The organism is Fuchsiella alkaliacetigena, assembly GCF_023227765.1.
Classification (GTDB): domain Bacteria; phylum Bacillota; class Halanaerobiia; order Halobacteroidales; family Acetohalobiaceae; genus Fuchsiella; species Fuchsiella alkaliacetigena.
In genome coordinates this window covers 1-57,671 of sequence record NZ_JALKBZ010000005.1, presented here as the reverse complement: position 1 = coordinate 57,671, position 57,671 = coordinate 1, and the positions used below count along the sequence as shown (strand labels likewise).

Here is a 57,671-nt window from a genome sequence, read left to right as displayed (position 1 = left end):
AGCTGGAATTGAGTTTCATACCCAGATAGTACTTTGTCCGGGAATTAATGATGGCGCTGAACTAGAAAGAAGTATTACTGACTTACTGGAGTTGGAATCGTCTCTAAGGAGTTTAGCTATAGTACCTGTAGGTTTGACTAAGTTTAGGGATAATTTATTTCAACTGCGCTCTGTTACTGCTTTAGAAGCTGCAGAAGTAATCGATAGCGTAAGTTGTTGGCAAGAAAGATTGAAGCAGAGATTAGGGCGGAATTTCATTTATTTAGCTGATGAGTTCTATTTGTTGGCTGACTATCCTTTACCGACTGTTGAAGAGTATAATGGTTTTCCGCAGCTGGAAAATGGCGTGGGACTAATTAGGTTTTTTTGGCATGAATTTTCAGAACTGGAAGCAGAGTTACCTGCTGCTTTAACCGATAATAAAAGCTTTAGCATAGTAACCAGCTCTTTGGGAGCTCAGGCTTTGGAGCCGGTGGTAAGTAGATTAAATGAAACAAAGGGCTTAGATATTAAGTTATTGGTAGTTGAAAATCGATTTTTTGGGAAGGAAGTAACGGTGACTGGTTTGTTGACGGCCCAAGATATTATTGCTGCTTTAAAAGAAGGAAGTCCAGAGAAGAAGGTAGTTTTATCGACAGTAATGCTAAATCAAGAGGGACTTTTTATAGATGATTATTCGCTAGCAGATTTAAAGGCTGAATTTCCTGAATTGGATTTTATAGTAGTGGAGAATAAAGCAGCGACTTTGATAAATAGATTGCTTAATCAATATGGAGGTGTTGTTAATGAACAAGCCAGTAGTAGCGATTGTGGGTAGACCTAATGTAGGTAAATCGACTTTATTTAATCGGATTATTGGAGCTAGAATTTCTATTGTTGAAGATGAACCTAATGTTACTAGAGATAGAATTTATGGAGAGAGCGAGTGGTTGGGTAATCCTTTTTTAGTGGTTGATACCGGAGGGATTGATTTAGCTGCGGAAAGTGAGCTGAAAAAGAAGGTTAAAGGTCAGGTTGAATTAGCTATCGAAGAGGCTGATGTGATCTTATTTGTAGTTGATGGGCGAAGTGGAGTTAAGTCTATGGATAAGGAGATAGCTAATATTTTGAGAAGGAGTAATAAGCCGGTAGTTTTAGCTGTTAATAAACTGGATAATAGGGAGTTGGCTCAAGAGGTTAAGTATAACTTTTATGAACTAGGCTTTGGAGAGCCTTATCCTGTTTCAGCGGAACACGGGATGAGAATCGGCGATTTATTGGATCAGGTTATTGATTATTTTGAAAGAATAGATGATGTTACTTATGATGAAGATGTAATCAGTATTTCTGTTATCGGTAGACCTAATGTAGGTAAGTCTTCTTTAGTAAATAAGATTATTGGTGAGGATAGAGTTATAGTAGGGGAGACGCCAGGAACTACTAGAGATGCTGTAGATACTTATTTTGAAGTTGACGGTAATAAGTTTGTACTTATTGATACTGCTGGAATGAGACGTAAGGCTAAAGTTGAAGCAGGTGTGGAGAGATATAGTGTGATTCGTTCTTTGCGGGCTGTAGATCGTTCTGAAGTAGTATTAATGGTTTTAGATGCTACTGAAGGCATAACTGCGCAGGATAAAAAGATTGCTGGTTATGCCCACGAAGAAGGAAAGGCTATGGTGCTGGTGGTAAATAAATGGGACTTGGTTGAAAAGCGGAATAATATTGACCAGGATTATGCCGATGAGATTCGTTATGAAGCTTCTTTTTTAAATTATGCTCCGATTACTTTTGTGTCTGCTCTAACTGGACAGCGAGTAATGGAAATTTTAGAAATAATTGAGTATGTAGCTGAGCAGTATAATCGACGAGTGGAGACTAGTACTTTAAATAAGGTAGTTAAAGATGCTACAGCCTTAGTTGAGCCACCTAGCAATAAACAGGGAAAGAGATTGAGGGTTTATTATGTTACTCAACCTAGAGTAAAGCCGCCTTTATTTATTTTCTTTGTTAATGATCCAGAGTTAATGCATTTTTCTTATAAGCGTTATTTAGAGAATAAAATTAGGGAGGCTTTTGGTTTTGAAGGAACACCTATTAAAATTTTAGCTAGAGAAAGAAGTTAGAGAGGGGGAGAGTGATGATTAAGTATTTATTGGTGATCTTGATTAGTTATTTATTAGGTTCTATTCCTTTTGGTTTGTTAGTTAGTAAGACGGTTAAAGGAGTAGATATTAGAGATTATGGTAGTGGTAATATTGGAGCGACTAATGCTTATCGAATAATGGGTTTTGGTTTGGGAGTTTTAGTAGCTTTATTGGATATTGGTAAAGGGTATGTGAGTGTATTATTGGCTAGGCAGTTATTTGGGCCCGAAGTCTATTCAGTGTTGATTTTAGCAGGTATTTTGGCTATTGCGGGACATAATTGGCCGATTTTTTTGAAGTTTAAAGGGGGAAGAGGAGTAGCAACTTCGGTAGGAGTTTTAATTAACTTGATGCCGAAAACCGTATTAATTGTCTTTTTTATCTGGCTACTGATAGTAGTTATTAGCAGATATGTTTCTTTAGGTTCTATTGTGGGAGCTGCTTTGATTCCTATTTTGGCTGTTTTCTTTCAAAAACCTGATATATATATACTTTTGGGTTTATTAATAGCTGTTTTTGTGATTTATCGTCATCGTCCAAATATAGAGAGGTTATTAGCAGGAGAAGAGAATAAAATAGGCTGGAATATGAGCAGTGATGAAGAAGAAGGTTAAAAACTAATTAAAATTTAAAAGCAGAAGCAGATCTTTTAAAGGAGGCAAAAAATGGAGGATCAGATAGCTGTAATTGGTGGAGGAAGTTGGGGTAGTGCTTTAGCTATTTTATTAGCTGAAAATGGTTATCAGGTTACTTTACGAGATATATCGTCTGAGCAGGTTAAAGAAATAAACGAAAAAGGAAGTAACTCTAATTACTTACCGGGAGTGAAATTTCCAGATGGAATTGAAGCGACTACTGATTTAGAAGCTGCAGTGCAAGATGTTAAGGCAGTAGTGGTAGTGGTTCCTTCTTCGGTAATGAGAAGTGTAGCTAAAGAGTTAAAGGGTTTAATAGCTGAAGAAACTATTATTGTTAGTGCTACTAAAGGAATTGAAAAGGATAGCTTTTTGAGGATGTCTGAGGTTTTAAAGGATGAATTACGAGCGGAATTACATAAAAATATAGCCGTTATCTCCGGGCCCAGCCATGCTGAGGAGGTCAGCAGAGGGATTCCTACTACTGTAGTGGCAGCTAGTAAGTCTAAAGAGTTAGCTGAGGAAGTTCAGGATATCTTTATGGCTGATACTTTTAGAGTTTATACTAATCCAGATGTAGTGGGAGTGGAACTAGGTGGTTCTTTAAAAAATATCATTGCAATTGCGGCTGGAATTGCCGATGGCTTAGACTATGGCGATAATACTAAGGCTGCTTTAATTACTCGTGGCTTAGCTGAGATTAAGCGTTTAGGAGTGGCTTTAGGAGCGGAAGCTATGACCTTTGCTGGTCTGTCTGGAATTGGTGATTTGGTGGTTACCTGTGCTAGTCAGCATAGTAGAAATAGACGTTTAGGAACTAAGATTGGACAGGGTAAAAGCTTAGAAGAAGCCTTAGATGAGATGAAGATGGTAGCTGAAGGAGTAGAGGCAACTAAGGCTGCTTATTCATTAGCTAAAGCTGAAGGAGTAGAAGTGCCGATTATAAATCAGGCTTATCAGGTGCTTTTTGCTGATAAAAATCCTCGCGAGGCGGTTAATGAGCTGATGGTGCGTAGTAAAAAGCACGAGATAGAAGAAGTGGTGCAAAATAAAGAGAACTGGTAGCTTAAAAGAGGGGGGATTCCCCTCTTTTTTAATTTTATAATAAGAAAGGCTACGATACAATAATATCGGCAGTTAAAGAATATTCTAAAATTCTGCTCATATATATATAATGATTGGATAAAGCGGAAATAAAGATATAAATTCTTTGTTAAAGGAAAGTTTGAAATAGAGCTTATCTCTGTGTGTTATCAATATTTTAAGGAGGGGAAGTTGATGGAGGAGTACGATATTTACCAAGACATTGCTGAACGAACTGGTGGAGATATCTATATTGGAGTGGTGGGCCCAGTCAGAAGTGGAAAATCTACTTTTATTAAAAAGTTTATGGATTTATTAGTGCTGCCTAATATTACCAATGAATACGATCGGGAAAGGACTTTAGATGAATTGCCGCAAAGTGGTGGCGGGAGAACTATAATGACTACTGAGCCTAAGTTTGTACCTAATGAGGGAACTGAAGTTGAATTAAATGATAAATTAAACTTCAGAGTTAGATTAGTGGACTGTGTGGGTTATAAGGTTGATGGTGCTTTAGGCTATCAGGAGGAAGATGGCCCGCGGATGGTAGTAACTCCTTGGTTTCAAGAGGCCATTCCTTTTGATGAAGCAGCGGAAATAGGGACTAGAAAAGTAGTAGAGGATCACTCTACAATTGGTTTAGTAATAACTACTGATGGTTCTATTACTGAATTGCCTAGAGAGAGTTATATTGATGCTGAAGAAAAGGTTATTAGAGAGTTAGATAAGTTGGGTAAGCCTTATTTAATAGCTTTAAATACTACTCAACCTTATAGTGAAGAAACCCAAAATTTAAAAGAAAAATTAGAAGAAAAGTATGATAGGCCTGTAGTACCTGTAGATTGCGAAGAGCTTAATGAAGATGATATAAACTATTTATTGCAGGAAGTACTTTATGAGTTTCCATTGCGGGAGATCAATATTGATTTACCACTTTGGATAGATGAGTTGGAAAACGAACATTGGTTAAGTGAAGAGCTTAGAGAGAGCATTGATACATCGTTAGATGGTGTTTTTAGACTGCGTGATATAGAAGAAGGCTTAAATAATTTAGCTGAATATGAGCATGCTAAAGAGGTTGTTTTGGAAGATATGAACTTGGGCACTGGAAGTACAGAGATAGCTATTGCAATGAAAGAAGAACTTTTTTATGATATTTTGGAAGAGGTAACAGGGCTGGAGTTAGCAGGAGAACATGAGCTGTTTAATACAATTAAAGAACTAAGTAAAGTTAAAGCTAGCCATGAAAAGGTGGCTCAAGCCTTAGAGCAGGTAGAGAAAAATGGTTATGGTATTGTAAAGCCAGAACTGGAAGATTTAATTTTTGATGAGCCTGAGCTAATAGAACAAGGCGGTGGTTTTGGAGTTAAGTTAAGAGCTACTGCGCCTTCAATTCATATGTTGAGAGCTGATATTAATACTGAAGTTTCTCCAGTAGTGGGGACTGAAAAACAGTGCGAGGAGTTAATTGAATTTTTAGAAGAAGAGTTTGAAAAGAATCCTAGTGCTGTTTGGGATACTGATTTCCTAGGTCGTTCTTTGCACGATTTAGTTAGAGATGGTATTCAAAGTAAGCTGTATAGAATGCCGGAAAATGCCCAAAGCAAGCTACAGAATACTTTAGAAAAGATTGTTAATGAAGGTAGTGGTGGATTGATCTGTATTATTTTATAACTAGATACAAATTACAACCGGCTTATAGAGTCGGTTTTTTATTTGGATACTTAATAAAAAAAGGAAAAAACTATGAGAATTATAGCTGGGATTAATGATATAATAAATAATAAAGTGTTATACTATTAAGGGAGGTGATGACTTGACAAAAACTGAATTAGTTGATAAAATTTCAGCAAGAACAGGGTTAACTAAAAAAGATACCAAAGAAGTTTTGGATGGGTTTACCGAAGTTATTACCGATACCCTTAAATCGGAAGCTGCTAAGCAGGCAGAAGAGCGGGATAAAGTACAGTTAATTGGATTTGGTAGTTTTGAAGTTCGTGATCGTAGTGCTCGTAAAGGACGTAATCCGCAGACTGGAGAAGAGATTGAAATTCCTGCTCGGCAGGTGCCAGTATTTAAAGCTGGTAAAGGTTTAAAGGATGCTGTAAATCAAGAATAAATTGATTTTAAACTATATTCTAGATTTGCTTAAAGAATATTTTGAGTAGAAAGAGCAGGGTCTGCTCTTTCTACTTTATTTATCTAAATAGTGTAAGTAATAAGTGGTAGAGTAGAAAGGAGAACTGGTGATGGAGCAAAAAGTATATTTGAATGGGGAGTTTGTGGACAAGCAGGAAGCTAAAGTTTCAGTTTGGGATCATGGTTATTTATACGGTGATGGTATTTTTGAAGGGATTAGGGCCTATAATGGTCGTATTTTTAAGTTTGCTGAACATATGCAGCGGCTTTATGAATCGGCTAAAGCTATCAGCTTAAATATTCCCTTATCTAGGGCGGAAATGGAAGCAGCAGTATTAGAGACTTTACGAGTTAATCAGTTAGAGGATGGCTATATTAGATTAATAGTCTCTAGGGGAATAGGAGATTTGGGTTTAGATCCAACTAAGTGCGAGAAACCTACAATAGTAATTATTGCTAGTGAAGTCGCTCTTTATCCAGCAGAGTACTATGAGCAGGGCTTGGAAGTGGTAACTGTAGCTACTAGAAGAAATATTCCGGAAGCTATAAATCCTCGGATTAAGTCTTTGAACTATTTGAATAATATTTTAGCTAAGATAGAGGCTAATCGGGCTGGAGTTTTGGAAGCTATTATGTTAAATCAGGAAGGTTACGTGGCTGAGTGTACTGGAGATAATATATTTTATATTAAGGATGATAAATTAGTTACTCCTCCTACTTATATTGGTGCTTTGAGTGGGATTAAAAGAGGAGTAGTAATGGAGATAGCTCCAGAATTGGGATTAGAGGTTAAGGAGCAGGTATTTACTAGGCATGATCTGTACATAGCTGATGAATGTTTCCTAACTGGTACGGCAGCAGAGGTAATCCCAGTAGTTGAAATAGATGATCGACCCATCGGCCAGGGAACTCCTGGAGACTATACTTGGGATTTGATTGATAAGTTTAGGGAAAAAGCTAATAGTGAAGGACGAGCTATTTACGATAATTAATTGGATAAGGATTAAAAATAAAGAAAGAGATAAAAGTATAGCTATCGTTAGTGGTAGCTATGCTTTTTTATTTTTAAATACCCTTGATTTATACTAAAGGTCGTGTTATAATGTGTGTTGTTATTAGACAGATATCCACTGTCAAGAGACAGGAGGGGTGATTGATGGCAGAGCATGAATATTATGTGGTACATAAGGATATTCTTCCTACTGCTATTTGTAAGACCATCGAAGCTAAAAGACTTTTGCGTTCGGGAGAGTTAGATACTGTAAACGAGGCAGTAGAAAGAGTAGCTTTGAGTAGAAGTGCTTATTATAAGTATAAACAGCACGTTTTTCCTTTTTTGAAGGATCAACAGGAAAAAATAATTACTCTTTCTTTACTTTTAAAGCATGAATCAGGAGTTCTAGCTAAGGTGATTAATGAAATAGCGCAGGTAAAGGGGAATATTTTAACTATTAATCAAGATATTCCTATTCAAAAGGTAGCTAATGCTCGAATTACTCTGGAGGCTAATGAGTTGGCAGTAGATATGGATATTTTGCTGGCCCAAATGGAAAAATTAGCAGGAATTCAGAAAGTAGAAGTTATTGCTCGTAACTTTAAATACTGATAAGGAGGAGTTGCAGATGAAAAATTCAAAAATAAAAGTTGGAGTTTTAGGTTTGGGAACTGTAGGTAGTGGAGTAGTGAAAATTTTAAGCGAAAATAAAGATGGAGTAGAGGAGAAATTAGAACAGCCGATTGAGTTGGCTAAGGTACTGGTTAAAAATTTGGATAAGCAAAGAGAGGTGGAACTGCCAGCAGGGGTTTTAACTGCTGATCCAACTGAGCTTTTGGAAAATCCAGAAATAGATATCATTGTAGAAGTTATTGGTGGTTTAGAGCCTACTAAGGATTTTGTTGTGCGGGCCCTAAAGGCCGACAAACATGTAGTTACTGCTAATAAGGAGTTAATGGCTAAGCATGGAGCGGAATTGCTGGATTTAGCTACTGATAGAGGAGTTGATCTTTATTTTGAGGCTAGTGTAGCCGGCGGTATTCCTATTATCAGGTCCTTAAAGGAGTCTTTGACGGCTAATAGAATTGAAAAAATAATGGGGATTGTTAATGGAACTACTAATTATATTTTAACTAAGATGACTCAAGAAGGAGCAGATTTTGATGAGGTTTTAGCTGAAGCCCAAGCTAGTGGTTATGCTGAAGCTGACCCGACGGCGGATATTGATGGTTATGATGCTGCCTATAAGTTGGCTATTTTAGCTGCTATTGCTTTTAGTTCGCGAATCGATATAAATGAGATTTATTTAGAAGGAATTTCACAGGTACCTCCAGAAGATATTAGTTATGCTCAAGAATTAGGTTATGTAATTAAGCTGTTAGCAATAGCTAAAGAGGTTAATGGTGAGATAGAGGCAAGAGTTCACCCGACGATGATTCCTAAGGAACATCCTTTAGCTGCGGTAAGTGATGTTTTCAATGCTGTTTTTGTGGAAGGACATGCCGTAGGAGAGCTAATGTATTACGGACGAGGAGCCGGTTCTATGCCTACTGCTAGTGCGGTAGTGGCTGATATAATCGATGTGGCTCGAAATATCATTTACGATGCTAATACTCGGATTCACTGTGGTTGTCAGGAGGCGAAAGCTTTAATGCCGATGGCTGAAGTTGAATCTAAGTATTATTTACGTTTGAAAGTGATAGATAAGCCGGGGGTTTTATCTGCTGTAGCTAAAATTTTAGCTGAGAATGAAGTCAGTATTGCTTCGGTAATTCAGCAAGGTGAGGATGGAGATGCTGTCCCGTTGGTATTAATTACTCATCAGGTGACTGAAGGTGATATTCAGGCTGCTTTAAAGGAAATTGATAATTTAGCAGAGGTAAAGGAGATTAGTAGCTTAATTAGAGTAGAGGATCAAGTTGAATAAGCTGTAATTTATTTAATAAGCTGAATGGAGGGCAGAACATAATGGGGTTGACTATTCAAAAGTATGGAGGTACTTCTGTTGCTAATACAGAAAGAATTAATGAGGTAGCTAAGAGAATTGTAGAGCGCAAAAGAGCTGGAGAACAGGTAGTAGCTGTTGTTTCAGCGATGGGAGATACTACTGATAAGTTAATAGGATTATCTAAAGAGATTACTGAATCCCCTCCAGAGCGAGAGTATGATATGTTGATTTCTACTGGGGAACAGATTTCAGTTGCTTTATTGGCGATGGCTATTAATGAGTTGGGGGAGGATGTGGTTTCTTTAACTGGTTCTCAAGTGGGGATCATTACCGATGATTTACATACAAAAGCTAAAATTTTAGAGATAGATGCTAGTCGTTTAGAAAAGGAGTTAGCTGCTGATAAGATTGTGGTGGTAGCTGGCTTCCAGGGGGTAACTATTAATAATGATATCACCACTTTAGGTCGCGGTGGCTCTGATACTACAGCGGTAGCTTTAGCTGCTAAATTAGAGGCGGATTTATGTGAGATCTATACTGATGTAAATGGAATTTATACTGCTGATCCGCGGGTGGTGGAAAATCCTACTAAATTAAGTGAGATTTCCTATGATGAAATGCTAGAGATGGCTAGTTTAGGAGCTCAGGTGTTACAGCCTAGATCGGTGGAGTTTGCTAAACAGTATGGAATTAAGCTAGCAGTTAGATCTAGCTTTAATCGTAAATCAGGAACTTATGTTAAGGAGGTGGAGAAGTTGGAAGAAGAGATGGTGGTTAGCGGTGTGGCTTGCTCTGATGAGGAGGTTAAGATTTCTTTAATTGGAGTACCGGATCGGCCGGGAATTGCTTATCATATCTTTAATGCTTTAGCTGAGTCGTGCATTAATGTGGATATGATTATTCAGAATGTACATCGCGGTGAGATTAATGATATTACCTTTACTATTGATAAAGAGGACTTGAGCCAAGCTAAGGTTATTTTAGCTAAGGTGCGAGAAGAGTTATCTATAGAAGATATAGTCTACGATCAGGAAGTAGCTAAGGTGTCTATTGTCGGAGCCGGGATGGTTACTAATCCAGGAGTAGCGGCGGATATGTTTGCTGCTTTGGCTGAAGCTGATATAAATATTCAAATGATCAGTACTTCTGAAATTAAGGTTTCTTGTTTAATAGATAAGCAGGAGGCTGAAAAGGCGGTTAGAGCTATTCATAGTCAGTTTAATTTAGGTAGTGAAGCTAGAAAAAGTGATGCTAATGTATAGGGCCCAGATTCCGGCTACTACTGCTAACTTAGGGCCCGGTTTTGATGTATTGGGAATGGCTTTAGACTTTCATAATCTGATTGAGGTGGAGCAGATAGAATCAGGTCTGGAGATAGAGGTTGAAGGTTTAGGTGAAGGGGAATTACCTGTTGATGAGGATAACTTGGCTTATCAAGCTATGGATTTTCTCTTTACTCGGGCTGACTATACTCCACCTGGCTTGCGAATTAAGTTAATTAATAGAGTCCCTTTAGCTAGAGGCTTAGGCAGTAGTGCTACAGTAATCGTAGGAGGCTTAGCTATTGCTAACCATTTAGCTGGACAGCCTTATTCTAAAGCTGAACTTTTGAATTTTGCTACTGAATTGGAGGGTCATCCTGATAATGTAGCTCCGGCTTTATTGGGAGGAGTGGTTATTTCGGTACTGCCTGAAGAAGGAGGAGTAGTTTATAAAGAGTTAGGAAGCCCTCAATTAAGTACTGTAGTAGGAATTCCTGATTTTATGCTTTCTACTACCGAAGCTCGGGAGGTGCTGCCGGCCCAAGTGGCTTTTAGTGATGCTATCTTTAATTCTAGTCGGATAGCCTTATTGGTAGCAGCGTTGATGACCGAAGATTATCAACTGCTGTCGCTCTGTTTTGAAGATCGTCTCCATCAGTCCTATCGGCAGGACTTAGTGCCGGGTTTAGAGGAAGTAATTAAAGAAACTAAGGAGGCTGGAGCTTTGGCGGTGGCTTTGAGTGGAGCCGGGCCTTCTATAGTAGCTTTGACTTTGGAGAAAGAGGAGCTGGTAGGCCAACGGATGGTGCAGACCTTTGCTAAGCACGGGATAGCTGCTGATTATAAGATTACTCAGCCAGCGGTGGAAGGGGTTTTGGTGGAGGAAATTGAATAAAACAGTACTGTTTTATTCAAATGATAGAGGACAGAGGATAGAGGATAGATAAAGTTCAAGACATTAAAACCTTTTTGACACAGACTAAAATCTGACTAAGTTCTGACTAAACATTAAGAGATAAGTTTAGAACTAAAAATTAAGCTTAGATTAAAGTTTAAGAAAATAAATTGGCTTAGACTTGCCAGATATAATATAAATAAAGTTCAAATTAAGTTTTTAAAGGTTTTAATGTTTTTATGTTCTTGTCAGATTTTTGTCGGAACTTAGTCTGCGTCTAATTGTTTTTAAACTTTATCTTTTGATCTTAATTTATCCTCTCAATTGTTGAAACTTGAACTTAATTATAAACTATTAACTGTAAAAAAGGAAATTGTCTATTCTATGTAGAAATAGTCATATATACAAGCCTGGAAGTTAATAAAAATTAGGAGGGGTAAGAATGAGTTCAAAAATAAAGGTAATAGTCTTAGTGACTTTGTTGGTGGTCTGTTTAGCAAGTTCTTCTGCCTTTGCTACTGCTAGGTACGGAACAAGAGCCTACAGTATGGGAGGAGCCTTTACAGCTGTGGCTGATGATGCTAGTGCGATCTATTGGAATCCGGCTGGTTTAGCTGAAAGCGGTTTAATTGGAGCAGAGGTTTCAATGGGAATGGAATTAGGAGAAAGAGACTTCTTTAGCGATGCTAGGGATATATTTGATGGATCAGAGGAAGAACAAATTAATGCTTTAAAAGACTTGGATGAAGCTGAAATAAGGTTAGATGGAATGGGAGTGGCTAGTTTTAAAAACTTTGGAATAGGTATCTTAGGTAATAATCATTTTGAAGGTAAGAATGGAAATGATTACAATTTAAGTAATACTCTAAATGTAGAAGGGGTAGCTTCTTGGGGAACTACCTTCATGCAGCCACCGTTGAATTTAGGTTCTATGGCTTTTGGAGTTAACCTGAAAGGACTAAGAGGTAGATATGATAGAATTGAATTAGATGAAAGTGATGCAGAGGAATCAATTAAGGAATACGATGCTACAGCTAAGGGTTACGGATTAGATGTAGGAGCTTTGTTTGAAGTAACCGGTATGTTCAATGCAGGTTTAAGTATTAAAAATGCTACTTCCAACTTAAGTTGGGATTGGGAGAATCAACCAGCTAATAGCGGTGATCTTGTGGAGGATAGTTTAGAGCGGACAGTGACTGTCGGTGGAGCTGCTGACCTACCTTTCCCTGTAGGAGCCATTGTAGCAGCAGATATAGAGTTTGATGAAGATGGCAACCGTACTTATCGTTATGGAGCTGAGAAAAGTTTATTTTTTGGCTTGGTAGATCTGAGAGCAGGAATGTATGACCCTGATGATGAGGATAGAGTTTATACTGGTGGCTTAGGTGTAAATGTGCCTTTTGTTAATGTTAACTTTGCTATGGACAGCGAAAGCTACTATACTTTATCAGCACGAGGTAGCTTCTAATAGCTTACTTAATTTACAAGGCCTCTTCTTTATCAAGGAGGGGTCTTCTATTATTTAAAATTACTTTTAAGTAGAGGAGTGGGAGAATGGATCAAGATATCTTAGAACTGTTGGCGGAAAAAGTACTACTTTTTGATGGAGCTATGGGAACTAGGTTGCAGGAGGTAGGGTTGACTGAGCAGATTGCCCCGGAGGAGTGGAATTTAAAAAATCCGGAAGCGATTAAAGGAATTCATCGAAGCTATGTTGAAGCAGGTAGTGATATTATTGAAACTAATACCTTTGGTGCTAATCGGGTGAAGTTGAAAGGACATGGTTTGGCTGATCAAGTGGAGGAGATTAATAGAGCGGCGGTGCAGTTGGCTTTAGAAGTTAGCGAAGATAACTATGTGGCTGCTTCGGTAGGCCCTCTAGGTGAGTTCTTGGCTCCGGTAGGCAGGATTAGCTTTAGAGAAGCGGTGGAGATCTTTCAAGAGCAGATAGGAGCTCAGCTAGAGGCGGGAGCAGATCTATTAGTGATAGAGACGATGAGTGATCCGCAGGAGTTGAAGGCGGCAGTAGTTGCAGCTAGAGAGATTGACGAGCAGGTTCCTATTATTGCTTTAATGACCTTTGATGAAAACTTGCGTACCTTAATGGGTACTACTCCAGAGGTAGCAGCAGTGATCTTATCGGCGCTGGAGGTGGATGTGATTGGGGCTAACTGTAGTCTGGGCCCGGCTGGACTGTTAGAAGTGGGGCAAAAGCTCCAACAGTATACTAATAAACCTTTGATGCTCCAACCTAATGCTGGACTACCGGAGTTAGTAGCTGGAGAAACCGTTTATAAGGAAACACCTCAGGAAATGGCTATGTATTTAGAAGACTTTGTAGCGACTGGAGTTAGAATTATTGGTGGCTGTTGTGGTACTAACCCGGAGCACATTAAGGTTTTTGCTGAGGAGTTGGAGAGTTTAGTTCCTGTTGATAGTAGTACGGAGTTGAACTTTAACTTAGCTAGTCGGGCTGCAATAGTTGAGTTGAAGGCTGAAGAAGAGACTCCTTTATTGATTGGCGATAAAATTAATACTATTCAAAATAAGGAGTTAAAAGAGGAGTTAGAGCAGGGGAGCTTAGATATATTGAAGTCTATCGCTCAGGCTCAACAGGAAGCCGGAGCTGAGATAATTAATATTAACTTAAGTAACTTAGCTAATGAAGTAGAACTGCTACCTCAAGCTGTAGAGAAGTTACAGCGTAATCCCCGTTTAGCTTTAGCTATAGAAAGTAGTAATCTAAGAGCTTTAGAAGCAGCTTTGACAGCGGCTAATGCTAAGCTACTTGTAAGTAGTCAGGTAAGTGAAGAAAAATTAGCCAAGCTTTTAGCATTAGTTAAAAGACATGGAGCGGCTGTGAATATCTTTATTGATACTGAAGAAGACTCTTTAGGACTTCAGCAAAAAATGAAGCTAGCTAGACAGATCAAAGCTGAGGCTGCAAAACATAACTTAGCTACTCAAGATCTATTAATTAATCCTTTATCGGCCACTGAGGAGCTGGATGAAAGTACTTTAAAGGTGATTACTTCGATTAAAAGTAGTTTAGGCTTAGCTTCAGCCTTAAGAGCTGATCTCAATGATTTTGTTAAAACAGAGCTTTGGGAGATTGGTTTAAAGCTGTACTTTGGTGAGCCTAGTTAAACTTTTGCTGAGTAAGTTGAATTTAAAAAGATAGCCGGGTTATTAAAAAGTTTTTATTGTTTTTTATTGTCGATTATCTAACAGTTTTACCAATATTGAATATAATATTTAAAGTAAAGCTAGGGGATTTTAATTAAAAAGTAAGCTTAATTTAAAAGTTAGAGAGGTGTGAGCAAAGTGAAAATCGGCAATCAAGATATTTTAGGGATTACTTGTGATTCTAGAGAGGTCAAACCCGGCTATGCCTTTGTAGCTATCAAGGGATTTGAAGACGATGGAAATAAATATATAAATGAGGCTATTGAAAGTGGAGCAAAAGTTATTTATACTGAAGAAGATATAAATGGACTTGATAGTTTAAAAGTACCGATAATTAAAGTAAATAATGCTCGCCAAAGATTAGCTCAGTTAGCTAATCAGTTATATAATCAACCTTCAAAAAAGTTAACTCTAATAGGGGTAACAGGGACTAATGGTAAGACTACAACTACTCATTTAATTGAACATTTATTTGCTAAGAATAACTTTAAAACTGGTTTAATAGGTACGGTTAAAACTAAAATAGATAATAAAGTAAAAGAGGCTCAATTAACTACTCCAGGAGCGGTTGAGATTTCCAATTGTTTAAATGAAATGGTGCAAAGAGGAGTTAATGTGGCCACAATGGAGGTTTCCTCACACGGTATAAAGCTAGATCGCACTGCTGGTTTAGACTTTGATTTAATAATTTATACTAACTTAGGTAGAGATCATTTTGACTTACACGAAAACTTTGCCGACTATTTAAATACTAAAAAGAAGTTATTTCAAGAGGCTGCTCAAGATAAAATTGCCTTGATAAATATAGATGATGCTCATGCCGAAGAAATCAGCTCTGCTTTAGAGTGTAGAGTTATTAACTATGGCTTTAGTGAAAGAGCCGATATTCAAGCTGAGCTTATTGCTTATGGAACTGAAGGTAGTAGATTTAGAGTTAGTGTTGAAGATGGTTTAAGCAATTATTATGGTAGTGAAATTGTTCTGGAAGAGTTTGAATTGGAGCTCCAATTATTAGGCAAACATAATATTTATAATGCCTTAGCTGCGATAGCTGCTGCTTTGTTGCTTGGTTTAAGTGTTAATGAGATTAAAACTGCTTTGAAGAGTTTTCAGCCTTTTTATAGACGCTTAAATGTTATCTATGACTATGAGTTTACTATTATCGATGATTGTGCTCATAATTATGCTAGTTATAAAGCAGTTTTTGAAACCATCAAAGATTTAGAATATAATGATCTCTATATTATTAATGCTATTCGTGGTAACAGGGGTGTGCAGGTAAATAAAGAAATTGCAGAAGCAATAGCTGAATTTACACCTCTATTAGGAGTAACAGAACTTTATATTAGCAACTGTGAGAGATTAGCTGGATCGCGTGATCAAGTTACAGCTGCTGAAAAAAGAACTGTTATTCAAACTTTAAATGAGCAGAGAGTTGATTTTGAGTTTTGGAGAGAGTTTAAGCCTGCCTTATTAGCAGCATTAGCAAAGGTTGATAATGGAGATTTAGTGCTTTTATTGGGAGCTCACGCTATGGATCAAGCGGCTGATATTTCTTTAAATATACTTCAAAAATCTAAAGAAGTAAGTTTAGGTTAAAATTAAATCCAATTTCAGGAATAAATCTTTTGATTAAGCAGGAGATTTATTCCTTTTTATTTAACTTATATAGTAACTTATAATAAAGTCACTTATGACTAATAATATTTAAAAGGGGAGATCAAAAATGAGTAACTACAAAGGAAAATTGAATCGTCAGTTTCCAGCTAAGATTAGCACTACTGCTTTTACCTCTATTTATATCCTGCACTTACTTAAAAATAATAAAAAGATGTATGGTCAGAGAATACTGGATACCATTAATGAACAGATGGATGCTCGTTGGCAGCCTTCTAGAGGTATGGTTTATCCTTTGTTGCGAGAGATGGAAGAGGAAGGCTATGTAGAGAGCTGGTGGTCTGAACCTGATAAAAGATCGATTAGATATTATCGTTTAACTGAAAAAGGAAGTGAGCATTTAGAAAAGATGAAGATTAAGTATAAAAGCTCCTTTAGAGAAGCTAGACAGATTATTAATACCGCTATTGAAGAGATATACCAAAATAATATTTAAGGAATAGGATGCTAACAGTTAGAAGCTCCATAAATGAAAGATCTTACTTGAGTTAAGCCAATTAGCTTTGGATATATTAAAAGTAAGCTGATTGGAAGGAGGTTGACTGCTGGTGTCCGAGAAGGATTTACCACCGCTTGATGAAATCAACAAAAAAACTTTTGAGTTCTTGGCTGAATATAATCCAGATGATTTTGAATTGGGAGAAGATATTACTCCGGAAGCTTTTGAAGCAGCTGAAGATATCAATCCCGACGATTTTGATATTGAAGCTATTACTGAAGCTAACTTAGCTGAACAACGAAGATTAGATAATATTACCAGAAAACAAAGGGATTAATTAATGGGAGAGCATTGAGCTCTCCTGTTAATTTGTTATTTTCAGATAAATATTTCTTAAAAAAGCAGGATTATAAAAATAGATATGGTATTAATTATATTAAGCTAGTTATTAAGTGCTGTTACTGTAGAAAGGAGTAATTGAAATTAATAATGGAAATTACCTTCATGGGGACAGGGACTTCACAGGGAGTACCAGTAGTAGGTTGTAAATGTCAAGTTTGTAAATCAAAGTTAAGTAAAAATAAACGTACTCGTTCTTCATTATGGATTAGGCATAATTCACAAAATATTTTAATTGATACTGCTACTGAACTAAGACTTCAGTCTTTAAGAGAGGACTTAAATTCGTTAGCCGCTATTCTATTTACTCATTTTCACGCTGATCATGTAGGTGGATTAGATGATATTAGGATCTTTAATCAGCGTCAAAAAGAGGCTATTCCTTGTTATGCAAACTCTATAACGATGAAAGAGTTAAAGGTAATGTATAGTTATATATTTGAAAAGACTAATATGGGTGATGGTAAACCTAGATTAATTGCTAATACTGTTGAGGAGCAATCTTTTAATTTATTTGGTTTGTTAATAGAACCAATTCCTGTTTATCATGGTAAGCTACCAATATTAGGTTATAAGTTCAATAACATAGCTTATATTACTGACTGTAGTTTAATTACTAATGACTCTTTGCAGAAACTTTATAATTTAGATTTATTAATCTTGGGAGTTTTGCGCTATCGAGTCCATCCTACTCACTTCAATGTTAATGAAGCCTTAGATTTAATTAAAGAACTTAAGCCTGAAAGAACTTTGTTTACACATATTAGTCATGAATTAGATCATAATTTACTTAATCGCGAACTACCTCCAAGGGTAGCTTTAGCTTATGATGGCTTAAGTATTTCATTTTAATTTATAATCTGCTTGCCAAAGGTATTCTTCTCTTTATAAATTTCTTCTTTTAAACTAAATATACAGCTAATAATTAAGGCGTGTTTATTATTTTAAATTTAGCTGTATTACCATTTCATTTTATTAAGATAAGCTGTTGGAAATTCCAATATTAATTTAAAATGAAAAATGAAAGGAGGGTTAATAATGTCTGAAAAGAAAGGATCACCGGCTTTTATGGAGATTACCCGAGAGAAAGATGAAGAGCTGGGAGGGTTGATGGACCAACTGTTGGAATTGATCAATAAACCAGGAGCCTTAGATGCTAAAACTAAGACTTTGATTATTTTAGCTTTAGATGCTTTGGAAAATCACGGTGATGGCGTTGAGGGTTTAGCTGCTCGAGCTAGAGATTTGGGAGCTACTGAGGAAGAAATTAAGGAAGTGATTAGAATTGTTTTTGTAGTTAGTGGACTTCAATCTTTGGTGGCTGGCTCTAGAGCTTATAAAGATTAAATAACTGGTTAAACTATTTCTAAATTAGCTTTAAGGAGTGAAATTCAGTGGCAGAAATTGAATGTCATGTTCAAAACTGTGTCCATCAATTGCAAGAGAGCTGTCAATTGGAGAAAATAGAGGTTTATTGTAATGATAATGGTCCTTATGCTACTCAGACTGGAGAGACTAAGTGTCGTAGTTTTAGAAGGGAGTAAGTAAAAATAAGCACTCTGAATAATCTAGAGTGCTTATTTTCCTTATTTGCTAAATCAGGAAAAGAGAAAAAAATTTTAAATTTAGAATTTAATGGAGGTAAATTGTGTTAACTACAGAAGTATATAATTATAGAAAATATTTTGATTGGGGGAATGAAGTATGAAGGTATTATTTTTGGCTTCGGAAGTGGCTCCTTTTATTAAAACAGGAGGTTTGGCTGATGTGGCTGGTTCTTTACCACAGGCACTTGCTGATTTAGGTGTTGATATTCGAGTGGCGATGCCTCAATATAGCCAGATTGATGATAATTATTTAGTAGATTTAGAGCATTTATTGCATTTTAGAACTAAGGTGGCTTGGCGAAATAATTATGTGGGAGTTAATAAGCTGGACAATAATGGGGTTACTACTTATTTTATAGATAATATAAACTATTTTGATAGAGACAATATCTATGATGATTGGGATCGACATATTCAGTATACTTATTTTTGTCGAGCTGTTTTGGAGATGCTGCCTAAACTGGATTTTAAGCCTGATATTATCCACTGTAATGACTGGCAGACGGGCCCGATTAGTTTAATGCTCAAGGATAACTATCAACAGTATGATTTTTATCAAGATATCAAGACTGTCTTTACTATTCATAATTTGAAGTATCAAGGTCAGTTTGCTCCAGAGGCATTAGAGGATGTACTATGTTTGGATTCTGCTCACTGGGAGTCCGGTGTTTTAAAGCATGAGGGAGCAGTAAACTATATGAAGATGGGAATTAATATGTCTGATTTGGTAAGTACAGTTAGTAGGACTTATGCTCGGGAGATTCAGACAGCGGAGTACGGAGAAGGCTTAGACTATGCATTGAGAATGAATGCTGACGATCTGTATGGAATTATTAACGGTATTGATTACCAGCAGTATGATCCAGCTACTGATGAGCTGATTGCGGCTAACTATAGTGCTGAAAATATAAGTGCTAAATATGAAAATAAGAAGAGGTTACAAGAGGAGATGGGTTTAGCAGTTAAAGATGAAGTTCCAGTAATCTCTTTAATCTCTAGGTTAGTGGAGCAGAAAGGCTTGGATTTACTGTTAGAGGTGGCTGATGAATTACTACAAAGAGATATACAGTTGGTGATTTTAGGTACAGGAGAGAAGTATTATGAGAATGCCTTAAGAGATTTAGGTAGTCGTTACCCAGAACGCTTAGCGGTAAATATTAAGTATGATACTCAATTAGCTAGAAAGATCTATGCTGGTAGCGATATTTTCTTGATGCCTTCTAAGTTTGAACCTTGTGGCTTAAGTCAGCTATTAAGTTTGAGATACGGAACCATTCCTGTAGTTAGAGAGACAGGCGGGCTTAAGGATACCATAACTCCTTATAATGAGTTTACCGATGAAGGTAACGGTTTTAGCTTTAGCAATTATAATGCTGGAGATATGCTCTATACTATTGAGCGGGCCCTAGATTTTTATCACCAAAATGGGACTTGGGAGAAGTTAGTTAAAAGAGCAATGAAGAGTGATTATAGTTGGGAGAGTTCTGCTCGTAAATATCAGCAACTTTATTGGCAGTTGTCTGATGTTAATGGTTCTAAAATCGAAATAAATCAAGCTGGGGTGGAAGAATTACAAAAACTAAAAGGAATTGGTCCTGCTTTAGCAAAGCGAATTATTGAGTATCGTCAGGCCCAAGGGGGCTTTGATTCAGTTGCTGAGTTAAAGGAGGTATCAGGAATAGGTAGTAGCACCTTTGCTACTTTAGCTGATTCAGTTTTTGTTGAGATAGAGTCTGTTGAAAAAGTAGAAGAGAGCTATCAAGTTGAGACTGAGCTAAGTGAAACTCAGGTTAGTATAGCTGACTTATATCAGCTTCCTGATGCTTATGCTGATAATCGAATGGTGTTTCAGGCTAGGAATCCTTATTCTGCTCATGTCTATTGGGAATATACTACCGAGTTAGTCGATAGAGTTATTAGTAGTTTAAAATATAATTCTTTAGCAGAGGCTGAACTGAGTTTAAGGCTTTATGATTTGACTATAGGTGCTGAGTATAATGTTTACTACGATACAGAGATTGGGGTCGGTGATGATAACTGGTATTTCTTTGATTTAGAGCCTGAACATACTTATTTAGTTAGATTAGGAATTTTAGATGAAGAAGGCGAGTTTCATATTATATTGGAGTCTAATAAAGTACTTACCCCTCGCGATAGCATTAGTGATCTGTTGGATGAAGAGTGGCTGCGAGTCGAAGAAAAAGAGAGTTTAGCCAGAATATATAGACTTTCTATCAGTGAAGAAAGTGGCAGCTTAAAAGACGGTACTTTAAAAGAAAGTTATGGTTCTTTAGATATTCAGAAAAGTTATGCTTCTCTAGATGCTTTAAAGGTTGAAGATAGGCTGGCTAAATTGAAAATATCTAATTATAGTTCTCTATCACTTTTAGAAAGAGAACAGGAGTATAGCTCCTCAACTGTTGCTGAAGAAAAAAATGATATTTAGGAGTGATGATAATGAAGGAAGAAATAGGTTATTTATCTTTGGTGTTACATGCTCATTTACCTTTTGTGCGTCATCCCGACCATGAGAGTCATTTAGAGGAAAGATGGCTTTATGAGGCTATGACTGAAACTTATATCCCTTTATTAAACCATTTTCAGGATTTACGTGAGGAGGGGGCTGAGTATAGATTAACTATGTCGTTAACTCCTCCATTACTTTCCATGTTAAGCGATCCTTTATTGCAGTATCGTTATGGAGTGCATATTGGCAAGCTGGTTGACTTAGCTGCGGCTGAGGTGGAGCGGACGGCTGATAATCGGCTACTTAATAAAAGCGCTAGGCTTTATTTAGAGAGATTTAAAAGGGCTAATGAGACCTTTGAAAAATACGATGGTAATTTGATCAATGGCTTTAAATCTTTTCAGGATTCAGGAGAGTTGGAGTTAATTACCTGTGGGGCAACCCATGGTTATCTACCTTTGATGAAGCAGTATCCGGAAGCAGTTAGGGCCCAGATTGAAGTAGCAATCGAAACACATCAGCAGCATTTAGGTAAAGCTCCCCGCGGAATTTGGCTTCCGGAATGTGGATACTATCCGGGAGTGGAGAATATTTTAGAGGAGTATGGACTGAGATTTTTTGTAGTTGATACGCACGGAATTTTATATGCTGAGCCTAGACCTCGTTATGGTGTTTTTGCGCCGATTTATGTAGGCCAATCTAGGGTAGCGGCTTTTGGTAGAGATAATACTTCTTCTAAGGAGGTTTGGAGTTCTAAAGAGGGTTATCCGGGAGATCATGATTATAGAGAGTATTATCGGGATATCGGTTTTGATTTACCTTTGGACTATGTTAAGGAGTATACAGGGCAGGATGAGTTACAAGTAAATACCGGTATTAAGTATCATAAAATTACTGATGATGACTGTAAGTTAGAAAATAAAGAGCTATATGATCCGGAAGTGGCTTTAGCTAGAGCAGCTGAGCACGCTAAAGATTTTGTGCATAAAAGGACTGAAGAGGTTAAGGAGCTAAGTGAGTTTATGGATCGGAAGCCTTTGTTGCTTTCACCTTATGATGCGGAGTTATTTGGTCACTGGTGGTATGAGGGCCCTGATTTTATAAATAACTTAATTAGAGAGGTTGCTTTTAACCAGTCGGAGTTGGAGTTAGTATCGCCTATAGATTATTTAGCTGAATATCCTGTTAATCAGCTCTGCCAACCGCCGAGCTGTAGTTGGGGTGAGGGAGGATATCACGATGTTTGGCTAGAAGATAATAATGACTGGATTTATCGTCATTTACATAAGGCTGCTGAAAGAATGACCGAGTTAGCAACAAAGTTTAAGGAGGTAGATCATTTAACTGAAAGAGCTTTAAATCAGGCAGCTAGAGAGCTTTTATTAGCTCAAAGTAGTGATTGGGCTTTTATTATGAAGACGGAAACTATGGTGGAGTATGCTGTTTATAGGACTAAAGCTCATGTCAGTAATTTTAGTGACTTATATGAGCAGATTAAGAGCCAAAGTATTGATGAAGAGATGCTTAGTGACTTAGAAGCTAAAAATAATCTATTTCCTGAGCTTGATTATAGAGTTTATAGTCGTGAGTATAAAAGTGAAGTTAGTAGAATAATTAAATATTAGTACAAACTATTAAGGAGGCGATATTATGAAGAGTTTAGCATTGATCTTAGCAGGAGGAAGAGGTAGTAGGTTAGATATACTATCGGAGCATAGAGCTAAACCTAGCGTACCCTTTGCTGGAAAGTATCGAATTGTTGATTTTACTTTAAGTAACTGTGTTAATTCTAGAATTTATAATATAGGGGTAATTACTCAGTACTTACCTTTATCTTTAAACGATCATATTGGAATTGGAAAGCCATGGGACTTGGATAGACGTTTGGGTGGGGTTACTCTGTTGCATCCTCATACTGGTAGGCCTACTGAAGGAGGCTGGTATAAAGGAACAGCTCATGCTGTTTATCGCAATATTAATTTTATTGAAAGTAAAGATCCTGATTATATTATTATCTTATCCGGAGATCATATTTATAAGATGGACTACAATAAAATGATTACTTATCACGTTCGCAAGGGAGCAGATTTGACGGTAGCTGCTCAAAGAGTACCTATGGAGGATGCTTCTAGATATGGTATTTTGGAAGCCGATGAGAAAATGGAAATTGTAGATTTTGTAGAGAAGCCGGCTGATCCACCTGATAATTTAGCTTCTATGGGGATCTATGTTTTTGATAAGGATGTTTTAATTGAGAAGCTAAAAGAGTACTGTTCTAAGGATAATTCTGATTTTGGGCATCATATTATTCCGCCTACTATTGAGGATGCTAATTCTTTTGTTTATGAGTACGATGGTTATTGGCAGGATGTAGGTACCTTTGAGTCTTATTGGGAGGCTAATCTGTCTTTAACCGATCCTTTACCAGAAATAAATCTATATGATGAAGAGTGGAAGCTTTATACTCGTAGTGCTGGAAAACCACCGGTAAAGTTTGGTCCGCAGATGAGAGTTGCTGAAAGTTTAATTTCTAATGGAGCTATTATTAACGGCGAGGTCTCTAACTCTGTTATTTCACCGGGGGTAGTAGTGGAGGAAGGAGCTGTAGTTAGAGATTCTATTATCTTTAACGATGCTATAGTTAAAAATAATTCCATTGTTTCTAAATGTATAATTGATAAAAATGTAATTATAGGCGCTAACTCTCACTTAGGCTTTGGAGATGACTTTACTCCTAATTTAGAAAAATCTGAGCTACTTAAATGTGGCTTAAATGTAATTGGTAAAGGAGCAAGGATACCCTCAAATACTCAGTTGGGACGTAATTGTAGAGTTTTTCCGGATGTTAGTGAAAGTGACTTTGAAGGCCGAGTGGTAGATAGTGGTAGTACTATTCGACCTGAAGATAGCGGGCCCGATAGTACTGTTGATAGTTAATAATTAAAAAGGCCTTGCTTTAAGCAGGGCCTTTTTGTAATGAGGTGATAAATATGTCAACTGATAAAAGGCGTGAGGATATTTTGAAAGTACTGTCTCTTCAAGAAGAGCCGATTACAGGTTCTGATTTAGCTGAGCAGTTTGGAGTAAGTAGGCAGGTGATTGTGCAGGATATAGCTTTATTGCGGGCCCAAGGGAAACAGATTCTGGCTACTTCACAGGGGTATATACTGGCTGAACCGGGGCAGCAGAGAGCTAGTAAAACTATAGCTTGTGTGCATGGTCCAGAAGAGTCGGAGATTGCAGAGGAGTTAGAGATTATAGTTCAGCACGGCGGTAGAATTAGAGATGTGATTGTAGAACATCCTCTTTACGGAGAGTTAAAGGGATTATTGATGATTCAATCTAAATCTGACATAAAGGAGTTTATAAAGAAGTATCGCCAGGAGACTGTGAAACCTTTGTTAACTTTAACTGAGGGAGTTCATCTGCATACTGTAGAAGCCTTAACTGAGGAAGGATTAATGTTAATTGAAGAAAAGTTAGCGGCTGTAGGTTACTTATTGAGTTAATAGCATCTGTATTTTTTTATTGATGTCTGTAAAGACACTTGACATTACATGAGTAAGGATATACAATCATGTTAAATGATTGGGTAATTATGATTATTGAGGGGGGCAGGTTGAGGGAAATGGATTTAGTTGAGAAAATAGAGAAGTTAAAAAAAGAAAAGGATGCTATTATTTTAGCTCATAACTATCAATTGGATGAAGTACAGGCTATTGCTGACTATACAGGAGACTCCTTAGGTTTAAGCCAAAAGGCTGCTCAGGTGGAAGAAGAGACTATAGTTTTTTGCGGAGTGGACTTTATGGCTGAAAGTGCGGCTATTTTATCGCCGGAGAAGACGGTTTTATTGCCGGAAAAAAATGCTAACTGTCCTATGGCAGAGATGATTACTGCTGCCCAGCTGCGGGAGAAAAAAGAGGAGTATCCGCAAGCGGCGGTAGTATGTTATGTCAATTCTTCGGCAGCTGTTAAGGCTGAAAGCGATATTTGTTGCACCTCTTCTAATGCAGTTGAAGTGGTAGAATCTCTGAAAGAAGAGCAGATTCTTTTTGTGCCTGATCAGAACTTAGGTCATTATGTGGCTCAGCAGACTGAGAAGGAGATTATTTTTTGGGATGGTTACTGTATTACTCATCATCGAGTTTTAGCTGAGCATTTAAATGAGGTTAAAGAGCTGCATCCGCAGGCGCCGGTGATTGTGCATCCGGAGTGTAGACCGGAGGTAGTAGCAGGAGCTGATTATGTGGGGAGTACGGCTCAAATTTTGAACTTTGCTCAACAAAGTGAAGCTGAGACGATAATTATTGGCACAGAGATGGGGATTCTTTATCGTTTAAAGAATGAAAATCCAGCTAAGACCTTTTATATTTTAAATCAGGGATTAATTTGTAAAAATATGAAACTAACCTCTTTGACAGATGTAGTACAAGCTTTGGAGAATAATCAATATCAGATTACTGTAGCAGCTGAGATTAGAGTTAAGGCTAAGCAGGCTTTGAATAAAATGCTGGAGTTAAGTAGATAATGGAGGTAGATTAATGATTCCCCGTTACTTAGTAAACTTTGATTTAGCAGAGCTGGAAAAAAAGAAAACTGATTTTTTAGTAATTGGTAGTGGGGTAGCCGGATTGGTTAGTACTTTGAACTTAGCTGAGGCAGGAAAAGTAACAATGCTGACTAAAGAAGAGCCTCAAGACTGTAGTACTGAGCATGCTCAAGGAGGAATTGCGGCTGTAATTGCTGAAGACGATAGCTTTGAACTACATTATCAAGATACCTTAAAAGCAGGAGCAGGTTTAGCTAATCCTAAGGCAGTAGAGCTATTAGTTGAGCAAGGTCAGCAACGAATTAAGGAACTATTGAAGTTGGGGGTAAGCTTTGATCGACAAGGAAAAGAGGTTGCTTTGACTAAGGAAGGAGCTCATAGTCGACGTCGAATTCTATATGCTGGCGGTGATGCTACTGGAACTGAATTAAGAAATACTTTAACTAAAGAAGTTTTAGCTAAAGCTGCACTAGAGTTGCATAGTAATATCTTTGTTATTGACTTATTAACTAAAAATAATCGCTGTTACGGTGTTTTAGCTTATGATAGCAATGCAGCAAGCTATCAAGTTTATTTAGCTTCGGCAGTACTTTTAGCTACTGGTGGAGCTGGTCAACTTTATCAAAAAACCTCTAATCCAGAAGTAGCTACTGGTGATGGAATTGCTTTAGCTTACCGGGCCGGAGTAGAAGTTATGGATTTGGAGTTTATTCAGTTTCATCCAACTACTTTAAGTTTAGCAGGAGCAGCTAACTTTCTCATTTCAGAGGCAGTGCGGGGTGAAGGAGCGGTTTTAAGAAACCAGCAAGGGGAGCGCTTTATGTTTAAGTATCATCAATTAGGGGAACTAGCTCCTCGTGATGTAGCTGCTAGAGCTATTTACCAGGAAATGAAAGCTAAGAATAGCAACTGTGTATATTTAGATCTAACAGAGCTGGATGCTGATTTTATTAAAGAACGTTTTCCTACTATTTATAAAGCTTGTTTAAGCGAAGGATTAGATATTACTAAAGACTATATTCCGGTAGTACCAGCAGCTCACTACTGTATGGGCGGAATTAAAACGGACACCAAAGGTGCAACTAATATTCAAGGTTTATTCGCCTGTGGAGAGACGGCTGCTTTAGGTGTTCACGGAGCCAATCGTTTAGCTAGTAATTCGCTTTTAGAGGGCTTGGTTTACGGTAAGCGAGTTGCTGAAGAAATGATTAACTATACTAAAGATTCAAAGTTAGCTTTTGATAACTTGCGGATTGCTAATCATACTCAGCAGTTTAGTGCTGCTGCTGTAATAAGTATTAAAAGTATTAAAAAAGAGATTAAGGAGTTGATGACAACTGAGGTAGCTATTATTAGGGAAGAAGTAGGGCTGAGTAAGGTGCAGAGTAGGCTGGAGGAGCTATTTAAGTATTTGAATTATGAATATAACTCAGTAAAGGATTTTGAGATTCAAAATATGCTTATTGTAGCCTATCTAGTGGTTAAAGCAGCTTTGCTTAGAGAAGAGAGTCGCGGTGCTCATTATCGACGGGACTTTCCTGAACCTAGTTCTAATTGGTTGAAGCATATAGTCTTAGAAAAAGATAGAGAATGGGAGGAGTTAGAGCTTGAATTTACCTAAAAAGCAGGTCTTAGAGATAATTGATAATGCTATTCAGGAGGATATTTGGACTGGAGATATTACTGGAGAAGCGGTGATTGAAAATCAGTTGAAAGTGGAAGGAATTATCTTAGCTAAAGAAGCTGGGTTAGTGGCTGGTTTAGAGGTAGCGGAGCTAGTCTTTAAGCGCTTAGATCCTAAAGTTAAATTTCAAAGATTAGTTGCTGAGGGAACTCGACTTAAAGAGGGCAGTAAAATCGCTAGAGTTAACGGTGAAGCTAAGTCTATTTTAGCTGGAGAACGATTAGCTCTTAATTTTTTGCAGAGAATGTCGGCTATTGCTACTAAAACGGCTTATTATCAGAGTTTAGTAGAGGATTATCAGGTACGGATTGTAGATACCCGAAAGACTACTCCAGGTTTAAGAATATTGGAGAAGTATGCAGTTAGGGTTGGTGGTGGCTCTAATCATCGTTTAGGGCTTTATGATGCTGTTTTAATTAAGGACAACCATATTACAGCCGCTGGAGGGGTTGAGAAGGCTATCCGCAGAGCTAGAGCTAAGCTTCCTCATACGATGCAGATTGAAGTAGAGGTTGAAAGTTTAGCTGCTGTAAAGGAGGCTTTGGCAGCTCAAGCAGATATCATTATGCTGGATAATATGTCCTTGGAGTTAATGACTGAGGCAGTAAAAATAATCAACGGTGAGGCTATTGTAGAGGCTTCGGGAGGAATTACTGAGGAAAATATCACTCAAGTGGCAGCAACAGGGGTCGATGTTATTTCTTTAGGTGCTTTAACTCATACGGTGGCTGCCTTGGATATTAGTTTGGAATTTTAATATATTTGTGAAGATAAGAGCTTAAATTCGTTATTTTCGAGATGATGTCACTAACTTTATTATTTTATAGGAAATAGTTACTTAATACTTAGTCACTTATGACTAAATACTTATTATAAAATTATATCATAAACATAAACGCAAAGCTTTGCGAGTTATTGATTTCCCAAGTTCAGCACCCCAAGAGCACTTCCTCAGTCGGCAAAAAAATTTAATTCAAGCTTAATTTTAATATGCTTCTAAGTTTTTGAATTTAATGTTTTAAGGTCTAGTCAGAACTTAGTCAGATTTTAGTCAGTGTCAAATGGGTTTTAATGTCTTGAACTTATCTGTGTCTATCTGCGTAATCACCCCAAAAGTACTTCTTCAAGAAGTAAAAAGCAACTCCTTTCAGGGCGCTGTGTCAAATTCGCCTTTGACCTTCTTGACATTATCAAAATTAACTAGTATAATAATAAAAAATCAATACTTACCATAGGGGTGCCGAAAGGCTGAGAGAGATTAACTCAACCCTTGAACCTGATCTGGATTATACCAGCGGAGGAAATTGGTGTTTAAAAAGTTTACTTAGAGCACATCCTAAAGCTGGAAGTGCTCTTTTTATTATTTTAAAAGACTTTAAGCACACATCTTGATTGGGGTTAGGTGTGTGTTTATTTATTTTAGGAGGTGGAAGCTATTCAACAGGTTTTAACTATTGCTGGTTCAGATTCCGGAGGAGGAGCTGGAATTCAGGCTGACTTAAAGACTATGACTGTATTAGGGGTTTACGGTGCTTCTGTAATTACAGCGGTGACAGCTCAAAATACCTTAGGCGTGCAAGATTTTGAGGCTTTGAGTGCTAATTTTGTAACTAAACAGCTAGAATCAGTCTGTAGCGATCTTAACTTTAAAGCTGTTAAAACAGGTATGTTAGCTAATAGCGAGATTATCAAAACCTTAGTTGCTGGACTTAATAAGTGGGAGCTCCCTAATTTAGTGGTAGATCCAGTGATGGTAGCTACTAGTGGTGACCTTTTATTAGCTAAAGAGGCTATTACTACTTTAAGGGAAGAATTAATTCCTTTAGCTAAGTTAATTACTCCTAATCTCAATGAGGCTAAGATTTTGTTAGCTAAGGACTTAGCAGCTGAACTTTCTTTAGAAGAGTTGGCTAAAGAACTATATTCCTTAGGAGCAGAGTATGTATTAGTTAAAGGAGGTCATCAAAAACAAAGCTTGGCTCGTGATGTGCTTTATGACGGCAAGAATCTGCTGGAGTTTAAAGTTAAGAGAATTGAAACTGAAAATACTCACGGGACAGGTTGTACTCTATCGGCGGCTATTGCTAGCTATTTAGCTAAAGGGCTAAGGATAGAAGCTGCTGTTAAAAAAAGTAAAAGTTTTGTTACTGAGGCTATTAAAGCTCATTGTAAAGTTGGGCAAGGAAAGAATCCAATTAACCATCTACATAGTCAAAATTAGGGTGTAATTGTGCTGATATTTTTCTAAAGATAAGTTCAGATTAAGGTTATGATGAAATATACATAAAGAAAAAAGAAAAAGGAGAGATAGTATGATATGTTTACTGTATAGTGTCTAATAGGTTATGTTAGATATAAGTCCTATTATGATAGGGTTTATAAAGGTTTTTGTTAATAAGAAATTAGTATAACAAGTGCCTGTTAAATGAATTATTATTTATTGTTTATTAGGGTTGCATTATTAGTTAGATTACTATATAATAAAGCTATAGTGCTTGTTGAACATATTTAATAAGTGGTTAGGAGGTACTTGTTATGAAATTGAGCATAATAGAAAAAGATGATCAAATTAAAGTTGTTTTATTGGATAGTGATATGAGAATTGTTAAGCCTGTATATGATTATTTAAAGTATTTGAAATTAAAGGATAGAGCAGAGAATACCATAAGAGCTTATGGTAGAGATTTAAAGTTATATTGGGAGTTTTTAGAATACAAAGGGTTTGATTATAAAAGGGTATCTCCTAGTGATATAAGCGAGTTTATAGAGTATTTAAGAGAGCCAGAACATAATGAAGATGTAAATTATTTAAATGTTGAAAGTGCAAGAAGTGGGAAAACAATAAACAGAATTTTAAGCACAGTTTATAACTTTTATAAGTATTGTTCTATGGTTAAGGAAGTAGATAATCCAATTTTGATGGATGAAGTGGATCGACCTAGAGATATGTTTAAAAGTTTATTACATCATGTAAGAAATAACAATAAAACTAAGCAATCCATTTTTAAGGTTAAAGAAAGTGGGAATAGAATTAAATTATTATCTGACGAAGAAGTAGAAATTATTCTTGATAATCTAAATACTTGGAGAGATAAGTTAATCTTTAAGATAATGTATTTAGCAGGTGCTAGAATACAAGAGGTTTTAGATTTAAAGATTGAAGATATACCTAGAGTTACACCTTCTATTCAAGAACAACAAGTAGTAGTTATAGAAGATATAAAGAGCAAGGGTAAAAGAAGGGATTTATATTTGCCTGTAAGTTTAGTTGAGGAAATCGAGGACTTTCTTATGGAAGAACGCTTTGATATAGATACAGAGCATAGTTATATTTTCGTTGCAAAGCAAAAAAGGTATCTTGGTAAGCCTTTAACTTATAGAGCCATATATGGAGTGTTTAAGCGTGTTCAAGAAAGAATAGGTATAGAATTTAATTTTCACGATTTAAGGCATACTTGTATTACTAGAATGATTGAAAGTGGACTTGATGTATCAGTAGTTAAAATATTGGCAGGTCATAAGTATATATCAACTACTCAACAATATACTCACTTATCTAATAATTTTGTAACAGATGAAATGAAAAAATATTGGGAGAAAAGTTCTTTAGTTGCTTGTGATAGCGAATGTTAAAGAATATGCCTAAAGGTGATGAATGGAAGTTAGTTGACAAGGATAAAAATTCAACTTATTATAATAAGAGTTTTAATTTTGATTTCTCTTTTATAGCAAGTGATGAAATTAAAGAAGTTGTAAAGGGTTATGTTTGGAGGAATTATAGAGAAGGTAATAAAAGTTTGAATTATTTATATAACCGAATGTTAGGGCTAAAATATTTCAATAATTTTGCTATGTCAAATAATATAAATTCATTAAAAAAACTAACTTATAACGATATTGAAAGTTTTCTGTCTTTTCTAAAAACTAGAATATCAAAAAGAACTAAAAAGCCTTTATCATATCGTTCACAAAGAATTTATTTTAATAGTATAAAATATATAATTCGTTGGGGACAAGTATATATGCCTAACAAAGTACCTAATAAAGAAATATTTACAGGTAATGAATTTACAGGGGTAAATAAAAAAGTTAAAACTAAATTTATTCCAGATGAAGTAACCAAGCAAATAAACTTAGCATTAAAAGATGAAGAAAACATTTATATCAAATATGGATTAGTTATATTACAATCAACAGGTATGCGATTATCTGATTTGCTCAAATTAGAAGTTGATTGTTTGCAAGAACATTTAATATCTGGATGGACTTTAACTTATTACGATCATAAGAACAGAAAACAAAGAAGTGAAATACCTATCCCTAATGAATGTGTAATAGCAATTCAAAAGTTAATTGAAGAAACAAAGGAAATAAGAGAACAAGCAGACAAAAAAATTAAAAATAACATTTTTATCCATAAGCCAGATAGAGGAAGTAAAGCAGGACAAATAAATTCTATTCCTAAAATAACTTATTATCAATGGTTAAACAAGTTCGTAGAAAACCGCAGTATTACAGGAAAAGATGGTAAGTTATATAATCTAACAGCTCACCAATTCAGAAGAACGCTTGCGACTGATATGTATTCTAAAGGTGCTGATCTATTAGCAATTAGAGATATGTTAGGTCATTCTAGTGCATTAACTACAAGTAAGCATTATGCAGATATTAAAGATAAGGATAGAGCAGAAACCTTTGATAAGATTGGGATTTTAGGTGATATAGATAATGTTAATGAAGAAGTAATATCAGATAAAGAAAAACTAGAATGGTTTAAAGAAAATAAGGATAAAGGTGCTAGAATGTGCGATGGATATTGTACTAACCCTATTGAAAATGGAGAAATATGCGATAGGTTAGAAAAAAAGAAAAAATGTTATACCTGTAAGCATTATATTACTACTCCAGAGTATCTAGAAAGCCACAGAAAGCATTTGAGAGAGTTGCAAGAGGAGTTAGATAACAATATATATGGACAACACTATGCAGACCATATAATACCCACAATAGAGATTTTAAAAGAGATTATAAGACGATTGGAGGAATTATAATATGGTTACTAATTTAAAACAATTAAAGCCTATAACTGATGATGTAGATTTTAGTAATATAACCATTGGTAACTCCAATTTTAATGATGATACATGGGATTTAAGTCCATTTATTAAAAATAAAAACTTAAAGAACAGTCATAAAAAAATAAAATTTTCTTATATTCAAAGTGAAGATATAAAATTAACTGTTAAGCAGTATGCTTATTATAAATTAGGCAAAGTAAAACCTAAAACAGTTAGGGATAAAATAAATGGTCGTTTGCCATCCTTCATTAATTATTGCAAGGAAAATAATATATCTTCATTCTCACAAGTTAATCAAAAGATACTTTTAGATTATGTAAATAAATTGAAACAAGACGATATTTCAAGAAGCCATGGTTATCATTGCACTCAAGCAGTTCAAGATATTATTGAAACAGGGCAGGTTAAAGGATGGAATGTACCTAAAGATAACTTTAATAATATTAATGCTTACGAAATATGGAAACCAAGCAAAAACAGGAAGAGCAGAAAAACTAAACCAATACCAAATGATATTTTTGATAAGATAGTTAATTGTGCAGTTAATGGAGAAAAGAATGTACTGACTAAAGCAGGTATAATCATTCAAAGTCAAACAGGTTTAAGAATTTCAGAAGTTTTATCTATCAAAGAAGGTTGTATTAAGACTACTGATGATGGTAATGATTATATGGAATTAACTTTAAGCAAAACTGAAAAAGAACCTATAACTCATAAAGTATTCGTCAATGATTTAGTTAAAGATACTATAAAAGAATTAGAAGAATATACTAAAGATTTAAGAGAAAAAAGTGGACTAAAAGAGTTGTTTTTATATAAACATGGTAAGATTAGACCTTTAAAAGGAGCAAGGTTTAACGAAAGTCGCATCACAACCTTCATCAAAAGACACGATATTAGAGATAAAGAAGGTGATTTATATCCTCTTCATACGCACCAGTTTAGAGCAACTTTTGTTAGAGAACTTATAAAAAAGAAAATTCCCATTGGTCATATCAAGAAACATTTTGGTCATGTATCTGTTGAAATGACTTCGCACTATTTAACTTTAGAGCAAGAAGAAGTTAAGGATATTTACGGAGAAATGATATTAGACCCAAATTCAAAATTAGCAGGTAAACGAGCCAAAGAAATTGAGAAAACTTTAGAACAAGAATTTCAAGGTAAAACAGAAGAAGAAATAGACGAGATAATCGAAGGTTTATCTAAATCAATGAGTTTTAACCCTTTACCTGTGGGCGTATGTTTATATGATTTTAGACGAGGTAATTGTACTGATGGTGATGGTTGTTTTGTCTATAATTGTCCTAATTATATTACAGAGATAAGTTTTTATCCTGTTTTAAAAAAGGAGTTAGACCTGTTAGAGAGGGAAATGGAAAGGTTTAAAGACTTAGGTAGAGAAAGGGATTACCAAAGAAGAAAGGTTAAACACAAGCATTTAAAGCCACTTGTAGAGGATTTAGAAGATGAAATGGAATTATCAGACCTTCGAGAATTAGAGAATGAGCTTGATGAAGAAATTTGTAAGAGATTGGAGGTCAAGATCAATGAGTAAATCTAAAAAAAATGTAGAGGGATTAAGAAAACACGCTAAAAAAAGAAACCAAAAAACTATTCAGAAGGTCAATAAGACTATTAATCGCTTAAAAAGGTCTAAAACCAAAGATATTAACTTTGTAACAGTTGCAGAGGAAGCAGGGGTGTCTAAAGCAACCTTATACAATAACGACTGCTTAAAAGAGAGAATAATGGGTTTGAGAGAAACCTCTAAGGGTGTTCCAGAGGATAGAGTACCTAAAGATGAATTGGAGAAAAAGAATCATAAGATTAAGCAGTTATACGCTGAAATTAAAGATTTAAAAGAGGATAAGCAGAAGTTGATTGAGCAGTTAATTGAGATGGAAGAATTGAGAGATGAGAATAAAAGATTAAGAGAAGAAATTAAGAGGTTGAAAGAGCAATCTAATTTTAAAAATAAATAACTTGTTATACACTCAAAAATGTATAACATAGAAGGAGGTGAGAGTTTAATAGGGATTGTATCTTATTATACACTTCCCTATTAAACATAAAGTATGCAAGGCTTATTAAAGAAAATTGAGGAGGAAAAGCCTCTAGTTCATCATATTACTAATAATGTCACTGTTAATGACTGTGCTAATATAACTCTTTACTGGGGTGGCTTACCGGTGATGGCTTATGCTAAGCCAGAAGTGGAAGAGATGGTAGCGGCGGCGTCAGCATTGGTCTTAAATATTGGTACCTTGAATCGGGCCCAAGTGGAAGCAATGATAGCTGCTGGCAAAAAAGCTAATCAGTTGGGAGTTCCGGTTATTTTTGATCCGGTAGGAGTAGGAGCTACTGAGCTAAGAACTCAGTCGGCTTTAAGAATTTTAGAGGAAGTTAAGGTAACTGTAATTAAAGGAAATCAGGCTGAAATTAGCATTTTAGCTGGTGAAAGCGGAGAGATCAAAGGAGTAGAATCAGTTGGAGAGTATACTGAAATTGTAGAAAGTGCTAAGAAGCTAGCTGCTGTAGAGGAAACAATTGTTGTGGTCTCCGGGCCCGAAGATATAGTCAGCAACGGAAAAGAGGTCTATAAAGTAAGCAATGGTCATCCTCGTTTAGGTGAAGTAGTTGGTACTGGCTGCATGCTGGGCAGTACTATAGGTGTTTTTTGTGGAGTTAGCGAAGACTATTTAACAGCTACCTTGAATGCTTTGGCTGCTTTTGGAATTGCTGGTGAAAAGGCAGAGCAGAAAGTTTTGGGCCCTGCTAGCTATAAAATATCTTTTCTAGATCTAATTAGTCAGATGAAGGAGCTTAATTTAAAGAAACTAAAGAAAATAACCAAGATTCAATCTTAATCAATACTTGGAGGCGATAGAAATGACTCAGATTACTGAAGCAAGAGCAGGCAATATTACTAAGGAGATGCAGCAGGTGGCTAAAGAGGAAGCTGTGGAAGCGGAGTTTATTCGTCAGGGGATAGCTGCCGGGAAGATTGTGATTCCGGCTAATAAAAAGCATGAAAACTTAGTTGCTAAGGGCTTTGGTGAAGGTTTATCTACTAAGGTTAACGCTAACTTCGGTACTTCCGAAGACTATGCGGAGTTAGAAAAGGAGCTAAAGAAGTTAGAAGTAGCTGTTGAAGCAGGAGCAGATGCAGTGATGGATCTTTCTACTGGCACTAAGATTAGCCAAACTAGGCGGGAGATTATGGCTGATTCTCAGCTTCCGGTAGGTACAGTACCTATTTATCAGGCTACGGTTGAAGCTTTGAACAAGGAGCAAGCTATTGTGGACTTAAGTGTAGATGACTTTTTTGAGGCTATTGTGGAGCACGCCCAGGATGGAGTGGACTTTATTACTGTTCACTGTGGCTTAACTCTAGAAGCTGTCAAACAACTACAGACTGAGGGGCGGGTTACGGATATTGTTAGTCGGGGTGGTTCCTTTATTACGGCTTGGATGTTACATAATCAGCAGGAAAACCCCTTATATGAGTACTACGATCGTTTATTAGAAATTGCCTATGAATACGATGTAACCTTAAGTTTAGGCGATGGGCTACGTCCTGGTTCACTGGCCGATGCTACTGATAGGGCTCAGATCTATGAACTATTAATCTTAGGTGAGTTAGTGGATAGGGCTCGAGAAGCTGAGGTACAGGTGATGGTTGAAGGACCAGGCCATGTACCTTATGATCAAATTGAGGCTAACGTGAAGCTGCAAAAGGAGTTATGTAAGGGAGCACCTTTTTATGTATTAGGGCCCTTGGTAACGGATATTGCTCTAGGTTACGATCACATAGCTGCTGCTATTGGAGGAACTAATGCTGCCTTTGCCGGAGCAGACTTTCTGTGTTATGTAACTCCGGCTGAACATATCGGTTTACCTACTGTTGAAGATGTGAAAGAAGGAGTAATTGCTACTAAAATTGCTGCTCACGCAGCCGATGTTGCTAAAGGGTTACCTCAAGCTAAAGAACGCAACTTGAGGATGGCCCAAGCTAGAAAGAGTTTAGACTGGGAAGAACAAATTAAACTAGCTATAGACCCTCAAAAGGCTAAAGACTCTCGTCAGGCTCATAATCAGACTTTAAAAGATGAAGAAACCTGTACTATGTGTGGCTCTTACTGTGCAATGAAAGTAGTGGATCAAGCTTTAAATAAGTTTTAAAATAGAAATACTTTTTATTTATTGGCTAATTATTGACATAGCTTCTTGACTATGGTACCCTATACCTAAATTAATGAACTTTGTTATTTAATTAACAGATATAAAAAAGAAAAAGGGGGGACAAGGGTGACTAAAAATATGGAACCTACTACCACTGTGCAAAGACTACCTATGTATCATCGTTGTTTGCAAAAGTTAAACACCGAAGGGGTAGAGATAGTTTCTTCCAAAGAACTGGGCGAAAAAGTCGGTGTTCCAGCTACGCAAGTTAGAAAAGACTTATCTTATTATGGTGAGTTTGGACAACGGGGAGTAGGTTATCAAGTTTCTTTGTTATTAAAACATTTAAGAAAAATTTTAGGCTTAGAAAAAGAATGGAAGATAGTTTTAGTTGGAGTTGGACATTTAGGCCAAGCCTTAATTAAGTATCAAGGCTTTAGAAATTTAGGTTTAAATATTGATTATGCTGTTGATATTGACCCTCAAAAAGTAAGCACTCAGGTAGCAGGAGTGGAAATTAAAGCTATGAGTGAGTTAGAGCAAATAATCACTAAAGAAGAAATAGAGATAGGAATTATAGCTGCTCCAGCTCAGGTTGCTCAGGAAATAGCTGATAAATTAGTTGCTGGGGGAATAAAAGCTATTTGGAATTTTGCTCCTAGATATATTGAAGTTCCTTATGAGGTGAAGTTGGTAAATGAAGATCTTTCTGTAGGTTTAATCGGCTTAACCTATCACTTGGCTGAATCTTAATATAAAAAGAAATTGATATGAAAAAGTTTTTAAAATAACTCCCTATAATTGATTGTGGGGAGTTATAATTATTTTTTAAATAATTAATGAAGGAGTATGAAGACTATTTAAAGTATTATACAAGTAGACAGTATTTAAATTCTATATTTGTTTTTAAAGGGGGAAAAGCGATGTTTGAACTACCCGAAAGCTTAAATGTGCATAACGTTAAGGAAACTCAAGAGGCTTTATTATCTTATTTACAGAACTTAGAGGAAGAACAGTTACTTTTAGATGCTACTTTACTTCAGGACATTGATGCAGCTGGAGTTCAACTTTTGTTATCTACTTATAAAACCTGTCAAGAAGAAAGAATAGAGTTTAACTTAGCTAATGAACAAGATATTATCAAAAAGCTATTAAAATCAGCCGGAGTAAGTGATATAATAACAACTAAGGAAAAGGAAGTTGGAAGTAATGACTAAGGATATCTTAATTGTGGATGATTCACAGACTGTTAGAGCTTCTTTAAAGTATACTTTAGAAAAAAATGATTTTGGAGTTATTGCTGCTGAAGATGGCCAGGAAGGTTTAGATAAATTAGCAGAGCTTAAGTCCCAAGGTAAAAAGCCAGCAATGATTATTACTGATATTAATATGCCGATAATGGATGGAATAACTTTTACTAAGGAAGTTAAAAAGCAGGCTTCATTTAAATTTATACCTATTTTAGTATTAACTACTGAGTCACAGGAATCGAAAAAAATGGAGGGAAAAGAAGCTGGTGCTGCAGGTTGGCTAGTAAAACCTTTTAAGCCAGAGCAGTTAATAGGGGTGATTAAAAAGTTTGTTAAATAGATTTTATTTTCATAAATTAGCTCTTAATAGGGAGAGAGAATTATGATTAAAGTATTGGTGATTGATGATTCTGCTTTAGTAAGAGAGGTTTTAAGTAATATCTTATTGGCAGATGATAGAATAAAGGTAATTGGAACTGCTCGAAATCCCTTGGAAGCTATTAAAAAAATCAAAAAGGAAAGGCCAGATGTATTAACTCTGGACTTACAAATGCCTAAAATGGATGGCTTAACTTTTTTACGTAGATTAATGTCTACTAATCCTCTGCCGGTAATTGTAATTAGTTCTTTGACTCGCGAGGGTAGTCAGGAGACTATTAAAGCTTTAGAATTAGGAGCTATTGATTTTGTAGCTAAACCTACTTTAGGAATTAATCAAGGTTTAAAGCAGTTAAGCGAGGAAATAATAACTAAGATTAAAAATGCTGCTACTATTAATCTAAGTAAAGTAACTAAGCAGGTTAAGCATAGCAAATTAAATAAAGCTACCGGAGAAAATAAGGAGTCTAAGCAAAAAAATAAAGTTTTAACTCAAAGTACTATTGAAATGATAGCTATCGGAGCTTCAACTGGAGGAACTGTAGCTCTCAGAAATATTTTACAGAGCTTACCTGCTGATATGCCAGCAATAGTAGGGGTATTACATATGCCTAAGGAGTTTACTAATTCTTATGCTCAAAGCTTAAATTCTAGCTGTAACTTGCAGGTAAAGGAGGCTGAAGATGGAGAACAAGTGCTACCGGGCTGTGTTTATATTGCTCCCGGAGGTCAGCACTTGATAGTTGAGAAGAGTGTAACGGACTATTATTTAAAGCTAGAGCAGGGCCCGCCAGTAAACCATCATCGTCCGGCCATAGATAAGACCTTTACTTCTATTGCCGATATAGTAGCTCCCAACTGTGTAGGAGTAATCTTAACTGGAATGGGCAGCGATGGAGCTGCGGGTTTAGAAATGATGCATAATCGGGGAGCTTTTACTATAGCTCAAGATGAAAAGAGTTCTATAGTATTTGGGATGCCCAGAAAAGCAATTGAATTAGAAGCAGCAAGTGAAATATTGCCTTTGAACAATATAGCTGAAACCTTAATTAAAACAACAAAGAATTAGATCTATTATTTTTTCAAAAGGAGGAAAATAAAATGGATAAAAAGAGTAGAAATCTTGAAGACAATGCCTTAAACATTCTTAATCAACAGTTAACAAATATCTCTGCTGAAAATCAGTACGTGACTTTTCAAATTGATGAGGAAACTTACGGAATAGATATTATGTTAGTCCAAGAAATCATTAGGTATAATGAGCCGACTAAAGTATTTAATGCCAATCCGATAATTAGAGGGTTAATTAATTTTAGAGGACAGGTAATTCCTGTAATCGATATGCGTCGTAAGTTTAACTTAGCAGAACAGGATTATGATAAGTTTACAGTAATAATAGTTTTTGAAGTTCAAGATAAAACCATGGGAATAATTGTAGATCGAGTTTCTGATATTATGAGCTTTAGCGATGAAGAGATTCAAATGGTTGATAAAGAGTTTGCAGAAGATATTAAAACGGAACATTTAAAAGGGATTGCTAAATCTGATGATGATATGGCTCTAATACTAGATCCAACTAGGATACTTTCTTTTGAAGAATTAGAAAAATTAGCAGAACAAAAACAGGATGAACTAGAAATTGCTGAAGAAGTAACAAAGGATTAAAAATCAAAAAGGAGTGATTTTTAGGTGGGGGCACCTTTTAAAAAAGAAGTATTAAAACAGGATCTGCTAAGCAAAATTCAACAAGTAATTAATGAAATGAAGTCAATAATTAATGAAACTGAAGAATATTATGGAATAATCTATGAAAATTTACCGGTAATTGAACAAAATATAGAGCTAACTAAACAGGAGACAACTATTTTAATTGATTATTTCATTGATATTGAGAAAGCTCCTGCTGAATTAAAAACAGAGGCTGAGTTTCAAAAGCAAACTCAAGAAAAAAAGTTAATTTCTCAAGCTTTAAATAAAATTCAACGTAATTTTAAAAAAATCAATCGTTTACTATTAAATCAGGAAGAGATCGACAGAGTACTAGAGCTGTTTTTAAATGAAAATGAAGAGCAGATCTCTTTTAAGGCCTTAATTAGCCTAATTAATGAAACTAGAAATATCTTGGAAGATATAAATGTAATTTCTTTAAATGCAATAGTTTTTTCTTCTAAGTTAGGTGAAGAAGGTAGAGCTTTTAGAGTGGTGTCTGATAACATTCATCAGATTTCTGCGGCTTTAGAGAAGGAGTTTGCTAATGTAAAAGAGTTACTGGGTACATTACTGGACTGGCATAATAGCTTGCAATTAAATATTGAAGATATAGTCACTAATCAAGAAAAGATTGCCCAAAATTATATAGTTAATCTTGAGGAAACCTTTTCTTCAGTTCAAGAATCAATTCAGATGGTTAATGGTATTTTAACTGATTTAATGAATAATGTAACAGAGGTAGTTTCTCCCTTTCAAGGTTTAATGACTTCGGTTCAAAGTCAGGATATTATTAGGCAAAATCTAGAAAATATTAATAAATCATTAGCAATTATCGAAAAAAAGTATAATAATTATTTATTAGCAGTTGAAGATAATGAAGATTCTGAAGTAGTATTAAACTACTCTGTTTTTATTAGTAAAGGAATGGATTTAATCAGTAGACTAACTGAGAGAAGCTTTGAAGAGTTATTTATATTATTAGACGATATAGTAATTGATGTAAAGAATTTGCTAACTGCTTTAAATGATACTCAAGAGGATGCTAAAAACCTAACTAATTACTTATATCATGAGGATTTAAAAGTTAATGAGGAAGATGAAGCAGGAGCAATAGATCTTATTTTTGAAGATATATTTTCTTTTGCTAACAATTTTATTAATATTCTTAAAAACATTAATAATTCAATTAAGGAATTAAGCAATAATAAGGATCTTTTTAACGAAAAGTTTTCGGGACTAGAGGAAACTATTGAAAAGGTTAATAATGAAGTAGGCGGTTTAAATAAAATTGAAATTTTAGCTAGAATTGAATTGGCTAGAATGAAAAAAGATAATAGTGGTTTCGGTCAACAAATTGAAGAAGTAATAGGTAGCGTAGAACAAAAAGTAAGTGATAATAGTGAAGTTTTTTATTCGTTAAAGCAGGAGCTGCGTGGAAACTTAGAAGAATTTGAAGATATAATTTTAAATAATCAAAAACAGATCGACGAAGCTGTTTTAAAGACTGAAAATTCATTAGAAGAGTTGGGGATTACTAATGATATTATTAACCAAGCCGTTGTAGCCTTATATAAAGAAGTGGAGAGTTTAAATGAAGAAGTAAATAAGATTTATCAAAAGCTTCAGGCTGCTGAAGATTTAAAACAGACTGGAGAAAACTTATTACTTTTAGTTGAAGAACTGGTTGTTGAAGCAAAAGAGATTGAAGAGTTATGTTTAGCTGAGTACGGAAAGGAAGATTGGCAGCTGAAGAACGATGACTTAAAGGAATTAGTAGAGCAGTTTACTACTTATTTAGAAAGAGATACGGCGCAGGAGTTTTTATCTGAAGAAAGTTTAGACGAAGTGGATACAGGTTCTGCTGGCGGAGACTTAGTGTTATTTTAATTCTTTTAAGTATTTACTTCTTAAATTTATAGAATGAATTTAAAGGAATTAAGAAGGTATTATAGAAATAATAATTAGCAGTCCTTGATTTTTAAGAAGGAGGAGTATAAATGCCTGAAGGAAATTTATTAGAAAGTGCAGTTAGGGATAAATTGGATGAGTTGTTGGAAGAACGAGATGATTTTTGTGAATGCGAACAGTGTCGCAAAGATATGATTGCTTATGCTTTAAGTAATTTAAAACCACGCTATGCTGGAAGTAAAGAGGGAAAAGTTTTACTCGATAGTGTAGATATTTCTAGCAAACAAACTGAGATGGATATATTGAGGGTGTTATTAGAGGGGGCTAAAAAGGTAAAGGAAACCCCACACCATGATCGTTAAAATAGAGAATAATTTTTTAATAAAAGTTCACTAAATTTAGTGAACTTTCTTCATCTCTACTAAAATATTAAGCAGAAAGGATTGAAGAAAATGAAATATATCAGTACTAGAGGAAATTATAAAAATGTTACTGCTGCTGAAGCAATTAGACTAGGAATGGTTCCCCCAGGTGGTCTGTTCGTACCTGCTGAAATTCCTCAGCTAGCTCCGGCAGAAATCGAAAAAATGAAGGAATATAATTATCAGGAAACTGCTAAGCAAGTTTTGAGTAAATTTTTAACAGATTATACAGAAGAGGAGCTTAGAGAGGCTATTAGCGCTGCTTATAATAGTCAAAACTTTGCTAGTCCAGAGATAACTCCTATTTATAAGCTTAGTGAAAAAACTTATGTTTTAGAACTGTGGCACGGGCCCACAGCTGCTTTTAAGGATTTAGCTTTACAGTTAATGCCCCACTTATTAGTTCAAGCAATCAATAAAATAGATCTAAAGAGAAAAATTTTAATCTTAGTTGCTACTTCGGGCGATACTGGCAAGGCAGCTCTAGAGGGTTTTAAAGATGTACCGGGAATTGAAATTATTGTTTTTTATCCTCAAGACGGAGTTAGTAAGATTCAAAAGCATCAAATGGAGACTACTAAGGGAGATAACACTTATGTGGTAGCTGTAGAGGGCAACTTCGATGACTGCCAAAATAGTGTGAAGGAGATTTTTGGAGACGAAGAATTTAAACAGGTAATTAAAGAACAAGGATATCAGTTTTCTTCGGCTAACTCTATTAATTGGGGTAGATTAGTTCCCCAAATTATTTATTATTTTAATGCCTACGCTCGCTTATTAGCTAAAGGGGAAATTGAGGCTGAAGAGGAGATAAATATCGTAGTTCCTACTGGTAATTTTGGAAATATTTTAGCTGCTTATTATGCTTATCGAATGGGATTACCGGTTAATAAGTTTATCTGTGCTTCAAATGATAACCGTGTTTTAGCCGATTTCTTTGCTACTGGTACTTACGATATTAAGAGGGAGTTTAAAAAGACTATTAGTCCTTCAATGGATATTTTAATCTCTTCTAATTTAGAAAGATTTCTTTTTGAAGTGACTGGTCAAGATGCTGAAAAGATTAATTCTTGGTATGAAGAATTAAATCAAAAGCAGAGCTTTAGCATTGATGAGCAGACTCAAGCTAAAATTTCAGAGATCTTTGTTGGTTTAGCTGTTAGCGAAGCTGAAACTAAACAGAGAATTAAAGATACTTATCAGCAGCATGACTACTTAATTGATACTCATACTGCCGTAGGAGTGGAGGCTTACCAAAAGTATACTGCTGATAATAACGAACAAAGCAAAACTATAATAGCTGCCACAGCTAATCCTTATAAGTTTTGTTCTACTGTTTTTGAGGCTATTAGTGAACAAGGCTCAACTCAAAAGAGTGATGAGTTTGAAATTTTGGAGAAGCTAAATAAGGAAACGGATTTTGAAGTACATCCTAGTTTGAAAGAGTTATCAGCAGAGCAGATAAAGCATAAGCTCAACTGTCAAGTAACAGAAATTAAAGAAAGCATTAAAGAACTCTTAGCTTTGGAGTAGTCTCAGAAAGGAGCATTTTAATGAGAATTCCGTTAGACTTTGAATGCTGTAACTGTAAAGAGAAGCTAACTGATCTAGAAGGTAAGCTTTGTAATGCTGATTGTAAAGCTAAGAATAATAAAACTACAGGAATCTGTGATAACTGCTTGCAAGAGATAGAGTTTAATAAAGAGCAGGGCTGTCCAATGATTAAGTAAACTTAAAAAACCGCAAAGATTATTCAATCTTTGCGGTAAAGTTATTACTTTTAATTAGACTCTCTGTTGAGGAGGAGAAACAACCTCAATTGGGTTCAGCTTATCTATAGATATTCCTTCTTGATCTCTGCTACTTTGTTCAAAGCTATACATTCTTTCATAGTATTCTTCAACCATTCTTTGGGCAGAGAACTGCCAATGGGACATATCTATACTAGCTCGCATCATTTCTTTCCACTTTTCATGGTTTTCATAATAGGTGGGTATTACTTCATCATAAATTACTTTATATAATGCTTTTAAGTCTCTTTGATCTTCGCTGAGGTGGTTATAGTCTTCTTCTAATACTTCATCGATTAACCAACCGCTTACTTCGTGCTCCGGGCCTTCAGCTAACCAACCATCAACCACACTTAGATTCAATACTCCGTTCATAGCTGCCTTCATTCCGGAAGTACCGCTGGCCTCTAAAGGACGGCGGGGATTATTGAGCCAGACATCGGCTCCTTGTACTAATTTACGAGCAATTTCCATATCGTAGTTTTCTAAAAACACCACGCTATTTTCATACTTTCTATCCATTTCTACTAAGTTTTCTACTATATCCTTCCCGGTTTCATCCTTTGGATGGGCCTTACCGGAGAAGATAAGCTGCAACTTACCTTCCTGTAATAAAGGATCGATAGCATCAGCATTTCTAAATATTAGTTCGCTACGCTTATATGGTGCTTTACGACGAGCAAAACCAACAATTAAGGATTCAGGATCTAAGTTAGCTCCATTTCTTTCCCGAACAAAGTTAACTAAGTCTTCTTTTAGTCTAAAGTGAGGCTCCCACAGGTCTGCTTCTTCTTCGTAAGCTCTTCTTATGGATTCATGCTGCCAAGTACGGCTATGAACTCCATTGGTAATAGCGACTATAGGAGCTGAATCTGTTACTTCATCCCACATTTCTTTAGTAGTTTCGCCGTGTAACTCTGAAACTCCATTGGCTATGCTGGAGAGGCGCAGTCCGGCTACAGTCATGTTGAAAGGATCTCCACCTATCTCACACATCTGTTGATAATCAAACCCGTTATAGGCCTGCATATACTCTAAGAACTGATGGTCATAAACTTCATTACCTGCTCTAACTGGAGTGTGAGTAGTAAAGACTATCTGGGGGCGAATCGCTTTCCTAGCTTCTGAAAAGGATAAGTTTTCAGCTTCCATTTTTTCTCTAATTAATTCCAGTCCAGCAAATACTGCGTGTCCTTCGTTAAAGTGATATTTATCCACCTCAATTCCTAATTTTCTAAGCAGCTTAATACCACCAACGCCTAGTAAAATTTCTTGAGCAACTCTATCTTCTTCATTACCTCCGTAGAGTTGATTAGTTATCCAACCGTATTCACTACCTGGAAAGTTAGTATCCAATAGATAAAGAGGAGCATTTTCATATTGATCTACTAATCTAACCTTAGCTTCTACCTCTTCACCTTTAATCTGCACTTTAACTTTTATTCCTGTATCTTTTAAAAAGTCATAATCGAAATTGGGGTAGGTATCATAGGGCCTACCATCATCACCGATGTACTGTTGAGTGTAGTTTTGTCTCCATAAGATGCCGATACCAATTAACGGTTTATTTAAATCAGCAGCTGCCTTAAGATGATCTCCTGCTAAAACTCCTAAACCACCAGAATAAATTGGTAGTTCTTCATTAAGTCCATATTCCATGCAAAAATATGCCACTTCTGCTTTGTTTTCCAAAGTAATCCTCCTCTATTCATAAGCTTTAGTTTTAATTTTGCCAAATAATCGTTAATTTATTCTGTTATTGAAGTCCAAATATTTACCAAAAAAATTGACAGAGATACTTTGTTGCTGTATAATTTTATATATGAACAAACATTCATATGTTAGCAGGTATTATCTTGAAGAATTAAAATTGTCTTAATAACAAATCTTAATAGAAGACTTATAGGAGGATTGGAGATGGAGAAAGCTGATAGTTTAGATATTCTTAGAAAAAGTTTTATTTTGAAGGATTTAGACTGTGCTAGTTGTGCTCAAAAAATTGAAAATCGGATTAATAATTTAACTGAAGTAAGAAATGCTAATTTAAATTTTGCCACTAAAAAGCTAACTATAGATATTGTTGAAGTAGATAAAGGGCTTAGAAAACAGCTTGAAAAAATTATTAATAGTCTAGAGCCAGGAGTAGAAGTTATAGCAGTTGATGAAACAAGTAAGCAAAGTGAGTTACAAGTAGACACTAGCTCAAAAATTAAACAGCTTAAGCTAATTAGTGGTGCTTTATTGTTTGGGATTAACTTAATATTAAGTTTGCCTTTTGCTTTTGAACTAGGCTTATTTTTATTAGCTTATATATTGATTGGCGGCGAAATTGTTTTAAAGGCTTTAAATAATATTACTAAGGGACAGATATTTGATGAGAACTTCTTAATGACCATTGCTACTACTGGAGCTTTTTTAATAGGGGAGTTTCCAGAAGGTGTAGCAGTAATGTTATTTTATAAGGTAGGCGAAGGACTACAGAATGCTGCTGTAGATAGTTCTCGACGTTCTATTGCTCAGTTAATGGATTTAAGGTCTGATTATGCTAATTTAGAGGTAGGAACTAGCTTAAAGCAGGTTGACCCGAAGCAAGTGGAAGTAGGAGCAGTAATAGTTGTTAAGGCTGGAGAGAAGATACCACTGGACGGAAAGGTATTAAGTGGGGAAGCAGCTATTGATAGTTCTGCTTTAACTGGCGAATCGGTGTCTAGGAGAGTTGAAGCAGGTGATGAGGTTTTAAGTGGCTCTATAAATCAAAATGGATTTTTGAGAGTTAGGGTGGAAAAGGAGTTTAAAGATTCTACAGCTAATAAAATACTTGAGCTAGTGGAGCAGGCTAGTGCTAACAAGGCGCCGGTGGAAAAGTTTATTACTAAGTTTGCTCGTTATTATACACCGATAGTAGTAGGTATTGCTTTGCTTGTTGCTACTGTTCCGCCTTTATTCTTAAATGCTTTTTGGCAGGATTGGATTTATAAAGCCTTAGTTTTTTTGGTTATTTCTTGTCCTTGTGCCTTAGTAATTTCAATTCCTTTAGCTTTTTTTGGAGGGATTGGTGGTGCTTCACGGCAGGGTATTTTAGTTAAGGGCGGCAATTATTTAACGGCTTTAAATGAGGTGAAGCAGGTTATATTTGATAAAACAGGTACTTTGACCGTAGGTAGCTTTGAGGTTATTGAAGTTATTACTAAAGATCATCGTAGTTCAAAGGAGCTGTTGGAGCTTGCTGCTCACGCTGAATTAAATTCTAATCATCCGATTGCTACTTCAATTTTAGAGAGTTACTCAGGGCCCTTAGATAAAAATAGAATTAAAAATTACAATGAAGTTCCCGGGCAAGGGATTAAAGCTCAGATTGATGAACAAAAAGTCTTAGTAGGAAATGATGAATTATTAAGTCAAGCTGGAGTGGAGTTTGAAAAGTATTTGGGGAGTAATACGGTACTCAATATTGCTGTTGAAGAAAAGCACTCAGGTTATATAATAATTAACGATAAGCTAAAGGAAGATAGCAAGCTAACAGTTAATCAACTCAAAAAATACGGAGTTAAGGATATAGTGATGCTGACAGGAGATAGAAAGCAAGTAGCCCACCAAGTAGCTACTGAGTTAGGAATTTATAATTACCAAGCTGAACTACTACCAGGAGAAAAGGTAAAAAAAGTAGAAGAAATAATAGCTAATAGCTCAGCTAAGACACTTTTTGTAGGTGATGGGATTAATGATGCGCCAGTATTAGCCCGAGTAGATGTCGGAGTGGCAATGGGAGATTTAGGCTCTGCAGCTGCTATTGAAGCTGCTGATATAGTTTTAATGACTGATCAACCAGCTAAGCTGATTACGGCCTTGAGAGTTGCTAAGTTCACTCGCAAAATAGTATTTCAAAATATTATTTTGTCTTTAGGAATTAAAGCTTTAGTATTAATTTTAGGAGTTTTAGGAATAGCTACTTTATGGGGAGCAGTTTTTGCTGATGTAGGAGTAGCAGTGATAGCAGTATTAAATTCAATGCGAATTATTAGGATAGACTGAGAAAATTTTCTTGACAGAAGCTTAAAACTATGATATTATTTTTAGCGATAAACAGAATAATAGAGAAATGGTGTTAAGGAGGTATGAAAATGGTGTCTATAGACGAAATTTTAGGAGATGACGCAGATGATCTTTCGGTTTCTACAGAAGAAACTGAAGCAGCTCAAGAAGTTGAAGAAGAATCGGCTGCTGAAGATATAACCGAAGATTTAGAAGCTGACAATGTAGGTGTTGTTAAGTGGTTTGATACTAAAAAAGGTTATGGCTTCATAGAGCAGGAAAATGGAGAAGATATCTTTGTTCATTATTCTGCTATTGAAGAAGAAGGATTTAAAAACCTAGAAGAAGGACAAAAAGTAAGTTTTGAAATTGTAGAAAGCGAAAAAGGCTTACAGGCTGAAAATATAGTTAAGCTGTAAGTATTTCCTAAAGACCTAAATGGATTAATCCATTTAGGTCTTTTTAATTGCAAAAATTATATAAATTTAGTTGATAGATTGTATTTTATCTAAAATGTCTCAAGAAAACTCCACCTGAATCTTATTTTTGATTTAGGTGGAGAAGTTCACATTATTTAACAAAGGAAATATAATTTCAATCGAGAAATAGTATTATAGTATAGCTTTTTATTTATTTTAAGATCATTTTTTATTTAGTCATATTATTGTAAAAAAGAATCAATATAATTATATTGATTAGGAGGTGAAAGTTATGCAAAAAATAGTTAAAAAACATTTTCATTTGTTACTGACTGTTTTTTTGTGTGGGTTGTTAGTATTCGGATTAAATTTTGGAACTGCTTTTGCTCAAAATCAAGATATATTTACCCAAAATGTCTTTGCTGATATAGCAGAGCAAGTGGATTCGGCGGTAGTTAGAATTAATACTGAATTTGAAAGTGAAGATTTAAGAAGCAGACATCCCTTATTTGAAGACCCATTTTTTAAAGAATTCTTTGGTGATGATTTTTCACCAGAAACTCCCGAGCATCCTGAACATAATGAAGGCTTTGGTAGTGGTTTTATTATTAGTGAAGATGGTTATGTAATGACTAACGAACATGTAGTTAGAGGTGCTGAAAAGGTTACTATTAAATTGACTGACCGAGATAAAGCAGTAGAAGCTGAAGTAGTAGGAGCAGATTTTAGTTTAGATTTAGCTATTTTAAAAATTGATATTGATGAAAAGTTGCCAACTGTTGAGTTGGGTAACTCCGAAGAAATTAGACCTGGTGATTGGGCAATTGCTATCGGTAATCCCTTTGGTTTAAATCACACAGTAACCGCAGGGGTAATTAGTGCTTTAGAACGGCCCTTAAGAGTTGCTCAAGGAGAAAGGCCTAGGGTTTATAAAAATATGATTCAGACTGATGCTGCTATAAACCCTGGTAACAGTGGTGGACCTTTACTGAATATAGAAGGAGAAGTTATCGGTATCAATACTGCTATTAATGCTCAGGCCCAAGGAATTGGTTTTGCTATTCCTATTAATGAAGCCGAAAGAGTTTTAAGTGATTTAAAAGAACACGGTAAGGTAATTAGACCTTGGCTAGGAGTTTATATGCAGCCAATAACTAAGGATATTGCTAAACACTTCCAGCTTGAAGCCGATAAAGGAGCTTTAATAGCTGATGTATTAGCAGATAGTCCAGCTGATAGTGCTGGTTTGAGAGCTGGAGATGTAATATTAGAAGTTAATGATCAATCCATTGAAGATCCTGAAGAGGTTGTAGAGCTAGTACAGCAACTAGAAGTAGATGAACAAGTGGTTTTAAGAATTTTAAGAGATGGCCATCGTCAATATAAACCTGTTACCCTAGGAGAGCGACCAAAAGATTACTAAATAAGCGAAAAGATATACTTTTAAGCAGGATAATTATTCTAAATTGCAGAAAAATATAAATGGCACTTAATTTTCTAAGAGGAGGAATAATTGATGATCAGAAATCAGGAAATTGATGAGTTTATGGAGGACTTTGCTTCTAGCAAACCAGCACCTGGTGGTGGAAGTGCAGCTGCTTTAAGTGGTGCTTTGGGAGCAGTTGCTACTTGTATGGTAGGCTCCTTAACAGTGGGAAAAGATGACTATGCTGATGTGCAAGCGGAAATGGAAGAGCTGATTGAAACTACTAAAGCTTTAAAGGACGATTATTTAGATTTAGTTGATGAAGATATTGAAGCCTTTAATAGTTATATGGAAGCTTTGCAAATGCCTAAGGATAGCGAGGCTGAAAAGAAAAAAAGGAATGAAGCTTTGGGTGAAGCTTCTATTAGAGCTACGGAAGTCCCTTTTGCTATGGCTGAAAAAAGCATTGAAATTCTAGATCAAGCTTTAATTGCGGCTAAAAAAGGAAATACACACGCAGTAAGTGATGCAGGTGTAGGAGCTATTGAAGCCTGGGCTACTTTAGAAGCAGCGGAGTTAAATGTTAATATCAATTTAGCTTTTATGGATGATGAAGAGTATGTTAAGGAAAAACGAGAACGAATGAAGGAACTGAAGAGTAAAGCTAAAGAACTCAAAGAAGAAGTTTTAAGAATTACTAATGAAAAAATAGGTTAAATAAGCAAACCCGGAAAGGAATTCCTTTCCGGGTTTGTACTTTAGACAGCAAAATGGTGATTACCGATAGTTCTAATTACAGTTCGGGTCCAGATCCAGTTAGTAGGTGAATGAACTCCGCTTGGATTATAGAAATAGAGTGCATTACCAGAAGGATCCCAACCATTCAAAGCTGCTCTAGCTGCTTTATAAGCTTGCTCATTAGGTCGCATATAAGCTTGTCCGTCCATTATTGCCTCGAAGGCTAAGGACTGATAAACTACTCCCCGAACAGTATTAGGGAAGTCAGGGCTTTCTACTCTATTCAAAATTACTGCCCCTACTGCTACCTGTCCTTCGTAGCTTTCACCTCTAGCCTCTCCGTAAATTAAACGGGCCAACAGGTCTAAATCTTGGCTTGAATAGCTACCTGTTGCTTGTTGACTATTAGTTTGAGTAGTACTGTTAGGAATTGTTAATACGTCGCCTACTCTGATCATATCTGTCCAGATTCCGTTACTACTTCTTAATTGGCTCAAGCTTATATTAAAGCGATTTGCAACTGCTTGGAGCGTATCTCCACGTTGCACAGTATAGGTTTGAGCATTACCAGGCACTGTTAGTGTATCGCCGACAAATATCGTATCAGACCAATGGTTATTAGTCGATTTAAGTTGATTCACTGTGGTATTATATCTTTGCGCAATTCCCCACAGTGATTCTCCAGCTCTAACAGTATGAGTAGTTGCTGCTTGAGCAAGCATATAGTTAGTAAAGAGCATAGTGACTGTTAACAATAGAACTAAGAATATCTTGCCTCTTTTTTTCAACTTAGTTCCTCCCCTCATTTGATTTCAGAAATTATTATAACAGCTAGAGAGGGAACTGTCATTAGTAACTATCTCCAGCAGAATACTGTTGAGTTACTTTTAAACTTTTTTCATATCTAATTTTAGCAAAAAACCAGATAGTACTAATGATTCCGTAAGCAAGATTAGAAGCTACCATTCCAACCCAAATCCCAACTGGACTTGTGTTAAACAAGGTAACTAGCAACCAAGATAAAGGAAGGCCGATAATTCCAAATCTAATTAAGTTGTTAAAAAAAGCTGGTGCTCCATAACCTATTCCCTGTAAGGCGGCAATTGAGACAAAACCTAAGCCTAAAAAACCATAGCTTAGAGATACATAACGAAAGTATTGAACTCCATATTTAATAACTTCTGGATTCGAATCAAAAAATTTAATAAAGAATTCGGGGATTATAAAAAAAACTAAGCCTATTAAGGACATAACCGTAAAGATAAGCTTTAACCCTAATATAGTTATTTCTTTAACTCTACCTAATTGCTGTGCTCCATAGTTATAACCAATCATAGTAATCATTGCTGCTGCTAATCCTATTCCGGGTAGAACAGCTATAGAGTCCAACCTAAAGCCTAAGCCGAAGGCAGCTACAACAGCTGGTCCAAAAATACTAGCTAATTTATTAAAGAAACCTAAGGCTACAGAGAAGATAGCTTGTGATATAAAAGCTGGAAATCCTATCTTGATAATTTCGGTTATTATATTTAAGTTAAGTTTAAAGCTGCTAATTTTAATAGGTAATACATTATTTGATTTCAAGAAATAAATTAAGATACAGCTAGAAGCAATTGCTTGAGCAATAATAGTAGCTAAGGCTGCTCCTTGCATCTCTAAAGCAGGGAATACCCCCCAGCCAAAGATTAAGAGGGGATCAAGAACAATATTAATTACAGTAGCAATACTTAGGTTAAACATAGCTGTAGTCATATTTCCTTGACCGCGTAAAATTCCATCGAAAGCAATAAAGATAAAGATGAAGATACTGCCACTGAAAATAATTTGCATATATTCTAAGCTTAAAGCTTTGATACTACCAGTAGCGCCTATAAAACTAAAAATTTGGTGAGCGAAGATCCGGCCTACAATTGAAAATAAGAGGCTGATTAATAAGGTAAGTAATATAATATGTATAATAGTATTAATAGCTTTTTCTTCTTGACCAGCTCCTAATAATCTAGAAATTAAGGAACTCCCCCCCACTGCAATCCCGTTACCAATAGCAATTATGAACATGAATATAGGAAAAGTGAAGCTAATAGCAGCTAAGGAGTCCGTTCCTAACTGGCTAATGAAATAAGTGTCAACAATATTGAAGGTAGTATGCATCAGCATACCAATAATAATGGGCGCTGATAACTTTACTAAAGTTTTAAATATACTTCCCCTAAGGATTTCTTCCTTCTTGGTCATCATTTTTCACCTCATTTTAAAAGCACTACTGGATTATAACAACAGATATATGCTTTGTCAAGCGGGAGTATAGTCTTAATTTGCACTTGTAAGCTTTGGAGAAAGTAGATTTTTTCTACTAATTACTAATTATTTTAGCTAAAGTTAAGTATACTACTGAACAGAAGTAGAGGAGGTGAATTAAAGTAATCAGTTTTAAAAAAGAATTAATCAAGCAGATCAAGGAAGACCCTGATGTGTTTAATGAGATAAGAAGTGAAATTTTAACTTCTAATTATGAGCAGGATGACCAAGAAGGAGTTAAGTTTATTCATAATCCTCAGCATAGTGATTTTTTAGAGCAGATATCTGAACCTCAACTGATTAAAGGAATAGTTAGTACTCTTAAATACTTTATTGAGTATGAAAAAGAGTATGCTGAAAGAGGAGTTTAACTATTGATTTCTGTATCTTGAGTTGATTCATTATGCTGTTCAATTAAGGCTTCGACGTATTCTTGGCGGGTAATTTGTTGATTAATTAGTTTATATATTAGATTTGATTTTTGTTTTAACATTTTCATTAATGATCAACTCCTTTATTACTTTGTTTCAATATTTATGATGCTTATTGCTTTTTATCTTCATACTAGTATATCTTAACAAGGATAATGCTGTCTTAATAAGTATTAATTCTTATTATAATAATTATTAGAGTTGGTAGACTAAAATCAGGGAGGTTAAAGTAATGACTACTAAAGATGATTTACAACAAGCATTAAGTACTGCGGAAGGTTTAAAAAGTCAGTTTAAAACCTTTGCTCAGGATACCAATGATCAACAAGCTAGTAAAATGTATAATAATTTAGCTCAAAATTTAGAAGACTGCGTGCAACAGTTGCAGGGTAGATTTGAGTATGTTAAACAAGAGGAACCTCAATACCAAGGAAATTAAATGAGCTAATAAAAAGTAAGCGAGAAGAGTATTTATTCAAGTATCGCTTGCTTTTTGTTTATTTTTACTTTAATTTTCCTTACTAAATTTTTGATAAAACTTACTTAAATTCATATACTATTTAAAAAGATAGGAGGTATAATAGCAATGAAAGCAACAGGAATAGTTAGAAAAATAGATAATCTAGGCAGAGTTGTAATTCCTAAGGAAATAAGAGAAGAAATGAAGATCGATAATGGAAATACTCTGGAGATATTTGTAGACCAAGATGAAACTGTAATTTTGAAGAAGTATAGTCCAGTGGAAGAATTAAGTGAGCTTCAAAATTATATTGATACTTTAGTGGAAACTACTAACTGTGAGGTGATGATTACTGATAGTGATAAGGTTATAGGCAGCTCTGAAGCTATGGAAAAGTATATAGATCGCAGTGTAGGGCCCGGAGTTAAAGAAGCAATGAGCAATAGAAGAACTACATTAATTAATTCCGCAACAGAAGAGGATATCTGCTTAGACTGTGATAAAAGAGAGCAGTGTGAGTTAGGTTCCATATTAATTTCACCGATTATGAAGCAAGGGGACGTTTTAGGATCGGTTATTATTTCTTCAACAGAAAAAGAGTTAGGAGATTTTGAAAGCAAGGTAGCTGAAACTACAGCTAAGATTTTAAGTAAAAAATTAGGTCTTTAATTAATGATTATCTTTGAATAGAAGTGGCTAAGATAGTAGTAGATAATCCAATTAATCATTCTTATGCTATCCAATAAATATTATAAGAAGGAGTGAAACTGAATATGACTCAAAAATCTCATGTACACTGTACAGTAGAAAACTGCTACTGGTTTGATGAGCCTAATCTTTGTGTGGCAGATAAGATTTTAATTACTAGCGATGATTTCTCAAAGCAACTTCCTAACGAAATGGATGTAGAGCAGACTAATCAGATTGTTAATGATATGGGATTATCGCCTATTACAGAATGTTATCAAAGCAACTGTAAAACTTTTGTACCCCAGGATAAGTATGAACGTGGAGAAGGAGGAACAAATCAATAATTAAATTTGATTATTAAAAGTGCAAGGAATATTCCTTGCACTTTTAATTTTATTTAATAAAAAATATAAATGATGCTTATTGACTAAATAATATTAGCATGTTATAATATTTGCAACATATAAATTATTTTTTATATCTTACATTTTACTTATTAACAAAATATAAGCTTTATCAAATCTTAACTCTTAAGGGGGAATTCAAATGTCTGAAGAGCATGACTTAGGATTATTTGAAAGATATCTTACTCTTTGGGTTGGAATCTGTATAGTTTTAGGATTAATTTTAGGAGAGATTTTTCCACAGCTAACGGAGTTATTTGAGGCTTTCGAGATCGCTGGTTATCCCGTTATAGTGGCAATTGCTCTATTTTTAATGATCTACCCGATAATGGTGCAAACAGATTTTGAAGAAATTATTAAAGCAGGTAAATCTGCCAAACCTCTTACTATCACTTTGGTTCTTAACTGGTTGGTAAAGCCTTTTACTATGGCCTTTATTGCTTGGCTATTTTTTAGAGTGATTTTTGGTCAGTTTGTAGGATATGAAATAGGCAGTCAACTTATGGCGGGAATGATTCTGCTTGGAATAGCTCCTTGTACAGCAATGGTTTTAGTTTGGGGCTATTTATCTAAAGGAAATATGGGCCATGTAGTGGTAATGGTGGCTATTAATTCTTTAACTATGGTTGTTCTTTATGGTCCACTGGCAGTTTTATTATTACCTGTAGCTGATGTTCCTGTACCCATTGCTAGGGTGGCTTTTGGAGTTCTAGCTTATGTAGGTCTTCCTTTAGTAGCGGGACATCTTACTAGAAAAAGACTATTAAGTAAAAAAGGAGAAAAGGCTTTTGAAGAGTTTACTGATAAACTCCATTATATATCACCGGCGGCTTTATTGTTCACTATTGTAGCAATAGTAGCTCCTCAATCCAGCATTGTTCTTGCTAATCCTTCATTAGTACTGCTAGTCTTAATTGCATTGAGTATTCAGATATTTACTATCTTTGGAATAGGTTATTTAGGCTCTAAAAAGCTGGGCCTTACTTATGATGATGCTGCCCCAACTGCTCAGATAGCAGCTAGTAATCACTTTGAAGTAGCTATTGCTATGGCTATAACTCTTTTTGGAATTGATTCTGGAGCAACTTTGGCGGCTGTGACCGGTATGTTGATCGAGGTTCCCATAATGCTACTTTTAGTTCAGTTTTGTTTAAAAACTCAAGATTGGTTTCCTCAAAAAAGAAAAGAACTTTCTTAAATAAAAAATTACTTAATTAAGTTTTTGAAGATAGCTTAAGATTTTAATTTTAAATAAAAGAAAGTGGGGGAGTCCCCTGCTTTCTTTTTAACTTAAACTTAAATTGATTTACTTATCTAAGGAGATAGCTACCATATTTATTGGATATAATTTTCAACAACATATAAAATTAGTTTTATATGAAAGCAACTTATAATTGTTTTACTATGTATTTAGAATATATTAAGTATTAAGAAGGAGGGAGCTACTTAATTAATAAAATTTACTTTAATTAACAAAATAACACAACAGGAGGAAGATAATAATGACTCAAGATAAGATAAGCGCTAAAGAAAAAGAAGCGCTAAAGAAAAAGAAGCGGGACTAGGTTTTTTTGAAAAATATCTTACAATTTGGGTAGCTATCTGTATTGGAATTGGAATTTTAATAGGTAGATTTTTGCCTGGAGTTCCTGATACTTTAAGTAAATTTGAGTATGCTCAGGTTTCAATCCCAGTAGCTATTTTAATCTGGTTTATGATTTATCCGATGATGGTGGAATTAGACTTTAGTAGTTTATTGGAAGTAGGTAAAAGGCCTAAAGCTTTAACTATGGTAACAATTAGCAACTGGCTAATTAAGCCCTTCACTATGGCTTTCTTTGCTTGGTTTTTCTTTAGACAGGTTTTTGGTGGGTTTTTGGGCCCGCAGTTAGCAGATCAGTACATAGCCGGAGCCATTCTCTTAGGTTCGGCACCCTGTACAGCAATGGTCTTTGTGTGGAGTTATTTAACCGATGGCGATCCTAGTTATACCTTAGTACAGGTGGCTTTGGATGATTCGATTCTAGTTTTTGCTTACGCTCCAATTGTAATGTTGTTATTAGGGGTAACTGACTTCACTGTTCCTTATAATACTATTATACTGTCTGTAGTCTTATATATTGTAGTACCCTTATTAGCTGGCTACTTATCTAGAAAGTATTTAATTAAAACCAAAGGAATTGATTGGTTCGAAAATGTGTTCCTTGAAAAATTAAGTAATATCACCATTATCGGCTTATTACTTACTTTAATTATCATTTTCTCTTTCCAGGGAGATGCTTTAATTAATAATCCTTTACATGTAGTGATAATTGCTATTCCAATTACTATTCAAGCTTTCTTCATTTTCTTTTTAGTTTATTTAACAGGTAAGGGATTGAAGATAGAACATCCAGTAGCAGCTCCAGCAGCTATGATTGGAGCTAGTAATTTCTTTGAATTGGCTGTAGCGACGGCTATTTCAGTTTTCGGAATCACCTCCGGAGCAGCATTAGCTACGGTGGTAGGGATTTTAGTAGAAGTCCCCTTAATGTTAGTGATAGTGGGTATAGCTAATAGAACTCGACATTGGTTTAAACATGATGAGAAATTAACAGCTTAATTTTAAAAGCCTCAGTTTATAGCTGAGGCTTTTTATATTGGTTGAAATGTATATCTTTTGACTATTTACGTTAACTTAATAAGTATTTTTAATACTTAATCATGTGCGTAAGCTTTATTTATAGTATTCTAAAACCTTTAAATAATTTAATACTTTAATGTTTTGAACTTATTCGTGCTCATTAGTGTTGATTCATGGTTCCAATATTTTAAACTTTAATGCAATAATATATCTATAAAAGAACAAATCAACTAGAAAAATATGTATTAAGTTAAAGCAGCAGGGCAATCGCAAGAAAGAACTCTAAAATAGATTTAATTTCTTCCCTTTAAGATGCTATAATTAAAAGCAAAAAGG

At 35.5% G+C, this 57,671-nt stretch carries 55 protein-coding genes, 1 pseudogene and 1 riboswitch (1 of these 57 running past the window's edge); of the genes and pseudogenes, 52 read left to right on the top strand and 4 right to left on the bottom strand.

Translation table 11 applies throughout. From position 1 onward, the window contains the following. The 42 genes from MWH30_RS02535 to MWH30_RS02325 all read left to right on the top strand — a co-directional run. Positions 1 to 817, top strand: partial view of a DUF512 domain-containing protein gene (locus MWH30_RS02535; protein WP_248662472.1) — the 3' portion only. The gene continues 545 nt to the left of window position 1, outside the view; only the last 817 of its 1,362 coding nucleotides appear in the window; its start codon lies beyond the left edge, outside the window; it ends in the stop codon at positions 815 to 817. After that, positions 786 to 2,105 carry a ribosome biogenesis GTPase Der gene (gene der, locus MWH30_RS02530; protein WP_248662471.1) on the top strand — a complete coding sequence of 440 codons (1,320 nt, stop codon included), beginning with the start codon at positions 786 to 788 and terminating at the stop codon, positions 2,103 to 2,105. Before MWH30_RS02535 ends, der begins: the two co-directional genes overlap by 32 nt. A 14-nt stretch (positions 2,106 to 2,119) precedes the next feature. After that, positions 2,120 to 2,740: a glycerol-3-phosphate 1-O-acyltransferase PlsY gene (gene plsY, locus MWH30_RS02525; protein ID WP_248662470.1), complete on the top strand. Its 621-nt coding sequence runs from the start codon at positions 2,120 to 2,122 to the stop codon at positions 2,738 to 2,740. A 51-nt stretch (positions 2,741 to 2,791) separates the two neighbouring features. Then, complete coding sequence (locus tag MWH30_RS02520) at positions 2,792 to 3,826, top strand: NAD(P)H-dependent glycerol-3-phosphate dehydrogenase (protein WP_248662469.1); 1,035 nt, start codon at positions 2,792 to 2,794, stop codon at positions 3,824 to 3,826. Between the two features lie 213 nt (positions 3,827 to 4,039). Beyond that, complete coding sequence (spoIVA, locus tag MWH30_RS02515; protein WP_248662468.1) at positions 4,040 to 5,518, top strand: stage IV sporulation protein A; 1,479 nt, start codon at positions 4,040 to 4,042, stop codon at positions 5,516 to 5,518. 142 nt (positions 5,519 to 5,660) lie between these two features. Further along, complete coding sequence (locus MWH30_RS02510; protein ID WP_248662467.1) at positions 5,661 to 5,963, top strand: HU family DNA-binding protein; 303 nt, start codon at positions 5,661 to 5,663, stop codon at positions 5,961 to 5,963. Between the two features lie 130 nt (positions 5,964 to 6,093). After that, positions 6,094 to 6,975 (top strand): branched-chain-amino-acid transaminase, encoded by an 882-nt coding sequence (gene ilvE, locus MWH30_RS02505; protein ID WP_248662466.1) that lies wholly within the window; start codon positions 6,094 to 6,096, stop codon positions 6,973 to 6,975. Positions 6,976 to 7,139: 164 nt separating this feature from the next. Further along, on the top strand, positions 7,140 to 7,589 hold the full coding sequence (locus MWH30_RS02500) for an ACT domain-containing protein (RefSeq protein ID WP_248662465.1): 450 nt from the start codon (positions 7,140 to 7,142) through the stop codon (positions 7,587 to 7,589). A gap of 16 nt (positions 7,590 to 7,605) precedes the next feature. Then, entirely contained in the window at positions 7,606 to 8,904 is a 1,299-nt protein-coding gene (locus tag MWH30_RS02495) for a homoserine dehydrogenase (RefSeq protein WP_248662464.1), read from the top strand. A gap of 41 nt (positions 8,905 to 8,945) precedes the next feature. Beyond that, positions 8,946 to 10,187 carry an aspartate kinase gene (locus tag MWH30_RS02490; protein WP_248662463.1) on the top strand — a complete coding sequence of 414 codons (1,242 nt, stop codon included), beginning with the start codon at positions 8,946 to 8,948 and terminating at the stop codon, positions 10,185 to 10,187. Then, the gene (gene thrB, locus MWH30_RS02485; protein WP_248662462.1) at positions 10,156 to 11,082 is read left to right on the top strand and encodes a homoserine kinase; all 927 of its coding nucleotides are present in this window, start codon (positions 10,156 to 10,158) and stop codon (positions 11,080 to 11,082) included. The genes MWH30_RS02490 and thrB overlap by 32 nt, the downstream gene beginning before the upstream one ends. Positions 11,083 to 11,524: 442 nt before the next feature. After that, complete coding sequence (locus MWH30_RS02480; protein ID WP_248662461.1) at positions 11,525 to 12,550, top strand: PorV/PorQ family protein; 1,026 nt, start codon at positions 11,525 to 11,527, stop codon at positions 12,548 to 12,550. An 86-nt stretch (positions 12,551 to 12,636) separates the two neighbouring features. Further along, positions 12,637 to 14,229 (top strand): homocysteine S-methyltransferase family protein, encoded by a 1,593-nt coding sequence (locus MWH30_RS02475; RefSeq protein WP_248662460.1) that lies wholly within the window; start codon positions 12,637 to 12,639, stop codon positions 14,227 to 14,229. A gap of 177 nt (positions 14,230 to 14,406) precedes the next feature. Beyond that, the gene (locus MWH30_RS02470) at positions 14,407 to 15,867 is read left to right on the top strand and encodes a Mur ligase family protein (protein ID WP_248662459.1); all 1,461 of its coding nucleotides are present in this window, start codon (positions 14,407 to 14,409) and stop codon (positions 15,865 to 15,867) included. 127 nt (positions 15,868 to 15,994) lie between these two features. Next, positions 15,995 to 16,381, top strand: a complete 387-nt coding sequence (locus MWH30_RS02465; protein WP_248662458.1) for a PadR family transcriptional regulator — start codon at positions 15,995 to 15,997, stop codon at positions 16,379 to 16,381. 112 nt (positions 16,382 to 16,493) lie between these two features. Then, complete coding sequence (locus tag MWH30_RS02460) at positions 16,494 to 16,721, top strand: hypothetical protein (protein WP_248662457.1); 228 nt, start codon at positions 16,494 to 16,496, stop codon at positions 16,719 to 16,721. A 140-nt stretch (positions 16,722 to 16,861) separates the two neighbouring features. Then, on the top strand, positions 16,862 to 17,635 hold the full coding sequence (locus MWH30_RS02455) for an MBL fold metallo-hydrolase (protein ID WP_248662456.1): 774 nt from the start codon (positions 16,862 to 16,864) through the stop codon (positions 17,633 to 17,635). 186 nt (positions 17,636 to 17,821) lie between these two features. Continuing rightward, positions 17,822 to 18,130 (top strand): carboxymuconolactone decarboxylase family protein, encoded by a 309-nt coding sequence (locus tag MWH30_RS02450; RefSeq protein ID WP_248662455.1) that lies wholly within the window; start codon positions 17,822 to 17,824, stop codon positions 18,128 to 18,130. Between the two features lie 47 nt (positions 18,131 to 18,177). Continuing rightward, positions 18,178 to 18,327 (top strand): DUF1540 domain-containing protein, encoded by a 150-nt coding sequence (locus MWH30_RS02445; RefSeq protein WP_248662454.1) that lies wholly within the window; start codon positions 18,178 to 18,180, stop codon positions 18,325 to 18,327. 160 nt (positions 18,328 to 18,487) lie between these two features. Then, positions 18,488 to 20,836 carry a glycogen synthase GlgA gene (gene glgA / locus MWH30_RS02440; RefSeq protein WP_308221595.1) on the top strand — a complete coding sequence of 783 codons (2,349 nt, stop codon included), beginning with the start codon at positions 18,488 to 18,490 and terminating at the stop codon, positions 20,834 to 20,836. An 11-nt stretch (positions 20,837 to 20,847) separates the two neighbouring features. Next, positions 20,848 to 22,482 (top strand): glycoside hydrolase family 57 protein, encoded by a 1,635-nt coding sequence (locus tag MWH30_RS02430; protein WP_248662453.1) that lies wholly within the window; start codon positions 20,848 to 20,850, stop codon positions 22,480 to 22,482. A 25-nt stretch (positions 22,483 to 22,507) separates the two neighbouring features. Next, complete coding sequence (locus MWH30_RS02425; protein WP_248662452.1) at positions 22,508 to 23,794, top strand: glucose-1-phosphate adenylyltransferase; 1,287 nt, start codon at positions 22,508 to 22,510, stop codon at positions 23,792 to 23,794. Between the two features lie 53 nt (positions 23,795 to 23,847). Further along, positions 23,848 to 24,366 carry a transcription repressor NadR gene (locus MWH30_RS02420; RefSeq protein ID WP_248662451.1) on the top strand — a complete coding sequence of 173 codons (519 nt, stop codon included), beginning with the start codon at positions 23,848 to 23,850 and terminating at the stop codon, positions 24,364 to 24,366. Positions 24,367 to 24,485: 119 nt separating this feature from the next. Continuing rightward, positions 24,486 to 25,388 carry a quinolinate synthase NadA gene (gene nadA, locus MWH30_RS02415; protein WP_248662450.1) on the top strand — a complete coding sequence of 301 codons (903 nt, stop codon included), beginning with the start codon at positions 24,486 to 24,488 and terminating at the stop codon, positions 25,386 to 25,388. Between the two features lie 13 nt (positions 25,389 to 25,401). Next, positions 25,402 to 27,030: an L-aspartate oxidase gene (gene nadB / locus MWH30_RS02410; protein WP_248662449.1), complete on the top strand. Its 1,629-nt coding sequence runs from the start codon at positions 25,402 to 25,404 to the stop codon at positions 27,028 to 27,030. Continuing rightward, positions 27,017 to 27,850, top strand: coding sequence for a carboxylating nicotinate-nucleotide diphosphorylase (nadC, locus tag MWH30_RS02405; RefSeq protein WP_248662448.1), 834 nt, complete (start codon positions 27,017 to 27,019; stop codon positions 27,848 to 27,850). Before nadB ends, nadC begins: the two co-directional genes overlap by 14 nt. Positions 27,851 to 28,316: 466 nt before the next feature. After that, positions 28,317 to 28,414, top strand: a riboswitch (TPP riboswitch). Between the two features lie 105 nt (positions 28,415 to 28,519). Further along, positions 28,520 to 29,314, top strand: coding sequence for a bifunctional hydroxymethylpyrimidine kinase/phosphomethylpyrimidine kinase (gene thiD / locus MWH30_RS02400; RefSeq protein ID WP_308221594.1), 795 nt, complete (start codon positions 28,520 to 28,522; stop codon positions 29,312 to 29,314). 314 nt (positions 29,315 to 29,628) lie between these two features. Beyond that, complete coding sequence (locus MWH30_RS02395) at positions 29,629 to 30,726, top strand: tyrosine-type recombinase/integrase (protein ID WP_248662447.1); 1,098 nt, start codon at positions 29,629 to 29,631, stop codon at positions 30,724 to 30,726. Then, a complete protein-coding gene (locus tag MWH30_RS02390) occupies positions 30,720 to 32,144 on the top strand; it encodes a tyrosine-type recombinase/integrase (protein WP_248662446.1) in 1,425 nt (474 codons plus the stop codon). The genes MWH30_RS02395 and MWH30_RS02390 overlap by 7 nt, the downstream gene beginning before the upstream one ends. Position 32,145: 1 nt before the next feature. Beyond that, positions 32,146 to 33,729 (top strand): tyrosine-type recombinase/integrase, encoded by a 1,584-nt coding sequence (locus MWH30_RS02385; RefSeq protein ID WP_248662445.1) that lies wholly within the window; start codon positions 32,146 to 32,148, stop codon positions 33,727 to 33,729. Next, the gene (locus tag MWH30_RS02380; RefSeq protein WP_248662444.1) at positions 33,722 to 34,156 is read left to right on the top strand and encodes a DUF6262 family protein; all 435 of its coding nucleotides are present in this window, start codon (positions 33,722 to 33,724) and stop codon (positions 34,154 to 34,156) included. The genes MWH30_RS02385 and MWH30_RS02380 overlap by 8 nt, the downstream gene beginning before the upstream one ends. A gap of 93 nt (positions 34,157 to 34,249) precedes the next feature. Continuing rightward, the gene (thiM, locus tag MWH30_RS02375) at positions 34,250 to 35,041 is read left to right on the top strand and encodes a hydroxyethylthiazole kinase (protein ID WP_248662443.1); all 792 of its coding nucleotides are present in this window, start codon (positions 34,250 to 34,252) and stop codon (positions 35,039 to 35,041) included. A 22-nt stretch (positions 35,042 to 35,063) separates the two neighbouring features. After that, positions 35,064 to 36,356 carry a phosphomethylpyrimidine synthase ThiC gene (thiC, locus tag MWH30_RS02370; RefSeq protein WP_248662442.1) on the top strand — a complete coding sequence of 431 codons (1,293 nt, stop codon included), beginning with the start codon at positions 35,064 to 35,066 and terminating at the stop codon, positions 36,354 to 36,356. 126 nt (positions 36,357 to 36,482) lie between these two features. Further along, positions 36,483 to 37,109 (top strand): redox-sensing transcriptional repressor Rex, encoded by a 627-nt coding sequence (locus MWH30_RS02365; RefSeq protein ID WP_248662441.1) that lies wholly within the window; start codon positions 36,483 to 36,485, stop codon positions 37,107 to 37,109. 170 nt (positions 37,110 to 37,279) lie between these two features. Beyond that, positions 37,280 to 37,573 (top strand): STAS domain-containing protein, encoded by a 294-nt coding sequence (locus tag MWH30_RS02360; RefSeq protein ID WP_248662440.1) that lies wholly within the window; start codon positions 37,280 to 37,282, stop codon positions 37,571 to 37,573. Then, positions 37,566 to 37,946 carry a response regulator gene (locus tag MWH30_RS02355; protein WP_248662439.1) on the top strand — a complete coding sequence of 127 codons (381 nt, stop codon included), beginning with the start codon at positions 37,566 to 37,568 and terminating at the stop codon, positions 37,944 to 37,946. Before MWH30_RS02360 ends, MWH30_RS02355 begins: the two co-directional genes overlap by 8 nt. 42 nt (positions 37,947 to 37,988) lie before the next feature. Beyond that, on the top strand, positions 37,989 to 39,053 hold the full coding sequence (locus MWH30_RS02350) for a protein-glutamate methylesterase/protein-glutamine glutaminase (protein ID WP_248662438.1): 1,065 nt from the start codon (positions 37,989 to 37,991) through the stop codon (positions 39,051 to 39,053). Positions 39,054 to 39,085: 32 nt separating this feature from the next. Then, positions 39,086 to 39,649, top strand: a complete 564-nt coding sequence (locus MWH30_RS02345) for a chemotaxis protein CheW (protein WP_248662437.1) — start codon at positions 39,086 to 39,088, stop codon at positions 39,647 to 39,649. A gap of 24 nt (positions 39,650 to 39,673) precedes the next feature. Further along, on the top strand, positions 39,674 to 41,581 hold the full coding sequence (locus MWH30_RS02340; RefSeq protein WP_248662436.1) for a hypothetical protein: 1,908 nt from the start codon (positions 39,674 to 39,676) through the stop codon (positions 41,579 to 41,581). A 110-nt stretch (positions 41,582 to 41,691) separates the two neighbouring features. Next, the gene (locus MWH30_RS02335; protein WP_248662435.1) at positions 41,692 to 41,964 is read left to right on the top strand and encodes a late competence development ComFB family protein; all 273 of its coding nucleotides are present in this window, start codon (positions 41,692 to 41,694) and stop codon (positions 41,962 to 41,964) included. Positions 41,965 to 42,054: 90 nt separating this feature from the next. Then, a complete protein-coding gene (gene thrC / locus MWH30_RS02330) occupies positions 42,055 to 43,557 on the top strand; it encodes a threonine synthase (RefSeq protein WP_248662434.1) in 1,503 nt (500 codons plus the stop codon). 20 nt (positions 43,558 to 43,577) lie between these two features. Continuing rightward, complete coding sequence (locus MWH30_RS02325) at positions 43,578 to 43,754, top strand: hypothetical protein (RefSeq protein ID WP_248662433.1); 177 nt, start codon at positions 43,578 to 43,580, stop codon at positions 43,752 to 43,754. A 54-nt stretch (positions 43,755 to 43,808) separates the two neighbouring features. Here the strand turns inward: MWH30_RS02325 and glgP are convergent, their stop codons facing one another. Further along, the gene (glgP, locus tag MWH30_RS02320) at positions 43,809 to 45,506 is read right to left on the bottom strand and encodes an alpha-glucan family phosphorylase (RefSeq protein ID WP_248662432.1); all 1,698 of its coding nucleotides are present in this window, start codon (positions 45,504 to 45,506) and stop codon (positions 43,809 to 43,811) included. A gap of 225 nt (positions 45,507 to 45,731) precedes the next feature. On the opposite strand from glgP, the gene MWH30_RS02315 reads away from it, so the two are divergent. The 4 genes from MWH30_RS02315 to MWH30_RS02300 all read left to right on the top strand — a co-directional run bounded on the left by MWH30_RS02315 (position 45,732) and on the right by MWH30_RS02300 (position 50,408). Next, on the top strand, positions 45,732 to 47,846 hold the full coding sequence (locus tag MWH30_RS02315; protein ID WP_248662431.1) for a heavy metal translocating P-type ATPase: 2,115 nt from the start codon (positions 45,732 to 45,734) through the stop codon (positions 47,844 to 47,846). Positions 47,847 to 48,043: 197 nt separating this feature from the next. After that, a complete protein-coding gene (locus tag MWH30_RS02310) occupies positions 48,044 to 48,265 on the top strand; it encodes a cold-shock protein (RefSeq protein ID WP_248662515.1) in 222 nt (73 codons plus the stop codon). A 292-nt stretch (positions 48,266 to 48,557) separates the two neighbouring features. Next, on the top strand, positions 48,558 to 49,688 hold the full coding sequence (locus tag MWH30_RS02305) for a S1C family serine protease (protein ID WP_248662430.1): 1,131 nt from the start codon (positions 48,558 to 48,560) through the stop codon (positions 49,686 to 49,688). Positions 49,689 to 49,781: 93 nt separating this feature from the next. Further along, the gene (locus MWH30_RS02300) at positions 49,782 to 50,408 is read left to right on the top strand and encodes a cyclodeaminase/cyclohydrolase family protein (RefSeq protein ID WP_248662429.1); all 627 of its coding nucleotides are present in this window, start codon (positions 49,782 to 49,784) and stop codon (positions 50,406 to 50,408) included. Positions 50,409 to 50,449: 41 nt separating this feature from the next. On the opposite strand, the gene MWH30_RS02295 is transcribed toward MWH30_RS02300, so the two are convergent. After that, entirely contained in the window at positions 50,450 to 51,217 is a 768-nt protein-coding gene (locus tag MWH30_RS02295) for a cell wall hydrolase (protein WP_248662428.1), read from the bottom strand. A 61-nt stretch (positions 51,218 to 51,278) separates the two neighbouring features. Next, on the bottom strand, positions 51,279 to 52,667 hold the full coding sequence (locus tag MWH30_RS02290; protein ID WP_248662427.1) for an MATE family efflux transporter: 1,389 nt from the start codon (positions 52,665 to 52,667) through the stop codon (positions 51,279 to 51,281). Between the two features lie 233 nt (positions 52,668 to 52,900). Between MWH30_RS02290 and MWH30_RS02285 the strand changes: the two genes are divergently transcribed. Then, entirely contained in the window at positions 52,901 to 53,098 is a 198-nt protein-coding gene (locus MWH30_RS02285) for a hypothetical protein (RefSeq protein ID WP_248662426.1), read from the top strand. On the opposite strand, the gene MWH30_RS13775 is transcribed toward MWH30_RS02285, so the two are convergent. Then, entirely contained in the window at positions 53,095 to 53,226 is a 132-nt protein-coding gene (locus MWH30_RS13775) for a hypothetical protein (RefSeq protein WP_282706141.1), read from the bottom strand. The two genes, MWH30_RS02285 and MWH30_RS13775, sit on opposite strands and share 4 nt — an antisense overlap. A 164-nt stretch (positions 53,227 to 53,390) precedes the next feature. On the opposite strand from MWH30_RS13775, the gene MWH30_RS02280 reads away from it, so the two are divergent. The 5 genes and pseudogenes from MWH30_RS02280 to arsB (MWH30_RS02255) form a co-directional block, all read left to right on the top strand. Then, positions 53,391 to 53,597: a DUF1657 domain-containing protein gene (locus MWH30_RS02280; protein ID WP_248662425.1), complete on the top strand. Its 207-nt coding sequence runs from the start codon at positions 53,391 to 53,393 to the stop codon at positions 53,595 to 53,597. A 147-nt stretch (positions 53,598 to 53,744) separates the two neighbouring features. Then, on the top strand, positions 53,745 to 54,287 hold the full coding sequence (locus MWH30_RS13770) for a stage V sporulation T C-terminal domain-containing protein (RefSeq protein ID WP_282706140.1): 543 nt from the start codon (positions 53,745 to 53,747) through the stop codon (positions 54,285 to 54,287). Between the two features lie 104 nt (positions 54,288 to 54,391). Continuing rightward, positions 54,392 to 54,652, top strand: coding sequence for a DUF1540 domain-containing protein (locus MWH30_RS02265; RefSeq protein WP_248662424.1), 261 nt, complete (start codon positions 54,392 to 54,394; stop codon positions 54,650 to 54,652). Positions 54,653 to 54,854: 202 nt separating this feature from the next. Further along, the gene (gene arsB, locus MWH30_RS02260) at positions 54,855 to 55,910 is read left to right on the top strand and encodes an ACR3 family arsenite efflux transporter (RefSeq protein WP_248662423.1); all 1,056 of its coding nucleotides are present in this window, start codon (positions 54,855 to 54,857) and stop codon (positions 55,908 to 55,910) included. A 336-nt stretch (positions 55,911 to 56,246) separates the two neighbouring features. Then, positions 56,247 to 57,314: pseudogene (arsB, locus tag MWH30_RS02255) on the top strand (ACR3 family arsenite efflux transporter); the annotation flags it as partial. Positions 57,315 to 57,671 lie beyond the last annotated feature (357 nt).

Bases quoted from the DNA above. Each gene is read 5' to 3' on its own strand.
- MWH30_RS02385 (WP_248662445.1), top strand. From the start codon at position 32,146: ATGGTTACTAATTTAAAACAATTAAAGCCTATAACTGATGATGTAGAT.
- thiC (WP_248662442.1), top strand. From the start codon at position 35,064: ATGACTCAGATTACTGAAGCAAGAGCAGGCAATATTACTAAGGAGATG.
- MWH30_RS02480 (WP_248662461.1), top strand. From the start codon at position 11,525: ATGAGTTCAAAAATAAAGGTAATAGTCTTAGTGACTTTGTTGGTGGTC.
- MWH30_RS13775 (WP_282706141.1), bottom strand. From the start codon at position 53,226: ATGAAAATGTTAAAACAAAAATCAAATCTAATATATAAACTAATTAAT.
- ilvE (WP_248662466.1), top strand. From the start codon at position 6,094: ATGGAGCAAAAAGTATATTTGAATGGGGAGTTTGTGGACAAGCAGGAA.
- nadA (WP_248662450.1), top strand. From the start codon at position 24,486: ATGGATTTAGTTGAGAAAATAGAGAAGTTAAAAAAAGAAAAGGATGCT.
- spoIVA (WP_248662468.1), top strand. From the start codon at position 4,040: ATGGAGGAGTACGATATTTACCAAGACATTGCTGAACGAACTGGTGGA.
- MWH30_RS02430 (WP_248662453.1), top strand. From the start codon at position 20,848: ATGAAGGAAGAAATAGGTTATTTATCTTTGGTGTTACATGCTCATTTA.
- MWH30_RS02500 (WP_248662465.1), top strand. From the start codon at position 7,140: ATGGCAGAGCATGAATATTATGTGGTACATAAGGATATTCTTCCTACT.
- nadB (WP_248662449.1), top strand. From the start codon at position 25,402: ATGATTCCCCGTTACTTAGTAAACTTTGATTTAGCAGAGCTGGAAAAA.
- MWH30_RS02305 (WP_248662430.1), top strand. From the start codon at position 48,558: ATGCAAAAAATAGTTAAAAAACATTTTCATTTGTTACTGACTGTTTTT.
- MWH30_RS02395 (WP_248662447.1), top strand. From the start codon at position 29,629: ATGAAATTGAGCATAATAGAAAAAGATGATCAAATTAAAGTTGTTTTA.
- glgA (WP_308221595.1), top strand. From the start codon at position 18,488: ATGAAGGTATTATTTTTGGCTTCGGAAGTGGCTCCTTTTATTAAAACA.
- MWH30_RS02390 (WP_248662446.1), top strand. From the start codon at position 30,720: ATGTTAAAGAATATGCCTAAAGGTGATGAATGGAAGTTAGTTGACAAG.
- der (WP_248662471.1), top strand. From the start codon at position 786: ATGAACAAGCCAGTAGTAGCGATTGTGGGTAGACCTAATGTAGGTAAA.
- MWH30_RS02450 (WP_248662455.1), top strand. From the start codon at position 17,822: ATGTCTGAAAAGAAAGGATCACCGGCTTTTATGGAGATTACCCGAGAG.
- MWH30_RS02380 (WP_248662444.1), top strand. From the start codon at position 33,722: ATGAGTAAATCTAAAAAAAATGTAGAGGGATTAAGAAAACACGCTAAA.
- MWH30_RS02345 (WP_248662437.1), top strand. From the start codon at position 39,086: ATGGATAAAAAGAGTAGAAATCTTGAAGACAATGCCTTAAACATTCTT.
- MWH30_RS02465 (WP_248662458.1), top strand. From the start codon at position 15,995: ATGAGTAACTACAAAGGAAAATTGAATCGTCAGTTTCCAGCTAAGATT.
- MWH30_RS02280 (WP_248662425.1), top strand. From the start codon at position 53,391: ATGACTACTAAAGATGATTTACAACAAGCATTAAGTACTGCGGAAGGT.
- thrC (WP_248662434.1), top strand. From the start codon at position 42,055: ATGAAATATATCAGTACTAGAGGAAATTATAAAAATGTTACTGCTGCT.
- MWH30_RS02335 (WP_248662435.1), top strand. From the start codon at position 41,692: ATGCCTGAAGGAAATTTATTAGAAAGTGCAGTTAGGGATAAATTGGAT.
- MWH30_RS02290 (WP_248662427.1), bottom strand. From the start codon at position 52,667: ATGATGACCAAGAAGGAAGAAATCCTTAGGGGAAGTATATTTAAAACT.
- MWH30_RS02490 (WP_248662463.1), top strand. From the start codon at position 8,946: ATGGGGTTGACTATTCAAAAGTATGGAGGTACTTCTGTTGCTAATACA.
- MWH30_RS02265 (WP_248662424.1), top strand. From the start codon at position 54,392: ATGACTCAAAAATCTCATGTACACTGTACAGTAGAAAACTGCTACTGG.
- MWH30_RS02360 (WP_248662440.1), top strand. From the start codon at position 37,280: ATGTTTGAACTACCCGAAAGCTTAAATGTGCATAACGTTAAGGAAACT.
- MWH30_RS02425 (WP_248662452.1), top strand. From the start codon at position 22,508: ATGAAGAGTTTAGCATTGATCTTAGCAGGAGGAAGAGGTAGTAGGTTA.
- MWH30_RS02350 (WP_248662438.1), top strand. From the start codon at position 37,989: ATGATTAAAGTATTGGTGATTGATGATTCTGCTTTAGTAAGAGAGGTT.
- MWH30_RS02325 (WP_248662433.1), top strand. From the start codon at position 43,578: ATGAGAATTCCGTTAGACTTTGAATGCTGTAACTGTAAAGAGAAGCTA.
- MWH30_RS02495 (WP_248662464.1), top strand. From the start codon at position 7,606: ATGAAAAATTCAAAAATAAAAGTTGGAGTTTTAGGTTTGGGAACTGTA.
- MWH30_RS13770 (WP_282706140.1), top strand. From the start codon at position 53,745: ATGAAAGCAACAGGAATAGTTAGAAAAATAGATAATCTAGGCAGAGTT.
- MWH30_RS02520 (WP_248662469.1), top strand. From the start codon at position 2,792: ATGGAGGATCAGATAGCTGTAATTGGTGGAGGAAGTTGGGGTAGTGCT.
- thiM (WP_248662443.1), top strand. From the start codon at position 34,250: ATGCAAGGCTTATTAAAGAAAATTGAGGAGGAAAAGCCTCTAGTTCAT.
- MWH30_RS02300 (WP_248662429.1), top strand. From the start codon at position 49,782: ATGATCAGAAATCAGGAAATTGATGAGTTTATGGAGGACTTTGCTTCT.
- MWH30_RS02355 (WP_248662439.1), top strand. From the start codon at position 37,566: ATGACTAAGGATATCTTAATTGTGGATGATTCACAGACTGTTAGAGCT.
- MWH30_RS02420 (WP_248662451.1), top strand. From the start codon at position 23,848: ATGTCAACTGATAAAAGGCGTGAGGATATTTTGAAAGTACTGTCTCTT.
- plsY (WP_248662470.1), top strand. From the start codon at position 2,120: ATGATTAAGTATTTATTGGTGATCTTGATTAGTTATTTATTAGGTTCT.
- MWH30_RS02315 (WP_248662431.1), top strand. From the start codon at position 45,732: ATGGAGAAAGCTGATAGTTTAGATATTCTTAGAAAAAGTTTTATTTTG.
- arsB (WP_248662423.1), top strand. From the start codon at position 54,855: ATGTCTGAAGAGCATGACTTAGGATTATTTGAAAGATATCTTACTCTT.
- MWH30_RS02475 (WP_248662460.1), top strand. From the start codon at position 12,637: ATGGATCAAGATATCTTAGAACTGTTGGCGGAAAAAGTACTACTTTTT.